At 65.9% G+C, this 55,368-nt stretch carries 55 protein-coding genes and 3 pseudogenes (2 of these 58 cut by a window edge); 35 read left to right on the top strand and 23 right to left on the bottom strand.

Annotation, left to right across the window (positions count from 1 at the left end; genetic code table 11):
- From ACEOAB_RS17890 to ACEOAB_RS17835, 12 genes and pseudogenes are all read left to right on the top strand, one after another.
- Positions 1-120: the 3' portion of a shikimate dehydrogenase family protein gene (locus ACEOAB_RS17890; RefSeq protein ID WP_056594230.1), read on the top strand. It extends 804 nt beyond the left edge of the window; 120 of the gene's 924 nt are visible here — the last part of the coding sequence; its start codon lies beyond the left edge, outside the window; it ends in the stop codon at positions 118-120.
- 29 nt (positions 121-149) lie between these two features.
- Entirely contained in the window at positions 150-983 is an 834-nt protein-coding gene (locus tag ACEOAB_RS17885) for a shikimate dehydrogenase family protein (protein WP_056591589.1), read from the top strand.
- Positions 984-999: 16 nt separating this feature from the next.
- Positions 1,000-2,211: a 3-carboxy-cis,cis-muconate cycloisomerase gene (pcaB, locus tag ACEOAB_RS17880; RefSeq protein WP_495653014.1), complete on the top strand. Its 1,212-nt coding sequence runs from the start codon at positions 1,000-1,002 to the stop codon at positions 2,209-2,211.
- Positions 2,208-2,630: a carboxymuconolactone decarboxylase family protein gene (locus ACEOAB_RS17875; RefSeq protein ID WP_007828066.1), complete on the top strand. Its 423-nt coding sequence runs from the start codon at positions 2,208-2,210 to the stop codon at positions 2,628-2,630. The genes pcaB and ACEOAB_RS17875 overlap by 4 nt, the downstream gene beginning before the upstream one ends.
- Positions 2,627-3,850 (top strand): multidrug effflux MFS transporter, encoded by a 1,224-nt coding sequence (locus ACEOAB_RS17870; protein ID WP_413751311.1) that lies wholly within the window; start codon positions 2,627-2,629, stop codon positions 3,848-3,850. The genes ACEOAB_RS17875 and ACEOAB_RS17870 overlap by 4 nt, the downstream gene beginning before the upstream one ends.
- On the top strand, positions 3,847-4,611 hold the full coding sequence (locus ACEOAB_RS17865) for an alpha/beta fold hydrolase (RefSeq protein WP_495653013.1): 765 nt from the start codon (positions 3,847-3,849) through the stop codon (positions 4,609-4,611). Before ACEOAB_RS17870 ends, ACEOAB_RS17865 begins: the two co-directional genes overlap by 4 nt.
- A 133-nt stretch (positions 4,612-4,744) precedes the next feature.
- A complete protein-coding gene (locus ACEOAB_RS17860) occupies positions 4,745-6,628 on the top strand; it encodes a bifunctional sugar phosphate isomerase/epimerase/4-hydroxyphenylpyruvate dioxygenase family protein (protein WP_413750758.1) in 1,884 nt (627 codons plus the stop codon).
- Positions 6,629-6,656: 28 nt separating this feature from the next.
- Positions 6,657-8,066, top strand: a complete 1,410-nt coding sequence (locus tag ACEOAB_RS17855) for an MFS transporter (RefSeq protein WP_413750757.1) — start codon at positions 6,657-6,659, stop codon at positions 8,064-8,066.
- A gap of 46 nt (positions 8,067-8,112) precedes the next feature.
- A complete protein-coding gene (locus ACEOAB_RS17850; RefSeq protein WP_413750756.1) occupies positions 8,113-8,796 on the top strand; it encodes a DsbA family oxidoreductase in 684 nt (227 codons plus the stop codon).
- 118 nt (positions 8,797-8,914) lie between these two features.
- Complete coding sequence (locus tag ACEOAB_RS17845; RefSeq protein WP_495653012.1) at positions 8,915-10,477, top strand: DUF1800 domain-containing protein; 1,563 nt, start codon at positions 8,915-8,917, stop codon at positions 10,475-10,477.
- A gap of 147 nt (positions 10,478-10,624) precedes the next feature.
- A pseudogene (locus ACEOAB_RS17840) lies at positions 10,625-11,835 on the top strand (DUF1501 domain-containing protein).
- Positions 11,836-11,908: 73 nt separating this feature from the next.
- Positions 11,909-13,033: a 3-deoxy-7-phosphoheptulonate synthase gene (locus ACEOAB_RS17835; protein WP_413749437.1), complete on the top strand. Its 1,125-nt coding sequence runs from the start codon at positions 11,909-11,911 to the stop codon at positions 13,031-13,033.
- A 486-nt stretch (positions 13,034-13,519) separates the two neighbouring features.
- On the opposite strand, the gene ACEOAB_RS17830 is transcribed toward ACEOAB_RS17835, so the two are convergent.
- The 3 genes from ACEOAB_RS17830 to ACEOAB_RS17820 all read right to left on the bottom strand — a co-directional run bounded on the left by ACEOAB_RS17830 (position 13,520) and on the right by ACEOAB_RS17820 (position 16,016).
- Complete coding sequence (locus ACEOAB_RS17830) at positions 13,520-13,966, bottom strand: hypothetical protein (protein WP_413749438.1); 447 nt, start codon at positions 13,964-13,966, stop codon at positions 13,520-13,522.
- 165 nt (positions 13,967-14,131) lie between these two features.
- Positions 14,132-14,698: a DUF2059 domain-containing protein gene (locus ACEOAB_RS17825; RefSeq protein WP_413749439.1), complete on the bottom strand. Its 567-nt coding sequence runs from the start codon at positions 14,696-14,698 to the stop codon at positions 14,132-14,134.
- Positions 14,699-15,236: 538 nt separating this feature from the next.
- The gene (locus ACEOAB_RS17820) at positions 15,237-16,016 is read right to left on the bottom strand and encodes a trypsin-like peptidase domain-containing protein (protein WP_056522292.1); all 780 of its coding nucleotides are present in this window, start codon (positions 16,014-16,016) and stop codon (positions 15,237-15,239) included.
- A 678-nt stretch (positions 16,017-16,694) separates the two neighbouring features.
- Between ACEOAB_RS17820 and ACEOAB_RS17815 the strand changes: the two genes are divergently transcribed.
- The 8 genes from ACEOAB_RS17815 to ACEOAB_RS17780 all read left to right on the top strand — a co-directional run bounded on the left by ACEOAB_RS17815 (position 16,695) and on the right by ACEOAB_RS17780 (position 22,998).
- Positions 16,695-16,907, top strand: a complete 213-nt coding sequence (locus ACEOAB_RS17815; protein ID WP_413749440.1) for a hypothetical protein — start codon at positions 16,695-16,697, stop codon at positions 16,905-16,907.
- Between the two features lie 60 nt (positions 16,908-16,967).
- Complete coding sequence (locus ACEOAB_RS17810; RefSeq protein WP_413749441.1) at positions 16,968-17,411, top strand: cupin domain-containing protein; 444 nt, start codon at positions 16,968-16,970, stop codon at positions 17,409-17,411.
- Positions 17,412-17,490: 79 nt separating this feature from the next.
- A complete protein-coding gene (locus ACEOAB_RS17805) occupies positions 17,491-18,096 on the top strand; it encodes a TetR/AcrR family transcriptional regulator (protein WP_413749442.1) in 606 nt (201 codons plus the stop codon).
- A gap of 97 nt (positions 18,097-18,193) precedes the next feature.
- On the top strand, positions 18,194-19,195 hold the full coding sequence (locus ACEOAB_RS17800; RefSeq protein WP_413749443.1) for an NADP-dependent oxidoreductase: 1,002 nt from the start codon (positions 18,194-18,196) through the stop codon (positions 19,193-19,195).
- Between the two features lie 37 nt (positions 19,196-19,232).
- Positions 19,233-19,937 (top strand): SDR family oxidoreductase, encoded by a 705-nt coding sequence (locus ACEOAB_RS17795; protein WP_413749444.1) that lies wholly within the window; start codon positions 19,233-19,235, stop codon positions 19,935-19,937.
- A gap of 42 nt (positions 19,938-19,979) precedes the next feature.
- Positions 19,980-21,056, top strand: coding sequence for an alkene reductase (locus ACEOAB_RS17790; RefSeq protein ID WP_413749445.1), 1,077 nt, complete (start codon positions 19,980-19,982; stop codon positions 21,054-21,056).
- 10 nt (positions 21,057-21,066) lie between these two features.
- Positions 21,067-21,924 carry an alpha/beta fold hydrolase gene (locus ACEOAB_RS17785; RefSeq protein WP_413749446.1) on the top strand — a complete coding sequence of 286 codons (858 nt, stop codon included), beginning with the start codon at positions 21,067-21,069 and terminating at the stop codon, positions 21,922-21,924.
- 39 nt (positions 21,925-21,963) lie between these two features.
- On the top strand, positions 21,964-22,998 hold the full coding sequence (locus tag ACEOAB_RS17780) for an RNA methyltransferase (RefSeq protein WP_413749447.1): 1,035 nt from the start codon (positions 21,964-21,966) through the stop codon (positions 22,996-22,998).
- On the opposite strand, the gene ACEOAB_RS17775 is transcribed toward ACEOAB_RS17780, so the two are convergent.
- Positions 22,995-23,261 (bottom strand): helix-turn-helix domain-containing protein, encoded by a 267-nt coding sequence (locus ACEOAB_RS17775; protein ID WP_413749448.1) that lies wholly within the window; start codon positions 23,259-23,261, stop codon positions 22,995-22,997. The genes ACEOAB_RS17780 and ACEOAB_RS17775 overlap by 4 nt on opposite strands.
- 30 nt (positions 23,262-23,291) lie before the next feature.
- Between ACEOAB_RS17775 and ACEOAB_RS17770 the strand changes: the two genes are divergently transcribed.
- A complete protein-coding gene (locus ACEOAB_RS17770; RefSeq protein WP_413749449.1) occupies positions 23,292-24,038 on the top strand; it encodes a tRNA-uridine aminocarboxypropyltransferase in 747 nt (248 codons plus the stop codon).
- Here the strand turns inward: ACEOAB_RS17770 and ACEOAB_RS17765 are convergent.
- Positions 24,033-24,959, bottom strand: coding sequence for a LysR family transcriptional regulator (locus tag ACEOAB_RS17765; RefSeq protein WP_413749450.1), 927 nt, complete (start codon positions 24,957-24,959; stop codon positions 24,033-24,035). The genes ACEOAB_RS17770 and ACEOAB_RS17765 overlap by 6 nt on opposite strands.
- A 132-nt stretch (positions 24,960-25,091) precedes the next feature.
- Here ACEOAB_RS17765 and ACEOAB_RS17760 point away from each other — a divergent pair, with 132 nt between their 5' ends.
- Entirely contained in the window at positions 25,092-25,496 is a 405-nt protein-coding gene (locus ACEOAB_RS17760; protein ID WP_413749451.1) for a RidA family protein, read from the top strand.
- 75 nt (positions 25,497-25,571) lie between these two features.
- Positions 25,572-27,209 carry an alpha-amylase family glycosyl hydrolase gene (locus ACEOAB_RS17755; RefSeq protein ID WP_413749452.1) on the top strand — a complete coding sequence of 546 codons (1,638 nt, stop codon included), beginning with the start codon at positions 25,572-25,574 and terminating at the stop codon, positions 27,207-27,209.
- Positions 27,210-27,213: 4 nt separating this feature from the next.
- Here ACEOAB_RS17755 and ACEOAB_RS17750 read toward each other — a convergent pair whose 3' ends face one another.
- From ACEOAB_RS17750 to ACEOAB_RS17735, 4 genes are read right to left on the bottom strand one after another with little or no spacing between them, the layout of a single operon-like run.
- Entirely contained in the window at positions 27,214-29,493 is a 2,280-nt protein-coding gene (locus ACEOAB_RS17750) for a CocE/NonD family hydrolase (protein ID WP_495653011.1), read from the bottom strand.
- 8 nt (positions 29,494-29,501) lie between these two features.
- Positions 29,502-31,262 carry an ABC transporter ATP-binding protein/permease gene (locus ACEOAB_RS17745; RefSeq protein WP_413750338.1) on the bottom strand — a complete coding sequence of 587 codons (1,761 nt, stop codon included), beginning with the start codon at positions 31,260-31,262 and terminating at the stop codon, positions 29,502-29,504.
- 2 nt (positions 31,263-31,264) lie between these two features.
- The gene (locus ACEOAB_RS17740; RefSeq protein WP_413750339.1) at positions 31,265-32,635 is read right to left on the bottom strand and encodes a glycoside hydrolase family 15 protein; all 1,371 of its coding nucleotides are present in this window, start codon (positions 32,633-32,635) and stop codon (positions 31,265-31,267) included.
- Positions 32,636-32,643: 8 nt separating this feature from the next.
- Positions 32,644-33,939: a glucoamylase family protein gene (locus tag ACEOAB_RS17735; RefSeq protein ID WP_413750340.1), complete on the bottom strand. Its 1,296-nt coding sequence runs from the start codon at positions 33,937-33,939 to the stop codon at positions 32,644-32,646.
- Positions 33,940-34,067: 128 nt separating this feature from the next.
- Between ACEOAB_RS17735 and ACEOAB_RS17730 the strand changes: the two genes are divergently transcribed.
- The 5 genes from ACEOAB_RS17730 (at position 34,068) to ACEOAB_RS17710 (ending at position 38,059) form a co-directional block, all read left to right on the top strand.
- The gene (locus ACEOAB_RS17730) at positions 34,068-36,215 is read left to right on the top strand and encodes a glycoside hydrolase family 3 N-terminal domain-containing protein (RefSeq protein WP_413750341.1); all 2,148 of its coding nucleotides are present in this window, start codon (positions 34,068-34,070) and stop codon (positions 36,213-36,215) included.
- Between the two features lie 28 nt (positions 36,216-36,243).
- Entirely contained in the window at positions 36,244-36,570 is a 327-nt protein-coding gene (locus ACEOAB_RS17725; protein ID WP_200955417.1) for a LapA family protein, read from the top strand.
- Positions 36,571-36,797: 227 nt separating this feature from the next.
- Positions 36,798-37,259 (top strand): hypothetical protein, encoded by a 462-nt coding sequence (locus tag ACEOAB_RS17720; protein WP_157610076.1) that lies wholly within the window; start codon positions 36,798-36,800, stop codon positions 37,257-37,259.
- Between the two features lie 166 nt (positions 37,260-37,425).
- Positions 37,426-37,647, top strand: a complete 222-nt coding sequence (locus tag ACEOAB_RS17715) for a hypothetical protein (RefSeq protein ID WP_056591677.1) — start codon at positions 37,426-37,428, stop codon at positions 37,645-37,647.
- A gap of 40 nt (positions 37,648-37,687) precedes the next feature.
- Positions 37,688-38,059: a hypothetical protein gene (locus tag ACEOAB_RS17710; protein ID WP_413750342.1), complete on the top strand. Its 372-nt coding sequence runs from the start codon at positions 37,688-37,690 to the stop codon at positions 38,057-38,059.
- Positions 38,060-38,545: 486 nt separating this feature from the next.
- Here ACEOAB_RS17710 and ACEOAB_RS17705 read toward each other — a convergent pair whose 3' ends face one another.
- The 8 genes and pseudogenes from ACEOAB_RS17705 to ACEOAB_RS17670 all read right to left on the bottom strand — a co-directional run bounded on the left by ACEOAB_RS17705 (position 38,546) and on the right by ACEOAB_RS17670 (position 44,246).
- Positions 38,546-38,761 (bottom strand): hypothetical protein, encoded by a 216-nt coding sequence (locus ACEOAB_RS17705; protein WP_413751391.1) that lies wholly within the window; start codon positions 38,759-38,761, stop codon positions 38,546-38,548.
- Positions 38,758-39,552: an ExeA family protein gene (locus tag ACEOAB_RS17700; protein ID WP_495653010.1), complete on the bottom strand. Its 795-nt coding sequence runs from the start codon at positions 39,550-39,552 to the stop codon at positions 38,758-38,760. The genes ACEOAB_RS17705 and ACEOAB_RS17700 overlap by 4 nt, the downstream gene beginning before the upstream one ends.
- A gap of 1 nt (position 39,553) precedes the next feature.
- Positions 39,554-40,876 (bottom strand): DDE-type integrase/transposase/recombinase, encoded by a 1,323-nt coding sequence (locus tag ACEOAB_RS17695; protein ID WP_413751255.1) that lies wholly within the window; start codon positions 40,874-40,876, stop codon positions 39,554-39,556.
- A 129-nt stretch (positions 40,877-41,005) separates the two neighbouring features.
- Complete coding sequence (locus tag ACEOAB_RS17690) at positions 41,006-41,542, bottom strand: hypothetical protein (protein WP_413751254.1); 537 nt, start codon at positions 41,540-41,542, stop codon at positions 41,006-41,008.
- Positions 41,543-41,646: 104 nt separating this feature from the next.
- On the bottom strand, positions 41,647-42,078 hold the full coding sequence (locus ACEOAB_RS17685) for a hypothetical protein (protein ID WP_413750132.1): 432 nt from the start codon (positions 42,076-42,078) through the stop codon (positions 41,647-41,649).
- A gap of 257 nt (positions 42,079-42,335) precedes the next feature.
- Positions 42,336-42,731, bottom strand: a complete 396-nt coding sequence (gene arr, locus ACEOAB_RS17680) for an NAD(+)--rifampin ADP-ribosyltransferase (protein WP_413750131.1) — start codon at positions 42,729-42,731, stop codon at positions 42,336-42,338.
- 92 nt (positions 42,732-42,823) lie between these two features.
- A pseudogene (locus ACEOAB_RS17675) lies at positions 42,824-43,009 on the bottom strand (LysR family transcriptional regulator); the annotation flags it as partial.
- 342 nt (positions 43,010-43,351) lie between these two features.
- Positions 43,352-44,246: pseudogene (locus tag ACEOAB_RS17670) on the bottom strand (LysR family transcriptional regulator).
- An 82-nt stretch (positions 44,247-44,328) separates the two neighbouring features.
- Here ACEOAB_RS17670 and argC point away from each other — a divergent pair.
- Positions 44,329-45,267, top strand: a complete 939-nt coding sequence (gene argC, locus ACEOAB_RS17665; protein WP_413750129.1) for an N-acetyl-gamma-glutamyl-phosphate reductase — start codon at positions 44,329-44,331, stop codon at positions 45,265-45,267.
- On the opposite strand, the gene ACEOAB_RS17660 is transcribed toward argC, so the two are convergent.
- Together ACEOAB_RS17660 and ACEOAB_RS17655 are read right to left on the bottom strand one after the other, a co-directional pair.
- Positions 45,236-46,183, bottom strand: a complete 948-nt coding sequence (locus ACEOAB_RS17660) for a TauD/TfdA dioxygenase family protein (protein WP_235507940.1) — start codon at positions 46,181-46,183, stop codon at positions 45,236-45,238. The two genes, argC and ACEOAB_RS17660, sit on opposite strands and share 32 nt — an antisense overlap.
- A 71-nt stretch (positions 46,184-46,254) precedes the next feature.
- The gene (locus ACEOAB_RS17655) at positions 46,255-47,250 is read right to left on the bottom strand and encodes a Bug family tripartite tricarboxylate transporter substrate binding protein (RefSeq protein WP_413750128.1); all 996 of its coding nucleotides are present in this window, start codon (positions 47,248-47,250) and stop codon (positions 46,255-46,257) included.
- Positions 47,251-47,265: 15 nt separating this feature from the next.
- Here ACEOAB_RS17655 and ACEOAB_RS17650 point away from each other — a divergent pair, with 15 nt between their 5' ends.
- On the top strand, positions 47,266-47,820 hold the full coding sequence (locus ACEOAB_RS17650; protein ID WP_495653009.1) for a type 2 periplasmic-binding domain-containing protein: 555 nt from the start codon (positions 47,266-47,268) through the stop codon (positions 47,818-47,820).
- Here ACEOAB_RS17650 and ACEOAB_RS17645 read toward each other — a convergent pair.
- Positions 47,780-48,358, bottom strand: a complete 579-nt coding sequence (locus ACEOAB_RS17645; RefSeq protein ID WP_413750126.1) for a dihydrofolate reductase family protein — start codon at positions 48,356-48,358, stop codon at positions 47,780-47,782. The two genes, ACEOAB_RS17650 and ACEOAB_RS17645, sit on opposite strands and share 41 nt — an antisense overlap.
- Positions 48,359-48,608: 250 nt before the next feature.
- Positions 48,609-49,022, bottom strand: a complete 414-nt coding sequence (locus ACEOAB_RS17640; RefSeq protein ID WP_413750125.1) for a GFA family protein — start codon at positions 49,020-49,022, stop codon at positions 48,609-48,611.
- Between the two features lie 257 nt (positions 49,023-49,279).
- Here ACEOAB_RS17640 and ACEOAB_RS17635 point away from each other — a divergent pair, with 257 nt between their 5' ends.
- On the top strand, positions 49,280-50,581 hold the full coding sequence (locus tag ACEOAB_RS17635) for a UDP-N-acetylglucosamine 1-carboxyvinyltransferase (protein WP_413750124.1): 1,302 nt from the start codon (positions 49,280-49,282) through the stop codon (positions 50,579-50,581).
- Between the two features lie 31 nt (positions 50,582-50,612).
- On the opposite strand, the gene ACEOAB_RS17630 is transcribed toward ACEOAB_RS17635, so the two are convergent.
- Entirely contained in the window at positions 50,613-51,647 is a 1,035-nt protein-coding gene (locus tag ACEOAB_RS17630) for a hypothetical protein (protein ID WP_413750123.1), read from the bottom strand.
- A 113-nt stretch (positions 51,648-51,760) separates the two neighbouring features.
- Between ACEOAB_RS17630 and ACEOAB_RS17625 the strand changes: the two genes are divergently transcribed.
- The 4 genes from ACEOAB_RS17625 (at position 51,761) to ACEOAB_RS17610 (ending at position 54,929) form a co-directional block, all read left to right on the top strand.
- The gene (locus ACEOAB_RS17625; protein ID WP_495653008.1) at positions 51,761-52,813 is read left to right on the top strand and encodes an NAD(P)H-dependent flavin oxidoreductase; all 1,053 of its coding nucleotides are present in this window, start codon (positions 51,761-51,763) and stop codon (positions 52,811-52,813) included.
- A gap of 10 nt (positions 52,814-52,823) precedes the next feature.
- Complete coding sequence (locus ACEOAB_RS17620; RefSeq protein ID WP_413750902.1) at positions 52,824-53,501, top strand: alpha/beta hydrolase; 678 nt, start codon at positions 52,824-52,826, stop codon at positions 53,499-53,501.
- Positions 53,502-53,631: 130 nt separating this feature from the next.
- Positions 53,632-54,552: a DUF3014 domain-containing protein gene (locus ACEOAB_RS17615; RefSeq protein WP_413750903.1), complete on the top strand. Its 921-nt coding sequence runs from the start codon at positions 53,632-53,634 to the stop codon at positions 54,550-54,552.
- Between the two features lie 95 nt (positions 54,553-54,647).
- Positions 54,648-54,929, top strand: coding sequence for a hypothetical protein (locus ACEOAB_RS17610; protein ID WP_056591722.1), 282 nt, complete (start codon positions 54,648-54,650; stop codon positions 54,927-54,929).
- 18 nt (positions 54,930-54,947) lie between these two features.
- Here ACEOAB_RS17610 and gcvP read toward each other — a convergent pair whose 3' ends face one another.
- Positions 54,948-55,368: the final stretch of an aminomethyl-transferring glycine dehydrogenase gene (gene gcvP / locus ACEOAB_RS17605; protein WP_413750904.1), read on the bottom strand. The gene runs 2,489 nt beyond the window's last position; the window shows 421 of its 2,910 coding nt (coding positions 2,490-2,910); the start codon falls outside the window, past its right edge; the stop codon is at positions 54,948-54,950.

Genomic DNA, 55,368 nt, shown 5'->3' with positions numbered 1-55,368 from the left:
CTGGATGCGGCCGCCGCGATGCAGGCCGACTCGAACTTCCTGCGCGAAATCATCTATCCGCCGGCGATGCACGCCGAAATCGCGCAGCCGCTGCGCTACCACTCCCCCAGCGTGGCCTGACCGCGCCTTCCCACAGAAACACGAACGACATGATTTCCGGCAAGACCACTCTCATCGCCCACATCGGCTATCCCACTGAAGCCTTCAAGGCTCCGATGATCTACAACCCCTGGTTCGACAAGCACGGCATCGACGCCGTGGTCGTGCCCATGGGCGTGAAGCCCGAGGACTACGCGGCCTCGCTGCCTCAGATATTCAGGTTCAGCAACATCCGCGGCGCGCTGGTGACCATGCCGCACAAGGTCACGACGATGGCGCTGGTCGACGAGGTGACGCCCACGGCGCGCGTCGCGGGCGCCTGCAACGCAATCCTCAAGCGGCCCGACGGCACGCTGCTGGGCGACCAGTTCGACGGCGCGGGCTTCGTGCGCGGCGTGGAGCGCAAGGGGCGCCTCTTCAAGGGCACGCGCGTGCTGGTGTCGGGCACGGGCGGCGTGGGCTCGGCCATTGCGGCGTCGATTGCCGCGGCAGGCGCTGCCGAACTGATGCTGTTCGACATGAGCGAGGCTTCGGCCGGCGCACTGGCCGCGCGGCTGCGCGAGCACTACCCGCAGATGAAGGTGACCACCGGTTCGAAGGACCCGGCCGGCTACGACGTGGTCGTCAACGCCACGCCGCTCGGCATGAAGGAGGGCGATCCGCTGCCCTTCGACGTGGACCGCATCGACCCGAACACCTTCGTCGGCGAGGTCGTCATGAAGACCGAGTTCACGCCGCTGCTGCAGGCGGCCAAGGCCAAAGGTTGCCAGGTGCAGGTCGGCACCGACATGCTGTTCGAGATGATTCCCGCGTACCTCGAGTTCTTCGGCTTCGGCACAGCCTCGCCGGAAGAGCTGCGCGCCGTGGCCCAACTGAAGTACTGAAAGGCCGGGTCACCCCATGAGTATTTTCGAAGGTTTCCTCTCCACGTCCGAAACGCTCGGAGCCTTCAGTGACCGCGCTTTCGTCGACGCCATGCTGCGCTTCGAGGCCGCGCTTGCGCGTGCGCAGGCGGCCGAAGGGCTGATCCCCGAGAGCGCCGCGCATTCGATCGTCAGCAGCTGCAAGGTCGAGCTGTTCGACGTTGCCAAGATCGTGCGCGAGAGCGGCCGCGCGGGCAGCGTCGCGATTCCGCTGGTGAAGGCGCTGCGCGAAGCCGTGGGCCTCTTCAATGCCGAAGCCGCGCCCTTCGTGCATTTCGGCAGCACCAGCCAGGACGTGATCGACAGCGCGATGGCGCTGGTCACGCGCGAGGCGGTCGCGCTCGTCGAAGCCGACCTCGCCAAGGCCGCCGATGCGCTGCTGCGCCTGGCCGTCACGCACGCCGAAACGCCGATGCTCGCGCGCACGCTGATGCAGCCGGCCTCGGTCACCAGCTTCGGCTTCAAGTGTGCGGGCTGGGCCGCGCCGCTGGTGCGCAGCCGCATCCGCCTGCGCGACGCCGCGAGGCACGCGCTGCAGCTGCAGCTCGGCGGCGCCATCGGCACGCTGGCGCAGATGAAGGGGCAGGGCGCGGCCGTGCGCAAGCGCATGGCCAAGGAACTGGGCTTGGGCGACCCCGGCGCGACATGGCACACGCAGCGCGACGAATGGGTGGCGCTCGGCTGCGAACTGGGCCTTGTCACCGGCAGCCTCGGCAAGATCGCGGTCGACATCGCGCTGCTCGGGCAGTACGAAGTCGGCGAAGTTGCAGAACCCAGCGAGCCCGGCCGCGGCGGCTCGTCGGCCATGCCGCACAAGCGCAACCCGGTGGCCTCGATGGTCGCCATTGCCGCCGCGCACCGCGCACCGCAGCGCGTGGCCGCACTGCTCGGCGCCATGCCGCAACAGCACGAGCGCGCGCTCGGCGCCTGGCAGGCTGAGCTGGCCGAATGGCCGCAGCTGCTGATGTCCGCGCACGGCAGCGTGCGCGCTATGGCGGGCGCCTTGCCCGGCCTGCAGGTCGACGCCGCGCGCATGCGAGCCAACATCGATCGGCTGCGCGCCGAACTCCCGCGCGACGCGGCCGACGAATGGTTCGACCCCGCGCTCGCCCACAACGCCGGACAGACCGCAATCGCCGAAGTGAAGGCGCTGCAGGCCCGGCTCAACGACAAGGAACTCCCGCAATGACCGCCCCCGAAACTCCCGCCGAAGGCTACGAAGCCGGCCTCGTCAACCGCCGCCGCGTGCTCGGCGATGCCTGGGTCGACAAGTCGCTCGCCAACCGCAACGGCTTCAACGCCGAGTTCCAGGAACTGATCACGCGCCACGCCTGGAACGACATCTGGGGCCGCCCCGCGCTGGGCGACAAGACGCGCCGCTACATGGTGCTGTCGATGATGCTGGGCATCCATGCGTACGAAGAATTCGCCATGCACGTGCGCGCCGCGCTCGACGGCCCGCCCGAGTCGCGCCTCACGCCCGAGGACATCAAGGAAGTGATCATGATGGCCGCTATCTACTGCGGCGTGCCGGTGGCCAACCATGCCTTCGGTATCGCGGCCGGCATCCTGCGCGAGAAGGGCTTGCTGCCTGCGCTGCCCCAGTGAGCACGCCGGTCGCCCGCAGGAAGGGGCGGTTCGACGCCAGCTTCACCTTGCTGCTGCCGTTGCTGCTGGCGGCGCAGCCGATGGCCACCGACAGCTACCTGCCGGCGCTGCCGGCCATTGCGAAGGAACTCGGCTCCGCCAGCACCAGCCTCACGCTGTTCGTGCTGGCCTTCGGCTTCGCGCAGCTGCTGTGCGGCCCTCTGGCCGACCGCTTCGGGCGCCGGCCGGTGCTGCTGGCGGGGCTCGGCTGCTACGTGCTCGCGGCATTGGGCGGCGCGCTCGCGGGCAGCGTGACGCTGCTTGCGGGCTGGCGCGCGCTGCAGGGCTTCTCGATGGCGGCGATCCTCGTGTGCTCGCGCGCAGCGGTGCGCGACCTGTACCCCGCGCACGAAGGTCCGCATGTGATGGCGCGCGGCCTGACCGGGCTGGGCGTGGTCGGCCTGACGGCGCCGCTGCTTGGCGCGTGGCTGGTGCAGGGTGCGGGCTGGCGCTGGGTGATGGTCGCGATGGCGGTGTATGCCTCGGTGCTGTTCGCGCTGTGCTGGCGCTCGTTCGGCGAAACGCGCAAGCCGCCGGGCGAGGGCGAGTCGTCCGCGCCGCGCGGCAGCACGCGTGCCGTGTTCGCGAGCCGGTCCTTCCGTGCCTGGGCCTCGCTGGCGGCGGCGACGTGGGGCGGGCTGTTCTGCTTCCTGCTGCTGTCGCCGATGGTCTACATCGGCTACCTGGGCTGGTCGCCCGCGTGGTACGGCTGGATCCCGGCCGGCGGCTCGCTGGTCTACATCTTCAGCACCACCATGTGCCGCACGCTGCTCCGGCGCTACGGGCCGGTGCGCACCGTGCGGCTGGGCGCTTCGCTGAGCCTGGCGGGGGCGCTCGTCCAGGCGCTCGGCTGCTGGCTGATGCCGCTGAGTGCCGTGCCGCTGCTGTTCGGCCATGCCGTGTATTGCCTCGGCCATGGCATCCACCAGCCCTGCGGACAGGCGGGCGCGGTGGGTGATTTGCCGCATCTGGCGGGCCGGGCCGTGTCGTGGTCCGGCTTCGGCATGATGATGGTCGCGTTCTGCGTGGGCCAGGCGGCCTCGCATTTCGTCGACGCCGATTTTTCCCATGGCGCCTGGCCGATGGTCGTGCCCATGCTGCTGGCCGGCAGCGTGCTGGTGGCCATCGCGTTCTTCTGGCTGCCACGTCTTCAACACCCGAAAAAGGAAACCCCACCATGACCCGTCTGAATGTCGTCCGCGAAGGCGATGGTCCCATCGTCGTGCTCAGCCATGCGCTCGGCTGCGACCTGAGCATGTGGAACGGCGTGGCCGCCCAGCTCGCGCGCGCCCACACGGTGCTGCGCTACGACCACCGCAACCACGGCGCGTCGGAAGTGGTGCGCGGCGCGTTGCGCGTCGAGACGCTGGCGCAGGACGTGGCCGAGCTCATCGAGCACGAGGCGGGCGGCGAGCCGGTGCACTTCGTCGGCCTCTCGATGGGCGGCATGACGGCGCAGGCGCTGGCGGTGCGGCACCCCGAATTGCTGAAGACGGTGGTGATCGCCAATTCGGCCGCGCACTACCCCGATCAGTCCCCCTGGCGCGCGCGCGTCGAGACGGTGGCCGCCAAGGGCGTGGCCGCCATCGCACCGGGCGCCGTGGCGCGCTGGCTCACGCCGGCCTACGTGGGCACGCCGGAGGGCGCGGCCGCCGCGAAAACGCTGCACGACGTGCTGGTGCACACCGACGCGCAGGGCTACATCGAGAGCTGCAACGCCGTCGCGGCCATCGATTTCCGCGAGAGCAACCACCGCATGGCGGTGCCCACGCTGGTGATCGGCGGGCTGCAGGACGAGGCCACGCCGATGGCGATGTCGCAGGCCATGGCCGGGGCCATTCCGGGCGCGCGCCTCGTCACCATCGACGCCGCGCACCTGAGCGCGGTCGAACGCCCGGTGGAGTTCACGCAGCTGCTGATCGATTTCTGGCGCAGCCTTTGAAGGCTGCCAGCGAAGCCGGGAGCCTAGGTGTATCCCGTATTTCGTGCGAATGATGAACGCATGTGATCGATCATCGATCAATTGGCCTCTGAATTGATTGTGGCGAGGGCTGGGTATTCCTAAAGTCCACCCCATGCACCGCTCCATCGCCACCGTCTCGCTCAGCGGCACGCTCCGCCAGAAGCTCGAAGCCGTCGCCGCCGCCGGCTTCGACGGCATCGAGCTGTTCGAGGCCGACTTCATCAACTTCAAGGGCACGGCAGCAGAGCTGGGCCGCATTGCAGGCGATCTTGGCCTGAGCATCGACCTGTACCAGCCGTTCCGCGATTTCGAGGGCATGCCCGAGCCGCAGTTCCGCCGCAGCCTGGAGCGCGCCGAGCGCAAGTTCGACCTGATGGAAGCCATGGGCGCGCCGACGGTGCTGTGCTGCTCGAACACCTCGCCGCTGTCGGTGAACGACCCGGCGCTTGCCGCCGCGCAACTGCACGAGCTGGCCGAGCGCGCTGCGCGCCGCAACCTGCGCGTGGGCTTCGAGGCACTGGCCTGGGGCCGCCACACCTGGCTGTACGGCCAGGCCTGGGACATCGTGCAGCGCGCCGATCATCCGCACCTGGGCCTGATCCTCGACAGCTTCCACACGCTCTCGCTGAAGGACGACCCGACCGGCATCGCCAGGATTCCGGGCGACAAGATCTTCTTCCTGCAGATGGCCGATGCGCCGCTGCTGTCGATGGACGTGCTGCAGTGGGCGCGCCACCACCGCTCGTTCCCGGGGCAGGGCGACTTCGACGTGATCGGCTTCTTCGAGCAGGTGCTGCGCGCGGGCTACACCGGGCCGCTATCGCTCGAGATCTTCAACGACATCTTCCGCGAGACGCCGAACCGCCGCACCGCGGTGGACGCCATGCGCTCGCTGCTCTACCTCGAAAGCGAAGCGCGCGGGCGGCTGGTTGCCGAAGCCCCGATGCAGCCAGTGCAGGTGGAGCTGTTCAACCCGCCGCCGGTGTCCGCGCTGTCGGGCCTGTCGTTCATCGAGTTCGCGGCCGACGAGGCTTCGGCCGCAACGCTGGACACACTGGTGAAGCAACTCGGCTTCCGCCGCATCGGGAGGCATCGCTCCAAGGCCGTGACGCTGTACCGCCAGGGCGAGATCAACCTGATCGTCAACGCACAGCCCGATTCGTTCGCGCGCAGCCGCTTCGAGGCGCACGGCACCTCGGTGTGCGCGCTGGGCGTGCGCTGCGGCGACCCGCTCGCGGCCGTGGACCGTGCCACCGCCATGCGTTCGCAGCGGCACGACAGCCCGGTCGGCCCTCACGAGCTGCACGTGCCCGCCATCGTCGCGCCGGGCGGCAACCTCATTCACTTCGTGCCCGAGGCGCTGGGCGCCAACGGCCTGTACGAGGCCGACTTCGTCCTGCAGGACGAGGGCGCTGGTGCCAACGACGCCGGCCTGCAGCGCATCGACCACGTGGCCCTGGGCCTGGCGGTCGACCAGCTCGACACCTGGGTGCTGTTCACGCGCGCCGTGCTCGGCCTGGAACCCGGCGAGAGCCTGGAGCTGGCCGATCCCTTCGGCCTGATCCGCAGCCGCGGCGTCGCCAATGCGGACCGCAGTGTGCGGCTGGTGCTCAACGTGTCGCTGAGCCAGCGCACCCGCACCGCGCGCACGCTGAGCGTGACCGGCGGCGGCGCGGTGCACCACATCGCGCTGGGCTGCACGGATATCTTCGACTCGGCCGCGAAACTGCGCGCCAACGGCACGCGCTTCGTGCCCATCTCCGACAACTACTACGACGACCTGGCCACGCGCATCGACATCGCGCCCGAACTGCTGGCGCGCATGCGCGAAGCGGGCGTGCTGTTCGACCGTTCGCCGGCCGGCGACTACCTGCACATCTACACCGAGAACATCGAAGGCGGACTGTTCTTCGAACTGGCACAGCGCACCGCAGGCTACGACGCTTACGGCGCGCTCAACGCACCCGCGCGCATGGCATCGCAGGCGCAGGAATAGATTTTTTTCGTCAACCCGGAGACAAACCATGGCAACCACCACGGCCCACGAGCCGAAAGGCAAGCACCAGTCGAAGAAGGCCACCGCGAGCGGCTGGATCGGCTCGGCGCTGGAGTACTACGACTTCTTCATCTACGCCACCGCGGCGGCGCTGATCTTTCCGCAGATCTTCTTTCCGAAGGGCGATCCGCAGATCGCGATCATCGCGTCGCTCGCGACGTACGGCGTGGGCTACGTCGCACGACCGATCGGCGCAGTGCTGCTGGGCCACTGGGGCGACACGCACGGCCGCAAGAACGTGCTGATCCTGTGCATGTTCCTGATGGGCCTTTCCACCGTTGCCGTCGGCCTGCTGCCGACATATGACCAGGTCGGCCTGTGGGCGCCCGCGCTGCTGGTGCTGCTGCGCCTGATTCAGGGCTTCGCGGTGGCCGGCGAGATTTCCGGCGCGAGTTCGATGATCCTGGAGCACGCGCCATTCGGGCGCCGCGGCTTCTTCGCGAGCTTCACGCTGCAGGGCGTGCAGGCCGGCCAGATCATGGCGGCCGCCGTGTTCCTGCCGCTCGCGCACTACATGGACAAGGAGTCCTTCAACTCCTGGGGCTGGCGCATTCCGTTCCTGCTGAGCTTCATCGTCATCGTGGCCGGCTACATCATCCGCAAGGAAGTGGACGAGACGCCCGCCTTCGCCGAAGTCGACAAGAGCGCGGCTGTGCCGAAGGCGCCGGTGATCCAGGCCGTGACCGAGAGCTGGCCCGACATGGTGCGCGTGCTGCTGTGCTCGCTGATGAACGTGATCCCGGTGGTCGCGACCATCTTCGGCGCCGCCTACGCGGTACAGCCCGGCTACGGCATCAACTTCGAGAAAGACATCTATCTCTGGATTCCGGTGATGGGCAACATCGTGGCCGTGATCGTGATCCCGTTCGTCGGTACCCTGTCGGACAAGATCGGCCGCCGCCTGCCGATCGCCATCGGTGCCATCGGTTCGGGCCTGCTGTCGTTCGGCTACCTGTACGCCATCAGCATCCACAACGTGCCGCTGGCCATCGTGATGTCGCTCCTGATGTGGGGCGTGGTCTACCAGGGCTACAACGCCGTGTTCCCGAGCTTCTATCCGGAGATGTTCCCCACGCGCACCCGCGTCTCGGGCATGGCGATCTCGCAGAACATCGGCACCGCGATCACCGCGCTGCTGCCGGCGCTGTTCGTGGCGGTCGCGCCCCCCGGCGCCACCAACATCCCGCTGACCGTCGGAGCCATCACGCTGGCAATCTGCGCCATCGCCGCGATCTCGGCCTGGAGTGCCCGTGAAACCTACCGCGTGCACATGAACGACCTGGGCAAGCCCGACGCGGTCCCGGTCGACAAGGCCGAGTACGACATCCTGCGCGAGAAGACGCTGGCGGAAGCGCGCATGGCCAAGGCCGCGGCCTGAAGACCTTTCGCGTGCCAAGGGTTGTGGCGCCGTGAAGAATGGCGCCATGACTACCTCTTCTTCCCACCTCAAGATCGACTTCGTCTCCGATGTGTCCTGTCCCTGGTGCGCCGTCGGCCTGAGTTCGCTCGAGGCGGCGCTCAGGAACGTGGCGCCCGGGGTCACCGCGGAACTGCACTTCCAGCCCTTCGAGCTGAACCCGCAGATGCCGCCCGAAGGCCAGGACACCTTCGAGCACCTCAATCAGAAGTACGGCTCCACGCGCGAGCAACAAGCCCAGTCGCGCGAGATGATCCGCCAGCGCGGCGCTGCCGTCGGGTTCGAGTTCAGCCCCGAAGGCCGCCCGCGCGTCTACAACACCTTCAACGCACACCGGCTGCTGCACTGGGCCGAGCTCGAGAGCCCGGCCCGGCAGGCGGCACTCAAGAAGCTGCTGCTGAAGGCCTACTTCACCGACAGCCAGAACCCGTCCGACCCCGAAGTGCTGGTGCGCGCGGCGACCGAAGCGGGGCTCGACCCGGTGCGTGCGCGCCAGATCCTGGACAGCGACGAGTTCGCGCAAGAAACGCGCGAACGCGAGCGCATGTACACCGACGCCGGCATCCACTCGGTGCCCGCGATCATCATCAACGACCAGCACCTCATTTCCGGCGGCCAGCCCGTCGAGGTGTTCGAGCGCGCGCTGCGGCAGATTGCCGGCGCCGCGCCGCCGAGCGTGTCGGTAGCCTGAATTAGCTGACGCTTAGGCGCCTCCTGGCGCAGCGCTGCGAAGGTAAAGAGTGTCAACGCGCAGCGCGGAGCAGTGGTTGAGAGGAGCATTCTCTTCACGCTCACGCCCAGGAGTTCCGATGAATAAGAAAAGCCTACTCGGCGCCTGTGGGGGGGCGCTGCTCGCGGCCTGCGCGAGCGCGCCGGGAGACCATCGGCCACTGGTATCGGTATCGCTGCCCTCCGCCCCGGTGAACGAAGCCACGCGCCTGCGCTGGCTCGACCGCGTGAGTTGGGGTGCCAATGCGAGCAGCGATGCGCAGCTGGCGAAGCGCGGCCTCTCGCTGTGGATGCGCGACCAGCTCAACCCGCGGCCCGCGCCGTTGCCGCCGGCGGCGCAGGCGCAGATCGATGCCATGGCCATCTCGCGCACGCCGCTCGACCAGCTCGTCTCCGAACTCGACGCGCAGCGCAAGGCCGCCGACGCGCTGCCCGACGAAGAGCAGAAAAAGGCCGCGCGGCAGGCTTACCAGCAGCAACTCAACCAGCTCGCTCGCGAGGCACAGCAGCGCTTCGTGCTGCGCGCGCTGTACTCGCCCAACCAGCTGCAGGAGCAGATGACGTGGTTCTGGATGAATCACTTCAACGTCAACCTGCGCAAGGACAACATCCGCGCGATGGTGGGCGACTACGAAGAGAACGCCATCCGCCCGCACGCGCTCGGCAAGCTCCGCGACCTGCTCGGCGCCACGCTGCACCACCCCGCGATGCTGCGCTACCTCGACAACGCGCAGAACGGCGCCAACCGCATCAACGAGAACTACGCGCGCGAGCTGATGGAGCTGCACACGCTGGGCGTGGGGGGCGGCTATTCGCAGGCCGACGTGCAAGAGCTGGCGCGCGTGCTCACCGGCGTGGGCGTGAGCTATCAGCCGCTCGATGCGCCACCGCCCAACGTGCGGCCAGCTGTGCGTGCCGACTACGTGCGCAAGGGCCTGTTCGAGTTCAACCCGAACCGGCACGACTACGGGCCGAAGACGCTGCTGGGCCAACCCATCCAGAGCCATGGATTGGCCGAGGCCGACGAGGCGCTCGACCGCCTCGCGCGCGCGCCAGCCACCGCGCGCTTCATCTCGCGCAAGCTCGCCGTGTACTTCGTGTCGGACGATCCACCGCCCGCGCTGGTCGACCGCATGGCCGCGGCCTTCACGCGCAGCGACGGCGACATCGCCATCACACTGAAGTCGCTGTTCGAATCGCCCGAGTTCGCTGCATCGCTGGGCCGCAAGTTCCGCGATCCGGTGCACTACGTGATGGCCGGCGTGCGGCTCGCGTACGACGATCGCGTGGCGTCGAACGTGAACCCTGTGCTCAACTGGATCAACCGCATGGGCGAGCAGCTGTACGGTCACGAGACGCCCGATGGCTATCCGCTCAATGAAGCCGCATGGGCCAGCGCGGGGCAGATGAACACGCGCTTCGAAATTGCGCGTGCCATCGGTGCGAACGGCGCCGTGCTGTTTCGTGTGGACGACAAGGCGCCGCTGGAGAAGCCAGCCTTTCCGCCACTGGCCGAATCGCCAGCGGTTCGCGCGATGCAGGGCGGCCTGAGTGCGGATACGCGCGAGGCGCTGGCACAGGCGAAGAATCCGCAGGAGTGGAATACCTTCCTGCTGGCTTCGCCCGAGCTGATGCGCCGCTGATGTTTTTCTCCCTCCCCCGCTGGGGGAGGGCAGGGGTGGGGGCAAGCGGCGTTGGTTCCGCTTCGGGGCCTGATCGAGCGCCGCTTGCCCCCATCCCAACCTTCCCCCAGAGGGGGAAGGAGCAAGGCAAAGAAAGGACACACCGTCATGCAACGTCGAGAACTCTTGAAGCTCATGGCCGCCGCCCCGTTCGCAGGCGCCGCCGGCCAGTTGATGGCCGCGCCCGCCGCCGAAGGCACCAAGCTGCTCGTCGTGTTCCTGCGCGGCGCGTACGACTGCAGCAACCTGCTCGTGCCGACCAGCAGCGACTTCTACTACGCCTCGCGACCCAACATCGCCATCGCGCGCCCGGCACACCCAACGGCGCGCTGCCGATCGACGGCAACTGGGGCCTGCACCCGGCGCTCGCGCAAACCGTGATGCCGCTGTTCCAGCAGAAGCAGGCGTCCTTCATCGCCTTCGCGGGCACCGACGACCTCACGCGCAGCCACTTCGAGACGCAGGACTCCATCGAACTCGGCCAGGCGCTCGACAAGCGTCGGGACTACCGCTCGGGCTTTCTCAACCGGCTGGCCGGCGTGCTCGGCGCGGGGCCCGTCACCGACGTGTCGCCCATCGCCTTCACCGACCAGCTGCCGATCTCGCTGCGCGGCAACGCCAAGGCCGCCAACATGGCGCTCGCGGGCAACGCGCGCTCGGCCCTCGACGCGCGGCAGAGCCAGGTCATCGCGGCCATGTACCGCAACACCGCACTCGCGCAGCCCGTGGCCGAAGGCTTCCAGGTGCGCGACGAAGTCATGCGCGCCGTGCAGGCCGAGATGGACGCGGCCAGCCGCAACGCCATGAGCGCCAAGGGCTTCGAGCTCGTGGCGCGCCGCATGGCGCTGCTGATGCGCGACCGATTCGACCTGGGCTTCGTCGACGTCGGCGGCTGGGACACGCACGTGGGGCAGGGCGGCGCCACCGGCTACCTTGCCAACCGTTTTGAGGAACTGGGCCGCGGCGTGGCCGGCTTCGCGCAGGAGATGGGCGAGGACGCGTGGCGCCAGACGGTGGTCGTCGTCATCAGCGAGTTCGGCCGCACCTTCCGCGAGAACGGCAACCGCGGCACCGACCATGGGCACGGCACTGTGTACTGGGTGCTCGGTGGCGGGCTGTCGGCGCAGGCGGGCGGGCGCGTCGTGGGCGAGCAGCAGGCGCTGACGCAGGCGACGCTGTTCGAGAACCGGGACTATCCGGTGCTCAATGAATACCGGGCGGTGTTCGGCGGATTGTTCAGGCGGATGTATGGCTTGTCGCCGGCGCAGCTTGCGAAGGTGTTCGACGGGGTGGCGCCGAAGGATCTGCAGCTGGTCTGACGGGCGGATCGGCCATGGGGCCTTCGAGTGGACAATCGAGGAAGCTCCATTCGAAACCACAGCCACGACCACCATGCCCCGCCTCGACGACCCCCTCCACGACGCCGAAGTCGGCTCCCGCGACAGCACGCTCGACACTACGCGCATCGACGACGTGCGCATCGGTGCCGTCCGTCCGCTCATTACCCCCGCGCTGCTGCAGGAACGCGTGCCCGTGCGCGACAACACGCTGGCGCTGGTCGAACGCAGCCGTGCGGAAATTGCCGACGTGCTGCACGGCCGCGACGACCGGCTGGTGGTCGTGGTCGGCCCGTGCTCCATCCATGACCACGACCAGGCCATCGAATACGCACAGCGCCTGAAGACCGTTGCCGATTCGCTGCAGGACGACCTGCTCATCGTGATGCGCGCCTACTTCGAGAAGCCGCGCACCACCGTGGGCTGGAAGGGCTACATCAACGACCCCCACCTGGACGGCAGCTTCGCGATCAACGAAGGGCTGGAGCGCGCGCGGCGCCTGCTGCTCGAACTGACCACCCTGGGCCTGCCGACCGGCACCGAGTTTCTCGACCTGCTGAGCCCGCAGTTCATTGCCGACCTGATCGCCTGGGGGGCCATCGGCGCGCGCACCACCGAGAGCCAGAGCCACCGGCAACTGGCGTCGGGCCTGAGCTGCCCGGTCGGCTTCAAGAACGGCACCGACGGCAGCGTCAAGGTCGCGGCCGACGCCATCCTCGCGGCCCGCGCGCCGCATGCCTTCATGGGCATGACCAAGATGGGCATGGCGGCGATCTTCGAGACCCGCGGCAACGACGACTGCCACGTGATTCTGCGCGGCGGCAAGGCCCCCAACTATTCGGTGGCGGATGTCGCGGCCAGCTGTGAGGCGCTGCTGGCGAATGGCCTGCGGCCGCAGGTGATGATCGATGTCTCGCACGGCAACAGCAGCAAGCAGCACCAGCGGCAGATCGTGGTCGCCGAAGACGTGGCAGCGCAGATCGCGGCCGGCGAGCGGCGCATCACGGGCCTCATGATCGAGAGCCATCTGGAGGAAGGACGGCAGGATCTGAAGCCTGGGGTTGCGCTGAAGCATGGGGTTTCGATTACCGATGCCTGCATTGGGTTTGCGCAGACGGTGCCGGTGCTTGAGGGGCTGGCTTCGGCTGTGAAGGCGCGGCGGCGGGTGTTGAAGGGGTGAGGCTGGAGGGGGCCTGTTTGCTTGCGGGTGCTACTCGCACGACGTGGGCGTCGGGTAGTTTCAGACTGGGTGCCGTCCTAAGGTCGCGACGCCTGAATGTCGCAATCGGGCCCAAAGCACGCGTTCACGGGACGATTTAACGGTGTCGGAATGAGGCACGCGCGAATGTCCAATGGCGCGACGTGGCAATGTGCGACGGTTCAACGGCGAACTGCTGGAACGTCAGATGGCGCCCGCGGAGCAACACCAATGGCCGCGGGTTCCACGCGCTAAGGTGCAGTCGCGTTCCGCAGCAGTCGTGATGAGTGGAAGGGGTCGGGCGACCGGCATAGGCTTGGATGCGGCCAGCTGCAAGGCTCACGAAGGACAGCCGCATCACTCCGGAAATGGGCAAATGGTCGCATTCACCGTGGCCTCTAGGGAGCACGTCCGAGCGACTTACCAACCTTCGTTGAAGAAAGGCGACCTTGGGAGCAGATCATTTTTTCATGATCTGTCGGCAAGCTTTTTACAGAGGCCTGCTTGCAAATGTCCTTTAATTGAGCCCGCCGCCGGGTAACTCTTAAGAAGCGAATCAGCCGTATCAGGGATTTCCTGTCCTACTCCAGTGGCCATAGGTCCGGTAAAAACTACGCGATTTGTTATTTGCTGACCACCATCATCGCAACTTAGACTTAGCGTGTATCTCTGTGAAATCGTGGGAGGATCTCCAACGTTTGATAGGGCCAATACTTTCACCAATTGATTTTTCGTGTCATAGACAACCTTCGTCGCGTCGATGTACATGTCTGTTGTCATTCCGCCAGCATTGACGGGCGCAATAATTTGTATGAATTCGGCTTTGCTTGAGGTAAATGAAGCCGCAATAACCAATGAAAAAAGAGGCTTGAAGCAAACGCGACGAATACTAATGAAACGATTCGAGAATTTCAAAGATGGCTTTCTATTGGTTAAATAGAATGTACGCAAAAGTTTACGAGGGCGTCAGTCGTCAGACCACCGATGCGGCCAAACACCGCTTGACTCGCTCCAAATTCAACGCCCGCTTCGGAGCATAGGCGAACGGCAGGTCTTGGCCGTGTCTTGCCGGTCGGTCCCTTACTTCGGGTCCTCGCGATACTTGGCGGTGAGAGCTCTGAATTCCTTGCGAAATTCGACGTCGGCTTGGTCACCAATGAGGGTCAACTTCTTGTTCATCTCCGTCAAGACCGTGCCGGACGCTTCAATGGTCGCGCGTTGAATTCGTTTTCCCGTTTCGGAGGAGTAGAAGGCAATCGCTGCGTGCAGGTCCGAATCGCTGAGATTTCGAGCGAAGCCTTCGGCAAAGTCGCGATAGAAATCTTCGCGGCCTATTGCATCGCATTTCGTTCTCTCGTTCTTGGCGTATATGAGTTCGACCTCGGGCCAGTATGCCGACTGTGGAGACAGACCTCCAAAACTGCCTGGGCTCGCTATGAACGCTTTGCGTGCTTTCGATGGCAGATCATTGAGGCATCGTTGGGAGGACTCTGCCCAAGTCTCCTTGTAGCCGACTAACTCAAGGTACCGCATCGCAAGCGCCGCGCGCTGCTCCGAAAGGGCGACCGGGCCACTGGAAGATTGTGCGTTCGCAGACAGTGCGAACACGGCGGCAATAGCGCAGGCGAGTACACGGCGGTGCAGCATAAAAATTCTCCTCATGTTGGTTTTTTGCTCGCAGGATAGCGAAGGGAATACGATCTCTTCCTCATTTTTGAAACCTGAGTGCACGGATCACCTTGACGATTCAGAATCAGTAGCAACCAGTAATTCTGACGCACGCCTTGAACGTCCGTTTCTCTGATCGGGCCAGTTTGTCGAGCGCAGAGTATCTCGGTATTTGGCTTCGTCAAACAGAACGTCTCGGTGCAGTTCACGCTTCTCTACGCAGTCGGTCCCGACCCAGAGGCCTGCGCTGCACGCATTGGTCAGACGGAGCGGAGAGCCACGCTCTTGGACGCGCCGATGCTCTTGGCCGAGGCCGTGTGAAAACATTCGGTGCGCATGTTTTTGAGGGCCATCAGACCCTTCCCTTGTCTTCGATCGTCGATCCTGACTCGATCTGAGAGGTCGACTTCCGACATGACCAGCAGAGTGGTGAGTTTTCACACAGCCTCGACTGATTGCGGTCGTTGAGGGCAGTACGCCTAGACGCCCAGTAGAGACTGGTTGAAGGGAATCAGGCTCAGATCTCGGCTCGGGAGCCGCCATCAATGATCTCATCGATGACTCTGCTCTTCCAGACGATGCCAAGCTGAGCCTCAAGCTCCGACGCTCCGAGCAGCCTGCCCGAGTAGACGCCAACAAACATATCGCCTTCGCCGAACCAGTCTTCGGCACTTACGGCGGGTGTCGTCGGATCACTCTTGTGAAAGCCACGGTAGCGCAAGATCACCGGCGAACCCGACATTCCTTGGCGAGTAGCTGTGTCCACAAGAAAGCTTGGCGCAGATGTCCCCGGTTCGCTAGCAACACTTGCCCGCTTCCATATAGGCAAACCTACAACGTCCTGAATGCCAAGGGGGTACCCAAGAACGAACACGTCGTGAGAAACACGCAGAGTCATTTCCGCCTCGGCAAGGTCGTTCATGGCGCACGTTCTGAGCGACGCGGGAATCTCAACCGGCAGCACCGCTACGTCTACCTGATTCTGCAAGCTTGGGTGATGGAGCCAACGCGGGTTGCCACCGTCGTCTAGCAACGGAAACGAGTGCCACACTCGCTCAATGAAATCGGACGCCTTCAGGGCGTAGCATTCAACTCGGTCAGGGATGCCGCAGTTCTTGTCCAGTGGTTCGAGTGTCTGAGCATTCCGGCCGGATAGGACGTGCCAATTCGAAACCAGGTACATGCTCTCGTTCCGCCGATAGAAAAATGCGGTTGCCGTTGACAAGCCAGTGGCCCCAAACGCAGTCTTGGTGAAGATGGGAATTTGCGAGCAGAAGTCGGTGCGTACTGTGGTCATTTGCGAATTCTCGCCAATCCCGTGCTGAGGGGCGGCTCCGCTGCTATCGAATGATGGCTGCTGAACACAGGAAATCGCAGTATCGAGGGGTTCGAGACTCGTTTCAATCCGATGGGGCAGCGAGCCGCCGTCTTGGCCGGATTGGCCGGATTGGCCCGCGCCCGGCTAGTCGGTCGCTGGTTAGTTGTTGAACGACTGCGTCCGCCGCAAAACCGCCTCTCACACAGCCGTCACGGCAACCGCATCCTAGGTCTCTCAACTTGACGGACTCTCCAAAGAACACGTACATTGCCCCTGCCTCGCGATGAGCGAGGCCGGGTTTGACAGCCCGCTGACATCCTGCGACGAAAGCCGCAGCCACCGCACTGGTCTGCGGCTTTTTCGTTCGCGCTTCCTTTTTAGGCGGCTCGAACGGGAGGGCTCGCGCCCTGCCGGTTTCCGCAAGGATGTCCCGGTCTGTCAACCCGTTCGAGCTGCCGCCCTCGTTTGACAGCGGGTGCGTCGGTTATTGCAAATCGACATCCTTGGAGGCCCATGGCCCATGCTTCAAACGCCGGCTGCTCCTGCACGCCCTATCGTCCTGCCGCCCAATTCAAATTCTTCGAATGGGTACAAGCCGAGCGGCTCGGCCCCTCGCAACAAAGCCAAGCCGCATTCCTCAATGACGCACGCGACGCCGTGCAAGGCGCACACACGCTGGTCCAACTGCTTGCCTGGGACGAAGACCGCCGCGATGCCGCCTTGTCCGACGCAGACCCCGCGCCGCTTTTCGACGCATGCCAGCGCAGCGCGCTGCAGCGGTTTCTTTCGGTGTCGCTGGGCCTGCTTCATGCCCGCATCGAAAGCCAGTGCGAGGCGCTGACGCAGGAGGGTACCCTCCGCGCCGCCTGACAGCTTGTGCCCCCTCCATGCGGCGCGCAGAATCACGGCCCCGCGTTGGAGGAATTGACCATGACGATTCCGTACTTTGTCCTGACGCCTGACCGGCGTGAAGTTCCTTTGAACGTGCTTGGCACGCAGGTGACGGTGCTGGCGTCGAATGCGACGACGCAGAGCTATGGCATCACCTTCCAACGGGGTGACGAAGGCACGGGGCCACCGCCGCACAGCCACGACTGGGACGAAGCCTTCTACATCCTCGGAGGCGAGGTCGAGTTTCTCTGCGACGGCCACGTGCACATGTGCCAGCCCGGCACGCTCGTCCATGTACCGCGTGGAACGGTGCATGCCTTTCACTACGGCAAGGGCGGCGGGCAGATGCTCGAGATCACCGGGGAGGGCGCCTTGGCCGCCCAGCTGTTCACCGCGATCGATCGCGAGATTCCGGCGGGGCCGCCTGATATTCCTCAGCTGCTGGAGGTGCTCGAGCGGAATGGGGTGACCGTCGCGGCCTGACCGGGAGGAGGCGGCCGCAGCCGGGCGGTCATCTGCCGGCTCCAAACCGTGCCGCGTGCGCATGGCATACGAATGTTGTATGATGCGTATCATGCGAAATATCAGGCCCAACACCAGAGCTGCCGCCAAGGATGCAACGCACGAGCGCATCGTGTCCGTGGCCGCCCGCGCGATCCGTCGCAGCGGCTACGACGGGACCGGGGTCTCGGACATCATGAAGGAGGCCGGCCTGACGCACGGCGCCTTCTATGCCCACTTCGCGTCGCGCGAGACCATGCTGGCCGAAGCGGCGGGGAGGGCGTGTGCGGAGTCCGCTGCCGCCGCGGCCGACGTCGTGGCCAGCGTGCCCCCTGGCACGGCGCTCGCATCCATGCTGAGCGCCTATCTCTCCAGGGAGCACCTCGAGAATGTCGACATCGGTTGCCCCCTGGCGGCGCTGGGTTCCGAGACCTCGCGGCAGGCGCCCGAAGTGCGCCGCGTAGCGACCCGGCACATCAAGGAAATGATCGACCTCGTCGCCCGCCAGTTGCCGGACTGGGGACAGCCCGGAGCCCACGAACGGGCACTCGTGACCCTCTCCACCATGGTGGGCGCCTTGCTGCTGGCGCGTGCAGTCGACGAGCCTGCGCTGTCTGACAGCCTGCGCAAGGCCGCGCACAAGCACCTGACCTCCGTCGGCAGCTGAATCCGTTGATGGATGGATGTCGCCCTTTTGTTCGCCTTTTAATATGATGACCGTAATGCCAAATGCAGTGTTTAGTGACGGAGAAACAAGGAAGACCATGAAAGCATTTGTGCTGGAGCGCTACGGGAAAAAGCGCGCCTTGCAATCGACAGAATTCCCGATCCCTGAACTGCGCGACGACGAAGTCCTGGTCGAGGTTCATGCCGCCGGCGTGAACCTGCTGGACGCCAAGATCAGGGACGGAGAGTTCAAGCTCATCCTGCCCTATCGCCTGCCGTTCGTCCTGGGCCACGACGTGGCTGGCGTGGTGGTCGAGGTGGGCCGGCGCGTGCAGCAGTTCAGGCCCGGCGACGAGGTGTATGCGCGGCCGGATGATTTCCGGATCGGCACCTTCGCCGAATTCGTTGCGGTCAAGGAGGCATCGCTTGCGCTCCGGCCCAAGGGCCTCACGATGGTCGAAGCCGCCTCCGTCCCCCTGGTGGGCCTGACGGCATGGCAGGCGCTGGTCGAGAAGGCCAAGCTGAAGAAGGGGCAGAAGGTCTTCATTCAGGCGGGCTCCGGCGGCGTAGGCACTTTCGCCATCCAGTTGGCCAAGCATCTGGGCGCAACCGTCGCCACGACGACGAGCGCAGGCAACGTTGCGCTTGTGAAGAGCCTGGGCGCAGACGTGGTCATCGACTACAAGACGCAGGACTTCGAGGATGTGCTGCGCGACTACGACGTGGTCCTGAACAGCCAGGATGGCAAGACACTCGAGAAGTCTCTTCGCGTGCTCAAGCCCGGCGGAAAGCTCATTTCCATCTCCGGACCGCCGGACCCCGAATTCAGCAAGGGAGTCTCGGCACCCGGGTTCGTGAAACTGGTCATGCGGCTGCTGAGCTCGGGCATCAGGCGAAGGGCGAAAAGCCGCGGCATTGGCTACTCGTTCCTCTTCATGAGGGCGAACGGAGGCCAGCTGCGCGAGATCACCCGGCTCATCGAGGCCGGGGCCATCCGCCCCGTGATGGACCGGGTCTTTCCTTTCGAGGCGACCAACGAGGCCCTGGCCTATGTCGAGTCTGGCCGCGCGAAGGGCAAGGTCGTCATCAAGGTCAAGTGAACCTGATTCCCAACCAACTCATTTTTTGGAGTCTCCCATGAAGATCGAAAACGCTGTCGTCCTCGTCACCGGGGCCAATCGCGGCATTGGCCTGGCCTTTGCACGCGAGTTGCTCGCCCGTGGCGCCCGCAAGGTCTACGCCGGTGCACGCGACCCCGTCACCGTCACGCAAGCCGGTGTGCAGCCCCTGCGGCTCGACGTCAACAAGCCGGAGGACGTGGCGGCCGCCGCGGAGCTGGCGACGGATGTGACGCTCGTGATCAACAACGCCGGCATTGCACAGCCCGGCGGCTTTCTCGCAGCCGACAGCGAAGACGTGGCGCGGCGCATCTTCGAGACCAACTTCTTCGCCGTGCTGCGCATGAGCAAGGCCATTGCACCGATCCTCAAGGCCAACGGCGGCGGCGCGTTGCTCAACGTGTTGTCGGTCGCCTCGTGGGTGAACGGCGGCGAACTGGCCGCTTATTCGGCCAGCAAGTCCGCGGCCTGGTCGCTTACCAACGCACTGCGCAACGAACTGGCGCTGCAGAAGACGCAAGTTCTGGGGCTGCACATGGCCTACGTCGATACCGATCTGACACGCGGGTTCGAGGTGCCGAAGTCCAGCCCGGAGGAAATCGTCAAGCGCGCGCTCGACGGGCTCGAGTCGGGCCTCGACGAAGTGCTGGCCGATGAGCTCACTCAGCAGGTCAAACAAGGGATGACGGCGGCCCGGCCGAGCTACCTGCCGCAGGCGTCCTGAGGCAGGCATTCCTCGAGCAACCCACCCATCCAAAGGATTCCCATGCTTTTCGAACCCCTGGCTACCGCTTCGCTCCAACTCGCCAATCGCATCGTCATGGCACCAATGACGCGCAGCCGCGCCGTCGAAGCCAACACCCCCAACGCGTTGATGGCCGAGTACTACGCCCAGCGCGCTTCGGCGGGCCTGATCGTCACCGAGGGCGTCTCGCCGTCACCCAACGGCCTGGGCTACGCACGCATCCCCGGACTCTTCAACGATACGCAGGTGCGCGGCTGGAAAGCGGTCACGGACGCGGTCCACGCCCGGGGCGGCAAGATCTTCGTGCAGCTCATGCACACCGGCCGCGTGACCCACGCGGCCAACCTGCCGGCAGGGGCGGAAGTGCTCGGGCCGACGGCAGACGCCTGCCCCGGCGAGATGCACACCGATGCACAGGGCATGCAGCCGCACAGCGCGCCGCGAGCGATGTCTGCGGCCGACATCGACCACGCTGTAGGCGAATACGCGAAGTCGGCACAACTGGCCATCGAGGCGGGATTCGATGGCGTCGAACTGCATGCCGCGAACGGCTACCTGATCGAGCAGTTCCTCAACGCCAATGTGAACCAGCGCACCGACGCCTATGGCGGCAGCATCGAAGGCCGCAATCGCTTTGCGCTCGAAGTTGCCCGAGCGACGGTGGCGGCCATCGGTGCTCATCGCGTCGGGATCCGGCTGTCGCCCCATGGCGTGTTCAACAGCACGGGCGCCTTTGCCGATGTGCAAGCCCAATACCTGGCGCTCACCCAGGCGCTGTCGGAGCTGGGCCTGCAATACCTGCACCTGCTCGACCATTCGGCCATGGGTGCGCCGCCGGTGCCCGCCGAGTTGAAGTCGCAGCTTCGCGCTGCGTTCCGGGGGCTGTTCATTCTTGCGGGCGGTTTCGACCGCGCAAGCGCCGCCAGTGCGCTCGAGGCCGGCCAGGCCGATCTCGTCGCCTTCGCCCGCCCGTTCCTCGCCAACCCCGATCTGGTGGAGCGGCTGCGGGCCGATGCGGCGTTGAATGCCGTGGACATGGCGACGTTCTATACGCCCGGCCCGAAGGGCTATACCGACTATCCGGCTCTTGCAGCCTGATGGCGACACCATGACTACGCCGCAGACATCGAAAGTCACCTGGAAAGACGTTCCAACGCGGACGGTCACTGCAGGTGGCGTGGAGTTCGCCTACCGGGAGCTCGGTGCCGACAACGGTGGTACGCCGCTCGTGTGCCTGATCCACCTGGCGGCTGTCCTGGACAACTGGGACCCTCGGGTCGTCGACGGGCTCGCGGCAAGGCATCGCGTGATCACGTTCGACAACCGGGGCGTCGGCGCGTCCAGCGGCAAGCCGGCGTCTTCGATGGAAGAGATGGCCAGGGACGCCATTACCTTCATCAAGGCCATGGGGCTCGAACAGGTCGACCTCTTCGGGTTCTCGATGGGCGGAATGATCGCGCAGGAAATCGTGCTGATGGAGCCGGGGCTCGTGCGCAGGATGATCATCACGGGCACAGGCCCCGCCGGCGGCGAAGGCATCGGCAAGGTGGCCCGCGTGACTTACCTCGACATGCTCCGAGGCTTGCTCACGCGCCAGGATCCGAAGCAGTTCCTGTTCTTCACCAGGACCCCCGCCGGCATCCGTGCCGGCAAGGAGTTCCTGCAGCGCTTGAAGGAACGCTCCGCGAACCGTGACAAGGAAATCACCGTGGCCGCGCTGCAGGCGCAGTTGAAGGCGCTGCGCCGGTGGGGCGCGAAGAAGCCCGTGGACCTGTCGAAGATCCACCATCCCGTTCTCGTCGCCAACGGCGACAGCGATCGCATGGTTCCGAGCAAGAACACGTACGATCTGGCGCAGCGGCTTCCGAACAGCGAGCTCGTCATCTATCCGGATTCGGGCCACGGCGCGGTGTTCCAGTTCCACGCCGACTTCCTGAGCAAGGCGCTTGAGTTCCTTGCGCGATGACCGGCGGCGGACCGGCTGCCGTGCACAATCTGCCCCAGCATGCGAATCCACGAACTGAAACGCCGACTGCGCGAAGCCGGAGCCGGCCCCAGCCACGAACAACGCATCCTGCGGCTGTGGTCCCACGCGCTGCCCCGGGACAGCGGCAGACGCCTGCCGGGGACCTTCTTCCCGTCGTCGTTGCTGGCTGCCTTGCCGTCCATCGAAGCCGAGCTTGCGGGGCTGGCGCGCATCCACGCGGTGCATCCCGGTGCCGATGGTTCGGAGCGGCTGCTCGTCGCCCTCGCGGACGGCCAGACCGTGGAGAGCGTGTTGCTGCCCCGCGATGGCCTGTGCGTCTCCTCGCAGGTCGGGTGCGCCGTCGGGTGCCAGTTCTGCATGACGGGCCGTGAAGGTTTGCTGCGCCAGGTGGGAAGCGCCGAGATCATTGCCCAGGTCGCCCTCGCGCGCACGCGCCGGCCGGTGCGCAAGGTGGTGTTCATGGGCATGGGCGAACCGGCCCACAACCTCGACAACGTGACGGAGGCGATCGACCTGCTCGGCACGGTGGGCAACGTCGGCCACAAGAACCTGGTGTTCTCCACCGTGGGCGATCCACGCGCGTTCGAGAGGCTGCACCAAGAACGCGTGAAGCCCGCGCTGGCGCTCTCGTTGCACACGACCAAGGCAGAACTGCGCAGAAAGCTCCTGCCACGCGCGCCGAACATGACGCCCGAAGAGCTGGTCGCCGCAGGCGAGCGCTATGCGCGGGCCACCGGCTACCCGATCCAGTACCAGTGGACGCTGCTGGAAGGCGTCAACGACGGGCAGGACGAGATCGAAGGCATCGTCAAACTGCTCTCCGGCAAGTACGGCGTGCTGAACATGATTCCCTTCAACGCGGTCGATGGCGTGGCGTTCAGCCGCCCGTCGTGGGAGCGCTGCGAACAGATGGCCCGCACGCTGCACGAGCGGGGCATCCTGACGAAGCTGCGCAATTCAGCCGGCCAGGATGTCGACGGCGGATGCGGCCAGTTGAGGGCGCGCGCAGCCGAAGTGCAGGTGCTGTTTCGAAAGGCCGAAGACCGGCGCTAGGCCGACCCGCCCGCGTCCGGGTGCTGCAGCTTCGCCGAGATGCCGTAAAGAGCCAGCATGCCGAGCACATGCCCGATGGCGACGCCTGGCTCGCCCGACTCGATCCGTGCGATGGTCTGGACGTGAACGCCCAGGCGTGCGGCAGCGGCGGCCTGGCCCTCGCCGGCACTCGTGCGCGCCAGCTTGGCGGCAGCGCCCAGCTCCTTGATCGCTTGAATAGCGTCGCCCCCGATCTCTGCGGAAATTCGTTTGCCTTTGGCCATTTCCGCATTGTCACCGCAGAGAATCCCCGCATGCCCAACGCCGTTTCCCTCCTTCGCACCGCGCGCCTGGCGCGAAGCGCCAAACCCTTTCTGGCCCGCGGGGGCTTCAAGCGCGAGCGCTGCGCCGGCTGCCGGCTGGTGCCCAGCCACTGCATGTGCGCAGTGCGCCCGTCGGTAGCAACACGCGCGGGAGTGTGCCTGCTCATGGCCGACATCGAGCCGCTCAAGCCGACCAACACGGGTTGGCTGATTGCCGATGTGGTGGCCGATACCTTCGCCTTCGGCTGGATGCGCACCGACACCGACCCCGCGCTGCTGGCCTTGCTGAGCGATCCGCAATGGCAACCGTACGTGGTGTTCCCGGGGCAGTACGCGGCGCCCGAGCGGGTGGTCGCCAGTGTCTCGTCGCCCGACCCGGCCCGTGGCGGCACCGCAAAACGCCCGCTCTTCATCCTGTTCGACGGGACCTGGGCCGAGGCGCGCAAGATGTTCAGCAGGAGCCCTTACCTCGACCTGCTGCCCGTGCTGAGCCTGCAGCCGGAGCAGATCACGCAATACAAGCTGCGCCGCTCCGGCCGCGACGATCATTTCTGCACGAGCGAGGTGGCCGCGCTGTGCATGAACCTGGCGGGTGAACACGCCGCCGAGCAAACGCTGGAGGCCTACCTCGCGGTCTTCACGCACCACTACCTGAATGCGAAGAACCAGCAGCCCATTGCATGGGATGGGGCTGCGCATCAGCGGCTGCGCGAGCTGTCCGCTATGCCGCTTTCATGAATCGCTCCGGCCGCTGATGGGCGCATGCAGCGCCATCAGCCCGGCCACCCAATCGATGAACACGCGCAGCTTGGCGCTGACGTGCCGGTTCGGCGGAAACGCGATGTACAGCGGCATCGGGTCCAGCTGCCAGCCCTCGAACAGAGGTACCAGCTCGCCGTTCGCCAAGTGCGCCTTGGCCAAGTAGTCCGGCAGCCAAAGGATGCCGAGTCCGGCCAGGCCGGCCGCGAGGTAGGCATTGCCGTCGTCGACCGACAGCACGTAGCGGCCCTGCACCCCAATGTGCTCGCCATCGCGGCGCATGGCGTACGGAAAGGTCTTGCCGTTGCGCGACCACAGGAAGCCCACGATGCGGTGATGCGTGTCTTCCAGCTCCCTCGGGTGCGAGGGCGTGCCGGCGAGTTCCAGGTAGCTCGGCGCCGCATACACGCCAAGCTGCAGATCGCCCACGCGGCGCGCCATGAGCGACTGGTCGGTGAGTTCGCCGCCGCGCACCACGCAGTCCACGTTCTCGCCGATCAGGTCCACCATGCGATCGCTCACGCCCATGTCGAGCTGGATGTCGGGGTAGCGCGCGTGGAAGGCGGGCAGCGCCGGCACCAGGATCGTGCGCGCCAGCGGGCTGGGCACGTCCACGCGCAGCCGGCCCCTGGGCGATGCCGAGGCGCCCGAGAGGCTGGTCTCGGCATCGTCCATGTCGGCCAGCAGGCGCACCACGCGCTCGTAGTAGGCCGCGCCGTCGGCCGTGACGTTGACCTTGCGCGTCGTGCGGTTGAGCAGCTTCACGCGCAACCTCGCTTCGAGCTGCTGCACCAGCTGCGTCACGCTGGTCTTGCTCATGTGAAGCGTCTCGGCCGCCTTGGTGAAGCTGCCTGCTTCCACCACGCGGGCGAAAGCCTGCATTGCATCGAAACGGTCCATGGGTGCTGCTCCTGCGGATTCGCGGATTGTTTGGGTTCTGCAAACAGTGATTGTTGGCCTTGCCCGTTTATCCGGAAGGCGCGGCTCCCTAAAGTCCCTTCATCGTTATTTCTTCGAGAAGGCCATCCATCCATGACTCAGCGCGACGTCGTTTTTCCGCCCGGGCGCCAGGCGCTCTACGAAAAGAATCGCTACTCGCCGGCGATCCGGTCCAACGGTTTCCTGTTCGTGTCGGGGCAGGTCGGCAGCCGCCCCGATGGCTCGCCGGAGCCCGATCTGGAGGCGCAGGTCCGGCTGGCGTTCGAGAACCTGAATGCGATCCTTGCGGCGGCGAACTGCACGTTCGACGACGTGGTCGACGTCACGGTGTTCATCGTCGATCCGGAGTCGAACTTCGAGACGGTCTGGAAGGTGGTGCCGGAATACTGGGGCAGTGCGCCGCACCCGACGCTGACGGGGATCGGGGTGACGTGGCTCTACGGATTCAAGTTCGAGATCAAGGTGATTGCGAGGCTGCCGGAAAACGGTGAGGGCTGAGCCTGGCGCTCGCCATGGGCCGCACGGTTTCTGGAGACAATGGCCCCGCTCGAAGCCAAGCATGAGGGAATCAAGATGTCAGCTGACGACTGGTGGAAGTGCGGAATCGTCTATCAGGTCTACCCGCGTTCGTTCCAGGACAGCAACGGCGATGGCATCGGAGACCTCGACGGAATCCGCGCCCGGCTGGATCATCTGGTCTCGCTCGGCGTCGATGCCGTCTGGATCTCGCCGATCTATCCCTCGCCGATGGCCGACTTCGGCTACGACATCTCAGATTTCTGCGACATCGATCCGTGCTTCGGCACGCTCGATGGCTTCGATGCACTGGTGCAGGAGGCCCACGCGAAGGGGCTCAAGCTCATCCTGGACTTCGTGCCCAACCACACGTCGGACCGCCATCCGTGGTTCGTGCAAAGCCGCAGCGCACGCAGCGATCCGCGGCGCGACTGGTACATCTGGCGCGACCCGGCGCCCGACGGCGGGCCACCCAACAACTGGCTCGGCAATTTCGGCGGCCCCGCCTGGACCCTCGATGCGGTCACCGGCCAGTACTACGCTCATTCGTTCCTGAAGGAGCAGCCTGACCTCAACTGGCGCAACCCCGAAGTGCGCGCCGCGATGTACGAGGTGCTGCGCTTCTGGCTTCGGCGCGGCGTCGACGGATTCCGCGTCGACGTGCTCTCGCAGATCGTCAAGGATGCGCAGTTCCGCGACAACCCGCCGAATCCGGATTTCGTCGAAGGGCAGGACCCGTTCCTGCGCTTGACGATGCTTCACAACACGGACCTGCCGGAGGTGCAGCCGATCGTTGCCGAGATGCGCCGCGTGGTCGACGAGTTCAGCGATGCGCGCTTGTCGCGCGTGCTCATCGGCGAGCTCTACCTGCCGCTCGCGCGCCTGGTCGCCTACTACGGCCTCAACGCCATGGGCGTGCTCGAGGGCGTGCAGCTGCCCTTCAACTTCCAGCTGATCGGGACCGAGTGGCAGGCCGCGCGCATCGACCGCGTGGTGCGCGACTACGAAGCCGCCTTGCCCTCCGGCGCGCAGCCGAACTGGGTGCTGGGCAATCACGACAGGTCCCGCATTGCAAGCCGCGTCGGGCCACGGATGGCGCGGCTCGCGGCCATGCTGCTGCTCACGCTGCGTGGCACGCCGACGCTCTACTACGGCGACGAGATCGGCATGATGGACGTCCCCATTCCCGCCGACGAAGTGCAGGACCCGTTCGAGAAGAACAAGCCTGGCATGGGCCTGGGCCGCGACCCGGAGAGAACGCCCATGCAGTGGAGCGCCGCGGCGCACGCCGGCTTCACGACGGGAATCCCGTGGCTGCGCCTCGCATCCGATTGGCGCATGCACAACGTCGAAGCGCAGTCGCACGATCCGGACTCCATGCTGGCGCTCTACAGGCGCCTCATCGCGTTGCGCCGCGCGCAGCCTGCGCTGCACCGAGGCAGCTACGAAGCGCTCGAAGCCGGGGACGAGATGCTCGCTTATGCGCGCGAGAGCGAGGGACAGCGGCTGGTGGTGATACTGAACTTCGGCGCCACTCCGGCGCCCGTGCCGCCGGCGCTGGTGCCGCGCCAGCCGATCGTGCTGGCATCGACCGATCCTGTGCGCGCCGAATCGATCGAAGGGCCGCTGGTGCTGGCGCCTTGCGAAGGCGTCGTCATCGGCTCGGCGAACGACAAGGGCCCGACGACACGATGAAAAATCAAGGCTTGCCGGTCGGGATCTCGACGTAGCTGCGCGCATGCCAGCGCACGCGCACGGGCCACTTCGCGTCGGCAATGGTTTCCGAGTTCACGTCCTTGCCGCTGCCGTAGTTGACCTGCCGGTCGGGGCGCCTGTTGATGCCGATCACCAGCACGATGCGGCTGCCCGCCGCAAGCCTGCAAGCGGTGACACGCTCGGTGGTGAAGGCCAGCAGCTGACGCTCGCCGGCCCGAAGAAGCCGGCGGCGCACGCGATGGCCGGCGTAGCTGGCGCGGAAGTCGTAGGGGTCGAACAGCAGCTGGAATTCGCCGCTTGCCGTCTGCTCGTACAGCGAGATGTTGAAGTCCATGTCCTGCCGCGAGGGCGTGATGTCGAACACGCCGCGCAGGCTGCCGGCGATCTCGGTGTCCGCAGGCAGCGGGTCACTGACAAAGCTGATGCCGTTGCGCGTCGGCACTTCCTTCACGCGCAGAGCGTCGGGCCACGGCATGCTCACATCGCGCCGATCGGCGAGGTCGACCGAGAGCCGCGCGCTGCCACCGCCTTCGGAGGGCGACGGCAACAGGCGGTGCGGGGCGTCGCGCCCATCGGTGTCGAGATAGAGGCGCAGCCGGGTGCGCTCCGGCGCGTCCAGCGTCGGCACATGGCGCCACTGGTCCGCGTCCATCAGCTGGTAGTTGACGCGATCCAGCAGCAGAGCAGGCTTGTTCGCGCCCTTCAGAATGTGGTCGAGCCATTGGTAGCGCAGCTCGGGCAGGTCGACGCGCGCGACGGGGTCCAGCGTGTAGCCGCGCAGCGTTGGCGCCGTGCCGCGGCGGATCGAGGTCGCGTCGTAGGGGCCGAGCAGCAGCGTGGTGTCGGCCTGCGGCCGGTTGCGAAGATGCTCGTGGTGGAAGTAGAGCGCGCCGGCGTCGGCGCCGTAGTAGCCGGCGAAGCTGAGCACCGGGATGTCGATGCGCGCGAACTGCTCCGCCGACGGCAGGAACTTCTGCCAGTAGCGGTCGTGGCTCGGGTGCGTCAGCCAGGCTCGGATCAGCCTGCTGCGCTTGCCCAGCAGGACGCGGTCGATGTCCCAGTAGGGGCGATTGCCGCGATACCAGCGCGCGTCGAGTGCCTGCCATACCGCGTCCGGGCCGGCGTCGGCATCGATGCCGGCCTGCAGGGGCTCGGCATCCGCGTGCTCCTGCGCCCAGCGGACCATGGCGTTGCGGAAGATCTGTCCGGCCATCGGGAAGTCGATGCCCGGTGCCATCGGCGCGATGGTGGCGATGGCCTTGAGTGCCGCCGGCCTCCTGCGCGCGGCGGCCCACGCGGCGTAGCCGGAGTAGCCATCGCCGAGCATGGCAACGCGGCCGTCGCTCCACGCCTGCCGGGCGATCCAGTCGATGACGGCGGCGGCATCTTCGCCGTCGCGAATGAAGGGCCACACGGCGCCCTTGCCGTCGGGCGTGCGTCCGCGCACGTAGGCCGTGACGCCGACGTAGCCCCTGGCGGCGCTGCGCCTGGCGTCGTCCTCGGCCGGGTCGAGCGTGAAGCGCAGCAGCGTAGACAGCGCGCCATCCATGCGGCCGGGTCGGACCACGCTGGCATGGATGACGCCGCCCCGCACGGGAATCCTGACGTCGGCCTCCGCCACGTAGCGGCTGCCGTTTTGCGCGGCGAACAGTTCGGGCAGCAGCGCACTGAAGCTGCGGCGCGACTGGTACGAAAGCCAGGTTCGCACGAGCGCCAGGGCCTCGGCCTCCGGGAGGCTGCCCTTCGCGCGCCAGAGATCGAAGGCCTGGCGCAGCGGCTCCCTGTACGTGGCCGGCGGAATCTCGAGCCTCGCCATGATGGCCTGGGCCTGCGCGTTGTCGAGCGGCGACACCAGCTCATGGAACGAGCGCGCGTAGGCTTCGGCGAAGCCGAGGCGCCCGTCCGCCTCGAGCATGCGCGCATTCGCATAGATGCCATCGAGGATCGCACGCTCGACCAGGCCGTCGAAGGGCTTGCCCTGGCGCCGGTCGCGCAGGGCGCGGCTGCTGTCGTAGGCCGCACGGTAGGCGCCGCTGACGATCTGCAGGGCGGTGACGTTGGCCAGGAAGGAGTCGGTGTCCGCGTCCTGGTACACCGGCAGGATGCGCTCGGCCAAGTCCCGCATCAGGTCCGCCGCGGCGGCATCGTCCGGGTCGCGCGGCGGCCGGAAGCCGAAATCAGCCGCCCGCGACCCGGTGGGCCAGGCGGGCAGCGCAAGAGCCAGCCGCATGAGGGCGCGGCGCGCACGGCTGACGGTTGACACGGGGCGTCTCATGGTCGCTGCTCCTCGGGCACGGCGTGCGGCGCTTTGACCAGATGAACCACCTGCGTGAACAGCCGGTCGTGCGCCTCGCCGGCCGAGCCTATGTGAATGATGCCCGTGTGGGTGAGCTTGCCCAGCACGCCGATGATGAGTTCGAGCGTGTCGTCGTCGAATGCGCCGAAGGCCTCGTCCATCACCAGCCAGGGCGGCGCCTGCAGCACCACGCGGGCGAAGCCCAGCCGCAGCTGCTCGTCCATGCTGAGCTCGCTCTCCCAGCGGCCCGTCCTGTCGAGCAAGGCTTCCAGGCGCTGGAGGCCCACGCTCGCCAGCGCGGCCACCATGGCATCTCTGGGATAGGTCGTCGGCTCCATCGCATACGACAGCACCTCGGCCAGCGTGCCGCGGGGAATGTAGGGCGTGCCGCGCGGCATGTAGTGGATCGTCTCGCCGCCGGGCCGGCGCACGGTGCCCGAGCCCCAGGGCCACAGGCCCGCGAGCGAGCGGAACAGCAAGGTCTTCTCGGTGCCCGGCGTGCCGAGGATCAGCACGCGCTGGCCGCGCTGCACGACCAGGCCCGAGACGTTCAGCCGATCGTGGCCGCTCCAGGAGCGAACCTCCAGCGCTTCGACCGCGAGCGTCCCGCCTTCGCCCTCCTCATAGGCGATGCGACTGCCGCTCGCCCGTGCCTCCAGATCGGACGCCAGCATCCGGCGCAGGTCGGTGACGCGCAGCAGCGTGGCGCGCCAGTCGGCAATGATGCTGAAGTTGTCGACGAACCAGCGCAGCGACGATTGCGCCTGCGTGAAGGCCGCGGCAGCCATCATCAGGCCACCGAACGAAACCTTGCCCGAGAAATACAGCGGTGCGGCCACCAGCGTCGGCGCGATGATGGTGATCCAGCCGAAGCCCGCGGTGACCCAGGTCAGGTTGGTCAGCCCGAGCACCACGCGCGACGTGGCGCGCAGCACGTCGCCGAAATGCATGGCGACGCGACGCTTCTCATCGGCCTCGCCGCCGGCCAGGGAGATGCCGTCCAGATGCTCGTTGATGCGCGTCAGCGAGAAGCGCAGTTCGCCTTCACGCGCGTAGCGCTCGGCGTTGCGCGAGATCAGGCCGTTGCCGACCCAGTAGGTGACCAGCGAGCCGGCCACCGCATAGACAATCGCCGCCCACAACATGAAGCCCGGCAACACATGGTCCTGGCCGTCGAAGAAGATGCTGAAGTCCTTGGAGAGCACCCACAGCACGCTCGCGAAGCTGCCGAACAGCATCGTGGCCTGCAGCAGGCCCACGCCGAGGGTGACCGACAGATCGCACAGCTTCAGCGTGTCGTCGTGCATGCGCTGATCCGGATGGGCACCCATCGGGCCGCTGGCCTGGAGCCAGAACGCCCGGCGCGGCTGCAGCCACAGGCCCACGAGGTCACTGACTACCGCCTCGCGCAGCTTCAGCTGCAGGGTTTCGCCGAGCCACCGCTGCGCGACGTTCAGGACCAGCAGCACGCCCGCAATCACCGCGAAGACGCCGACCTGCACGATGAATTCGCTCAGGTCGCGGCGCGAGATCGCGTCGTAGAACGGCTTGTTCCAGCTGTTGAGCTCGATCTGCCCATACGCCGTGAGCGCGACGACCACGACGATGGCGCCCATCAGCGCCACAAGCGTTTTCGCGACGGGGGATACGCGCAAGGCGCCAAGCAGCTCGCCGACCTGGCGGAAGACGCCGGCCCTTGCAGCCGGTTCGACAGGGTCGCCTGGCCTTGCGTTCATCGTTACCGCGGCGCCTGAGAGACGGCGAGCGCGATGCGGCGCGCCGAGACACACGAAATGAACGCAGCGTGGCTCCAGGCCAGTTGCTTAGCCGAGGTCTGCGCGCCGCTGTTCTGATCGAACTGTTCCGACAGATCACCGCCGGCCGGCGTGTACGCGCGCACGGTGGCGAGGTAGGCGTCGCCGCGCTCCATCCACTGGTTCCCATGGCGTGCATCGCCGCCCAGCGCCGCGGCGCGAAAACAGAACTCGGCGGCGCCGAGCGTCGAGAAGTAATACGCGCCGCCCGAGCAGTACACGTCGCCGGCGTACCGGCCCATCGCCGTGCCACGGCCGGCGGCACCGCCGTGGTTGATCGGATAGGCCGCATCGAACAGTGCGTCGAGCCGCGCCAGCGTGGCCTGCATGCGCACATCGGCCGGGCTGTGCGCGGCCTCGGTGCCGAGGCTGTGGATCACCGACAGAATCACCGCGATGTCCAGCGCCTTCGGACTGGGCCGGCCATCGGTCAGCTCGCGCGAACGGTAGTAGCCGCGCGTCGCGCCTCCCTCATCGACCCAGTAGCCATCGAGCAGGCGCAGCACGGCCTTCGATTCTTCCCGGCAGCGCCGCGCCTGCGCCGCGTCGCCCAGGCCCTCCAGCCATGCCGCGCCTTCGGCCAGCGCGGCTGCCGAGACGCGCAACGTGTAGTAGTGATGGCCGCTTTCCTCCTCCCAGATGTCGAACGACGGCTCGCGCCAGTGGCGCAGCGTGAAGCCGAGGTCGAAGCGGATCAGCGGCGCGACCTCGGCCAGCAGGGCCGCGTCGAGGTGCCCGCCGGCCACCCAGCGCAGCAGCGCCAGCGCACGCAGCGGTGGCCCGTCGTGCTGGGGGCGCGCCCAGCGCAGGACATCGAGTGTGCCGTCGGGGTTCACCCGCGTCTCGGCGGCGACTGCATCGCCGTGGACGCTCGCGAGCTCATGGTCCTCTCGCAGGTACTGCAGGAGTTCGGGGGGCACGCGCGCCCTGCGGTCCTGCACCGCGGCAATCGCGCGGCCGTCGAGTTCGTTCAAGGCAAGGCTGAAGCGGATGAAGTCGCGCAGATGCTGCAGGGCTTCGGCGCCGATGCGTCGCTCGACGTAGAGCAGGCGCAGCGCATCGATGACGACAGCGGAGTCCCGGAACCAATGGAAGAAGTAGTCCGGGTCAGGGTCGTAATTGCCGAGCACGGGCGAGGCGACGATGGCGCCGGCGACCGGTCGTATGGTCTGGCCGAAGCCTGGGCGATGCTTGACGATCGACACCGGCGAGATGCTGGACAGCATCGCGCTCGCCGAATGGGAGAGCTGCCCGTCGAGCCAGGACTCGAACGCCGGGTCTTGCCGACTCGCCATGCCGACAGTCACAGTGCGGACGACCCGAGATGCGGGCTGCTGAAGTCCAGGCGGCGCAGCCCGGCTTGCACTTCGGGCACGCTCATGAACAGCTTCCACAGAAGACCCGTGCGATGGTTCTCCATCATCACGACGATCGGGCCCTGGTCGATGGCAAGAAAGGTGTTTGCGAACCAGCCACGCGCCTCGCAGAACGCATCGACGAAGCCGTAGTCCCGCCACACGCGCGTGCCATGCACGGTGAGGAAATGCCGCAGCACCTGCATCGCCTCGGCCGGCGCATACGGCAGGCTGGCCAGTGCGGCCGTCGGCGAGATGGTGCCGTTGTCGTTGTTCGGATCGTGCGCGAGATAGCCGTCGGGGTCGTCGCTGGCGGTCAGGCCCCAGCACGATTCGCCGTAGCCCGGGTAGCCCTTGGGATTGGCGATGCAGTGCGCGCGGTTGATCCGTACGTGGCGGGTGTTCAGGTCCCAGTAGTCGGCGTAGCGATCTTTCAGGCCGTGCGGATCGAGGCCGCAGAACGAGTAATGCGTGAAGAACAGCGGGCCGCCGTACGCCGAGCCCAGCGGCATCTCGATGCCGTAGTACTGCTTGCCGTTGAGGAAGTCGGGCCCGGAAGCGTAGCCGCGGTGGTAGACCCGCGGATCGATCGCATGGCTCGGCGAGGCCGCGGCCAGGAAGTAGGTGATGAGGCACTCGTTCCAGCCATGCACCTCATGGTTCATCGCCCAGCCGTGGTTCGGGCTCCAGTGCCAGTACAGAACATCCTGCCCGCCATGGGTGAACCAGTCCCACTCGACCTCGTGCCACAGCGTGTCGAAGTCGGCGCGCAGCCGGCGCGCCATGGCCGTGTCATCGTTGAAGTACTGGCGCGCACAGAGCAGACCCATGCAGAGGAACGAGGTCTCGACCAGATCGCCCGCGTCATCCTTCGGGCTCATCGGGATCGTCGCGCCGCTCGCCCCGTCCATGAAGTGCGGGAAGGCGCCGTGGTAACGCCTGGCGCGGAAGAGGGCGTCGCGCATGCGCCCCAGGCGCTCCAGCGCTGCGTCTCGCGTGACCCAGCCGCGCTCCACCGCGACGATCAGGGCCATGATGCCGAAGCCCGTGCCGCCGATCGCGACCCTCTCGTCGGCCAGGTCTTCGCCCGTGGCGCCGACGAGCGTGCGGCGGTCGAGAGCCAGGCCGCTGGCGGCATCCGCACCGTCCCAGAAATAGCGGAAGGTCTGCCGCTGCACGGCGTCGATCAAGGCTTCATCGGGCAGGGCAGCCAGTGCCCTCGGGTTCCTGTCATCCTTCTGCACGAACGGCTCCTTTCGTTGTCGCCCCGGGTGTCGCGTTTGGTTTTTACTGAATCATCGGCGCCACGCGGCCGACGGCTCCCCCGCAGCATGCCATCATTAGGGCCCCTGGGTTCTATTCGAAATCCCTGATGATGAGTCGCATCGATTCCCTCATGGCCCGGATGACGCTGGCCGAAAAACTGGGTCAACTGACGATGACCGCCTCCAGCTACACGGTCACCGGACCGGTGCTTGCGGGAGACTCCACGCAGTCGATCATCGACGGCACCGTCGGCAACCTGCTGAACATGGTCGGTGCCGGCCCCACGCACGAGATGCAGCGGCTGGCCGTCGAGAAGTCCCGGCTCGGCATTCCGCTGCTGATCGGCCTGGACATCATCCATGGCCATCGCACGCTCTTTCCGATCCCGCTCGCGGAGGCCGGCACCTTCGACGACGAGCTATGGGAGCGCACGGCGCGCGAGGCCGCGCGCGAAGGCGCTGCCGAAGGCCTGGCGATGACCTTCGCGCCGATGCTCGACGTATCGCGCGATCCCCGCTGGGGCCGCACCGCGGAAGGACCCGGCGAAGACCCCTGGCTCAACGCGCGCATCGCGCAGGCCAAGGTGCGCGGCTTCCAGGGCACGGACCTGTCGTCGGCCGAATCGCTGGCCGCCTGTGCGAAGCATTTCGTCGCGTACGGCGGCGTCGCCGCGGGGCGGGAGTACGCCGCCGTGGACATCTCCGAGCGCACCTTGCGCGAAGTGCATCTGCCGGGTTTCGCGGCGGCCGTACGCGCCGGCGTCGCGACGCTGATGCCCGCCTTCACCGATCTCAACGGCGTGCCGATGACGGCGCACATTCCCTTGCTGCGCGACTGGCTGCGCGGCGAGATGGGCTTCGACGGCGTCATCGTCAGCGACTACAACGCGATCGCGGAATTGATCAAGCACGGCGTTGCCGCCGATCTCGTCGATGCCGCGGTGCTGGCGCTGAAGGCCGGCGTCGACATCGACATGATGGCCGACGCATACCGCAAGGGCCTGCCGCTCGCGCTCGAGCAGGGGCGGGTGACGATCGAAGAGATCGACGCCAGCGTGCGCCGCGTGCTGCGGCTCAAGGAGCAGCTCGGCCTGTTCGACGACCCCTATCGCCGCGGCGCGACACCGGAGCCCGCGGTGGTTGTCGCCGAGCGACGCGCCGTGGCCCGCGACGCCGCGCGCAAGGCCATCGTCATGCTGAAGAACGAGCGTGACACCTTGCCCTTGCCTGCGGCGGCCAAGGCGCTGTGCGTCCTCGGCCCGCTGGCTGACGCGAACACCGAGATGAAAGGCCCGTGGTGGGGTGCCGGCGAACACGAGCCGGCCGTCAGCGTGCTTGCCGGCTTGCGCGCCGCACTGCCGCAGACCGACATACGCCACGCACCGGGCGTCGCCATCGAGAGCGACGACGACAGCGGCATCGAAGCTGCTGTCGCGCTGTGCGAGGGCGCCGACGCCGTTTTGCTGTGCCTGGGCGAGTGCGCCACGATGAGCGGCGAGGCGGCGAGCCGCGCCACGCCCGCGCTTCCCGGTCGGCAGCAGGCTCTGGCCGAAGCGGTGACGGCCCGTGCACGCGCGCTCGGCATCCCCGTCGTCGCGATCCTGTTTTCGGGGCGTCCGCTCGTCGTCCCGTGGCTGTCCGAACACGTCGATGCGCTGCTGGCTGCGTGGTTCCTCGGCGTCGAAGCCGGCCATGCGATCGCCGATGTGGTCACAGGCCGGGCATCGCCCGGCGGCCGCACGCCGATGAGCTGGCCGCGCGCCGTCGGGCAGGTGCCGATCCACTTCGGCCAGCGACCCACCGGTCGACCGATGAATCCCGCCGACTACTTCACGAGCAAGTACCAAGACGTCGACAACACGCCGCTGTATGCCTTCGGCCACGGCCTGACCTACGGCCGGTTCAGCTACGACGAGCTCCAGGTCGAGCCGCGGCGCGTGCGCGAGCAGGACGCGCTGAAGATCAGCGTCAGGCTGAGCAACGTCGGCGTGCGCGAGGCTGAAGAGACCGTCTTCCTGTTCGTGCGCGGCAAGGTGAGCCGTGTCACCCGGCCGCTGCTGGAACTCAAGGGCTACGCGAAGCTGCGATTGATGCCCGGCGAAGCCGGCGCGGTCGAACTGGAGTTGCCGGCGGCCGAGCTGCGCTACCTCGGACCGGACCTGCAGCCCTTGTTCGAGGCGGGCGAGGTGGAGATCCTTGTCGGGCCGAGTGCGGAGCAATCGGTGTTGCTGCGTCGGACCGTTGAATTGGGTTGAAACCTCCGCCGTTCCACAAGGAGTTTCGATGAACTCGATGCCATCAAAGTCTGCACGAGCCTTGCCGGCGACCGCAACGGGCGCACACGCCATCGGTACGGCCGCATTGGGCTCCATCCTGATTGGTGCTGTGGCCCTCGGTGCCCTGGCCGTCGGAGCCCTGTCCATCGGTCGACTCTTTGTGGGCCGTGCTCGAATCCGCCGGCTGGAGATTGACGAGCTTGTGGTGCGCCGCATTCGAGTTATTGAACAGCTCACGCCGCCGCCTACGTCGAAGCCCGATAGCGTCCTCAACGATTCGAAGGCAATTGTCGAGTTCGTGAAGACGCGGGCCGAGACGTCAAAGTCAAAATAGCCACGAGGCGGCTACCGGCCAGAACCTGACACTCACAACTTCGCCACCCTTCGCCCATCAACAGCCATATGGGCAAGCCACATATGTTCGGTGCGAAGGTCATTGCTAGAGACATCGGTAGTCGGACAACGGCCGCCTAGTTGACCCAGAACTACTGACCTCACTTTCGCATCATGAGGCTTTGTCTTTTCCGGCGAAGGATCCAGCCCGGCCACTATCTTTTGACCATGCTCACTAAGCCCTTATGCGCCGCCGTGCTATTCGCCTGTCATCTGTTCCTGCTGGGTAGCGTCACACAATCCCGGGACCCGTGCGCCGCTACTCAAGACTTCGTTTACCCCCTAGCCACTCCTTTATTGATCCTGGGATCAATCGGGTGGCTGGGGGTGTCCTCTTGGTGCCTTCCCTTTTGCGGGCGCTGGCCAAGTCGCCTTGCCTATGTCGTCCTGTATGCGATCACTTCGATATTGCTAGCAATCGGCGTCTTGATTGGGGCATTACATATCGTTTTGAGATACGAACACCTGATGTCGTTTCTGTTGGAACGAGATTGCTATGGTGATGCCATCCCGTCAATGCTGAGCATGACCGTGGTGAGCGCGATCGCGATGTTTCTTGGATTGTTGAGCATCGACCGTGCGGTGTTGGCTCTTCAAATCCGTCGTCGTAAATCTGTCAGAGCAGATTGATATTAAGGCCGTCCAACGTCGGTCGCGCCGAACGCGAGGGTGCTTGATTGAAGTCTTATAGACAAGAAGATCGTATTGGGCTCACTCACGACCGCAGAGGGACAGCCTACAGTCGGTCACTTACAGACGTTGACGACGGTTGCTCCGGCTGCCTAGTAGGATTTTGATGAAAGTTTTCGACCTTTATGCTCGCGTCTATGTGGCTGCCAGCGGCGGCTGGAAGGCCACCTTCCTGGGGACCATCTGTAGTGAAGCGGAACCGGTTCAGACGGTGATGGGGCCAGAGAACTACTACTGGGTCGAGTTCGATGAACCTCAGGAAGATGTATCGGGGCCTGACCTTTATCGGAAGGCCCAAATTCTGAGCTGCTATCTGGAGTCGGTGTAGTGTCGGTGCAGGGCCGCATCCGGCCATCAGGAGACATTGCTTGAGTGAATCGTTTCTTATCCTCAGTCGCCGATTTGGCGGCGACATTCGCGACCCATCTGACGGCGACTTGGAAGACGCCCTCAAACAGGTCTTCATCGAAGACCATCCTCAGCTGACAGAAGCCGACTACGAGGAGCATCGTGGCGCCTTCCTTCGCTTCGGAAGCGACGAGGGGCCGATGTTCGTTGTCTACGTCTACCGCCACGGAGATGTCGTGCTCGAACAGTGGACTGATGCGGACTACGAGGACGAGCTTGTCCCCGCTTTGCACCTGCATCGCGTGACCTTTGACGATGCGCTGCGACTCTGGAAACTGGCACGGGACAAGAACATTTCAGGCCTGCGTCAAGAACCGTGGGTTCAGAGTTGAAGCAACCGTGAACGTCGGCTTTGGAGAAAGCTCAATGTCTCTTGTGGGCCCACAAGAGACATAGCAGCATCTCTGAAGAAGTCATTCAATTTGCGGAGGCCTCCGCCTGACACTGGCTGCCCGCCTGAAGAAAACGGCGATGGCCAGCAGTCCCGCAAAGGCACCTCCTTCGAGCCATGCCTCGCCCAGACGGCCATCGATCGCCGCCTCCGCAGGGCTTGCCTGTCCTGACCTGTAGGTCACCCAGACATCGTCAGCCAAGTGTTACGTCCCACGATAGTTTCGAGAGCCGGTCCCGCGCTAAGTGAGGCCGATCGGAGGGTGGCGTCCCGGGCTCGCATAGCCCGGACGCGGACCGCGAGGAAGGTGAGACGAAGGTGGTCAGCGGTCGACCGGTCGGGCGTGATCGCAGGCACTCGCGAGGCACCATGAGCAACGCCGCCGGCGGTCAAGCTGGCGGCGTTGATGAGCAAGTTGGCGGGGACCTCAGAACGGCGGGTCGTCGAGTTCGAGGTTCGGGTCTGGTTCGACGAGGTTGTGCCTGGAGCGGTCTTCGTAGAAGCGGCTGATCTGATCGCCGTAGCGCGCTTCGAAGAGATCGAAGAGGTATTCGAGGAAGTGGTAGATCTCGACGGCGGCATCGTCGCTGAGCCTGGGCAGCGGCACGTCGTCGAACCTCTTTGGTGTTGAGGCTTTCTTCATTGCAGCTCCGCGATGGCCAGTTGCAGGACCTCGTCCGGCAGATGGTTGAGCCCCTTGGGCACGGCCAGTCGCATGGCGGTGCACAGGATGCGCCCGGCCTGCCGGGGCAGGCCCTTGGAGGCCTGGCGCAGGATTTCCATGCCCGAGGTGGAGACGACGGTGTGCTGGCAACCGGCACTCGTCAGGGCGTGCTCGATGAGCGCGGCGAAGCGTTCGCGCTCCACCACGGGCTTGAGCTGGACGCGGGCCTGGATGCGGCTGTACAGCGCGGCATACGGCGCACGCTCGAGCATCTGCGCCAATGCCACATGCCCGACGAGCCAGACGGTGATGAGGTCGCGCGAGTCGAAGGCGAAGTTCAGGAACGCGGGGAAGTCGCGGAAGAACTCGCACGGCAGGTTCTGCGCCTCGTCGATGATCCACAACGGCGTCACCTGCTTGGTGTCGACCAGTTCGTGCACGCGCTGCTTGATGTCGCGCCAGAGCTGGGCGCGCCGGTAGCTGGGCTCGATCCCCAGGGCGCGCGCCAGGCCGCGGTAGATGTCCACGCGCCCGAAGTCGGTCTCGGCCTGGTAGAGCACCAGGTAGCGGTGCGGGTTGAGCGCGCGCGTGAGGCTGCGCAGGGCGGCAGTCTTGCCCACGCCGGGCTCGCCGGTGAGCAGGCCGATGCCCGGCGATTGCAGCAGCCAGTTGAAGCGCTGGGTGAGTTGTTCCAGGGCGCCGTCATCCCAGGGCTGGGCAACATCTTTGCCCAGCGGCGGGTGGCGCAAGCCGAAGTGCTGAAGGTACATGTCATTGCTCCTTCGTGCCGTGGTACTGGGCCAGGGCGATCTCCACCAGGTTGGGACCACTGCGCACACTGCCTGTGGCCACGTCGGGGTCGGGCTTGCGCCGGGTGCGGTGCTGGTTGGCGAGTTGATCGAGCTCGGTGGCGCTGCCCAGCGATGCACCAGCCTCGTCCTCGACGCCCACGACACGCTCGGCGTGCGGATCGACCACCAGCCTGACGGTCTTGCCCGAGAGCTCATAGGGCACCTCGAAGCGCCGGCCCAGATAGGACACCGTGCCGTCCTTCCTCACGAAGCGCGGCACCCGGTGGTGGAACAGCGCATCGAGATGAGCGGCCTTGGCACCCAGGCTGCGGATCCTGGGCAGGTCGCGCTGGTAGCGCGCCAGCGGCGTCATGCCACCGAGGCCGCCGTGCGCCGTCTGGTGGTAAATTTGCTCAAGCCAGGCCCACAGACGGGCATTGAGATCGCCCAGGCTCGTGATGTGGCGCTCGTCAATCTCCGTGAGGAATTGATCCCGACATGTCCGATGCCAGCGCTCGAGTTTCCCCTTTCCCTCTGGGGCATAAGGGCGGCAGAAGATGAGATGGATGCCCAGCCGAGCGCACAAGCCCTGCAGGGTGTGGGCCCGGTAAGCGGCGCCATTGTCGACAACGATTTTGGTTGGCACTCCACGACGCAACAGCGCTTGCTTGAGCACCCCTTGGACATCGAGCGCGGTCTCGCCCAGGCAGAACGCGCTGTGCGCGACCAGTCGCGAGGCATCGTCGATCAGCGACACCATGTAGGTCTTGCGCAGCTGCCCCTTGACGGGAACACGCGGGCCGTGCATCACGTCGCCGTACCAGATCGAGCCGGCGAACTCGGCTGTGAAGCTGCGCTTCTCCTCGGGCAGGCTGGCCGAGCCGGCCATCTGCGACAGGCCGTGCCGGTGCAGCAGCCGATGAATCGCCGAGCGCGACAGACTCTGGCTCGCCACGATTCCGGCGACTTCGAGCAAACGCAGGATCTGGCGGATCGAGCGCCGCGGATTGTCCCGCTTGGCCGCCAGCACCGCCTCCTGGATCGCCGGCGCGATCTTGGACTGACCGCGGTCCGCACGGATCTTGGGTTCCAGCCCATTGATGCCCTCGCGGCGCCATGCGTAGTACCAAGCCTGGATGGTCTTCTCGCCCAGATGGCGGCGCTGCGACTGGGGAATGGCGTACTCGCGCTGCGCAAGTTCGCGGATCACCTGCTGCAACTCGCCACGCTCGAGTCGTTCGCGGCTGACCAGTGGCCCCAGCACGGACAGCCGGAACAAGGCCTTGGGATCGATTTGCTTCATGTCATGCACCTTCAGGTTGTGGAGGTCCGATGACAGCGGCGATCCGTCTGCGACGGCAGGGGGCAAAGTGTGTGGGGGCCCCGCCCGGGCGGGGCCTGCGCTGTCCGCGCGCGATTCAGGGGCGACTCATCACGGGACGATCAGGTCCCGGTCCAGCCAGGCCATGGCCTGCTGCAGCGACAGTCTGTTGATCACGTTGCGCCAGAACGATTCGTGATCGGCGAATCGTCCGAACTCCGGGAACCGGCTACGCAGGAAGAAGGCAAAGCCCTCGCTGCGACCCCGCAGCCAGTCCCTCCAGCGCCGCACGGTGCGGCGATCACGGCACGTGCAGACCGCGCAACGGTGCACCGAGCAGCCACTCAACACGAGCAACAACACCACCTGCTGCACGGCCCAGTCATACCAGCGCCGAGGCGCGATGCATGCCGGCAGCCGCGAGCACGTGCGCTCGCATGCCCGGCACAGGAAGCGCAGCACCGCCACCGGATTGAGCGACTCGCCGCGACCCGCGCCGCGATCGGCCTTGCGGTGATAGCAACCGTGTCGCCACAGCCCGCCATGCCGGCAGTGCGGGCACGCTGTCGGGCGGTAAGCCTCACCACCTTCGGCCAAGGCCTGAGCGTGTTGTTCGAGGCTGGTGATGCTCGCTAGAATCCGCTGCATAGGCTGGTCTCAGTTGCTTCGTGGTGCTTGGTAACTTCACGATAACAAAGGAGAACCGGCCTATCTTGTTTGCGCCTTGTCCCGGCCTTGAACAGGCTGCATTCTCAAGTCGGCTCTAAAAGTCCAAAGGACACCCGGCGACCGCAGGCCCGGAACAACGACGGACATAACACCAAGAAACCCACACAGAAGTCCCTGACCTCTTTCGCGCATTCCGTGTGCAAGGAGTACCCGAGCCCATCGAGACGTGTCCCTTGCTGTTTGTCAGTGGCGACCACCCAATTTTGGTACTCGTCGAGGTCCGGGAGCCTCTTGTTCTGATCGATGAAAGTCCGTGCGTAACGGGACACGATTTCGATGTGATCTTGCTCAGAAGGGCTGATTCGATGCGTCAGGTGCGTGGCATCAAAAAACGCGATGACAAAAATCGGTGCCGCGAGGATCAGAGCGGACCAAGAGATCGCCACGCAAAGGGGCTCCAGCAGGCGTGCCAAGATCGGCGTTCGGTTGCCCTCAACTTGTCGAGCTTTTGCCATTTGGGTTGTGCCTACGTGCAAAGTGCGAAATTGCTGCCGCAGGCTATCGCGGGCGGATTCGCGCTTGATGAAGTCCGAATGAAGTCTTGCGGCGCATCCGACCCGTTTGGGTGGCTTTGCGACCCAAACGGATTCACACACTTGGATGCCCGCACTTGGCCGGATTCTGCCGCACAGCGGTCGCGCCGACGCGTCCAAGGCGCTCAACAACCCAGTCCATTTCCGATCGCTACCCAGCGCGGCATGGCAGGCGGGATTCAGTTAATGATCTCTCCCATGCCTACGCGTATGCGCTCCCTGAGCTGCTGGATGTACTCCGCGTCAAAGAGCTCCCAGGTCTCCAGTTCGCCCACGATCCGAAGCGGATCCCGGCTGCGGTACGAGCGTGTGGGATTGCCCGGAAACTTCTTGTCGGTGACGTTGGGGTCGTCCTCGAAGGAGCCCGTGGGTTCGACGATGTAGACGCGGCGACGGCCGTCGCCCCTCGCCATTTCGGCGGCCAGCCCGGCACCTTTTGGCGTGGCGGTGAAGTAGATGTGGTTCATGACGACGCGGCCGTCGTAGTTTGAGCGGAAGCCTGCGGTGAGCAAGCCGCCCACCTGGAGGTCCGCTCGCGTGCCGTGGAAGTAAGGGCCGGTGTCCAAGACAGCCATCGCGGGTCGCTCCTCTGCAGAACGGAAAGCCGCAGAGTCTACTCGGGTCGATTTTCACGTGAGCCGTCATGAGTGAAGACCCCGTGTGGATGTTTCGCCTCCGCCGTCGCATGCAGGCGTCCCTTCACCCGTTCGAAGAGCAGGAAGCCCAGCCGGCTCTCGGTATGCGAGAGCAGCCGGCTGACGGCGGGAATGGAGACGTGGAGCAGTCGCGCCGCACCGCTCACCGAGCCGGTGATCATCACCGCGCGGAATACCTCGATCTGTCGCAGGTTCATGCTTGAATTTGCAGCCCAAGGTTGAACCGAACTACGCGCCCCGGCCCCCTTGCCGTTTCGGGTGCTGGTCAAGCGTGGCCGGCATGTTCGAAAACTTGATTCCCGAAGGCATGGCGATAGCGGTTGCGGACGGTGAGTACAAAGATATTCAGAATTATCCCCGCCTGACTGGGTATTCAGGCTTCAGAGAGCGCTCCAGGTTGTCCCGAGAAACCCGAGCAGCCGTTGCCGGGAATCATGAACTGCGAGCTGCAGGGCAGGCCGGGGCGGGTTGTGCCGCGGCAGGGGTTGAGGCGATGCGTGCGACGGCCTCCTTGAACGTAGGCACATCGGGCGGTCAGCTCAGCCGCCAGCTGAACCCTTTTCAGGCAACAAGGCGTCCATGACGAAACGCGTCGGTCCGCTGGCGCCCCGGTCGCTGACCGCGAGACCGAGCTGCCGCCATAGAGCCGGGCTGAGCGGACGCATGGCGATGCGAGGGTCGCGCGCCTGCTCGTGCGACTCCTCCGGGAGCAGAGCCGCTCCGTAGCCCGCGGCGACCAGTGTCCTGATCGCGTCGTTGTAGTTGAGCTCGATGCGCGGCCGGCAATGGACGCCAGCCGCGGAGAACCATTCCGCGGTCAGCCTGTAGAGACGCGTGGAGGAGTCGTTCATGATCAACGGCTGCTGGGCCAGCCACTGCGGAGTCAGCCGCCTCGGTGCCTTCCAGTCCGCCGGCAGGAAGGCGACGACAGCCTCGCGCCGCAGGGGCGTGACATGGACGCCCCGCACGGGTGTCTGCGGCAGCGCCACGACCGCCAGGTCCAGGCTCGCCTGCGGCGAGCCGGGTCATGCTTTCGTTGGAGGTCAGCACCTGTACGTTCACGTCGATGCCGGGATGGTTGCGGGCAAGGCGCCCGAGCGCGGGCGGCAGCAGATGCGCAATGGCACCCGTCGAGGCACCAACCCGGACGCGGCCCGTTTGGCCGGCGAGCTGGCGTCGGACGTCCTCCACTGCGTCGTCCGCGTCGGCCAGCAGCCTGCGGGCACGCGCGATGAACCGCTCTCCCAAGGCGGTCGCTTGCGCGGGCCCCCGCCCGCGAACGAGCAACTGGCCACCCAGGCGCGACTCCAGTTCCGCGATCTGGACGGTGACCGTGGGCGCCGCCAGGTGAAGGGCGCGCGCGGCATTGGCCAGGGAGCCGAGGTCGGCGATGGCGACAAGGGTGCGTAGATGGTCGAGGCTCAGTTCTCGCATGGCGCCAATTTAACTTTTCTTAATCCTGGGTTCCATATATTTAGCTGGAGCCATCGAGGTCGGATGCCTACGATCGCGCTCCATGGACCTCAATATCTTCATCGACGGCGATCAGGGCACCACCGGCCTTGACTTGCAGAACCGGCTCCGGGGTGGGGAATTCCGCATCCGCACATTGCCGACGAACCTGCGCAAGGACGCGGCTGCCCGACGGGTCGCTCTCAACGAGTGCGACATCGCCATCCTTTGCCTGCCCGATGCAGCGGCGCGCGACGCGGTGGCGATGATCGAGAACCCTTCGGTGCGCGTTATCGACGCCAGCTCGGCTCACCGCACCAGCCCGGGCTGGGTCTACGGCCTGCCCGAGCTCGATGCACGGCAAGGCGAACGCATTGCCTCGGCGGCGCGGGTCACGAATCCAGGCTGCTATCCCACCGCTGCGGTCGCCCTGCTGCGACCGTTGACGGATGCGGGCCTCTTGCCCGCCGACTATCCGCTTGTCATCCATGCCGTCTCAGGCTATTCGGGTCAGGGCAGGGCGGGGGCGGAAGCGCACGAGGCCGGGACGGGAGCGCATTCGTTGAAGGTTTACGGCCTTGCACTCGAGCACAAGCACGTGGCGGAAATCGAGGCCTACGCCGGCTTGGCGGAGCGGCCCATCTTCGTGCCGGCCTATGGCAGCTACCGGCAGGGCATCGTGCTCACCATCGGATTGCACGAGCGAATGCTTCCCTCTGATGCCTCGGGCATGCGCATCCACGAATGCCTTGCGCAGCGATACCGCGATGCGGCGCACGTTCACGTACAGCCGATGTCGTCTGCCGTGCCGATGACCGAACTGGACCCGCAAGTCCACAACGGCTCAAACGACCTGAGTCTGGCCGTTGCATGCAATGAGCGCACAGGTCAGATCGTCTTGGGCGCGGTTCTCGATAACCTGGGGAAGGGGGCCGCGGGGGCGGCTGTGCAGAACCTGCGATTGATGGCCGCTATCGAACCCGCTTCGGAACATCGCCGATGACGGTCGCGCGCATCATGTGACGTTCCGAGGGGTAGTAGTCGGACACCGCGTAGTGCTGAACTGCCCGGTTGTCCCAGAAGACGATCGTGTCCGGCTCCCAGTGCACACGCACCTGGTATTCCGGAATCTTGGCCTGACGCACGAGCAAGTCGAACAACTCGCGAATCTGGGTCGGTGTATCCATGCCCCAATCCGAGCCCAGAACTTCCCGGTAGTTGGCGATGTGCGTGGTGTGGATTTCGTTCACGTACAGGATCAGCTCCCCGGTTTCAGGATGCGTGATGACCACCGGATGTTCCACAGAACGATGTCGATCCCGATATGCGGCACGTTCGTTCGGATCCATCTTTTTGAACAACGCGACATTGATGTCATTGACGGCCACCATGCTGTCGATCTTCCGCTTGACCTCCTCCGGCAACCCGGCGTAAGCCTGAACCATGTTGCAGAAGATGGTGTCTCCTCCAACTTCCGGGCACTTGATGCAACGAAGAATCGAACCCATCGAAGGCTTCTCGTAGAACGCGGTGTCGGAGTGAAAGAGGTTCTCGGCGCCCTTTCTTTCCCGGGAAGACTTGAGTTGAACAAGTTCGGGGAATTCCGCGTTGGCGGCCAGCAGCGGATTTTGCGTCTCGAGATGGCCGAACTTTCGAGCGAACGCCACATGCTGTGCGGCGGAGACAGGCTGACGCCGAATGACCAGCACTCGGAAAGCCAACAGCAGCGCGCGAATCCTGGCAATGCCGTCGTCATCGAGATCCGGCAGAAACAGGTCCTGCAACTCCAGACCGAGCGACGGGGCCAATCGACGGGTCTTCCAGCCCGAGGGCAATCCTTCGAGAGCGTGCTTCATGGCCGGGCTCGATTCGACAGGTGTCCACTGCGAAGCCATCTCATCTGCAATGCTTAATGACATTTTTGTCTCCATTCAATCTATTGATGCAATTCAACGAGCGGAATCCCGGGCTCGATTCGCGCAGTCTTCTCTTATTCCGCAGTTACTCCCGAAACCTTGATGAATTCCTGCCAGCGCGGAACCTCCGCTTCGAGGAACTTGCGGAACTCCGAGGGTGATCGAACCGCTTGTCTCCCCCCAACCTGCTCGATCAAGGCCGTGTACTCGTCGGTTTGCAGGATGGCCTGCACTGCGTTCCAGATCTCCGCGATCTTGTCCGGCGCGACACCGCTTGGCGTCAGCAGGCCGACCCATGGCACGACATCGAATCCCGGAAGCCCCGATTCGGCAACCGTGGGAATCGATTCGTGCTTGGGCAGCCGCTTCGCGCTGCTGATTGCCAAGGCCTTGATGCGACCGCCTTGCAAGAGCGGCGTCGCAGCAGCCACCCCTTCGAAGGTCACCTGAACCTGGCCTGCGGCAAGGGCCGTCAGGGATGGCGCGGCTCCCTGATAGGGGACGTGCACAAACTTCAGCTTGGTACGCCGGAGGAACTCCGTCATGGCGAGATGCGAAACGCTTCCTACGCCCGGTGACGAAAAACTGATCTCCCCTGGATGGCTGTTTGCATAGCTGACCAGGGACTCGACCGAATCGATCGGCAGCCTGGAATTGACGAGCAGCAGCAGCGGGGTGTCGTAGAGCGTCGCGACCGGCTCGAAGTTCTTCAGTGTGTTGTATCTCACGGCCTTGAAGAGGATCGGATTGATCACCAGCGCTGAAGATGCGGAGAAGGTCAGGGTGTTCAGGTCGCCGGTCGATCTGGCAACGTTGCCCAGCGCGATGCTTCCGCTCTGACCTGAAACATTCTCGACAAAGAAATTACGGTCCAGTTTTTTGCTCAAGGCGGATGCCAGGTATCGCCCCACCGTATCGACGGATTGACCCGGTGGATAACCGATGACGATTCGCGCCGAGCGCTGAGAAGCGTCGCTCGCCTGCGTCTGCGCCTCTGCATGGCCGGACATGCAGATAGAGAGCAGGCCCATCGACGCAGCAATCCACAAGAACAGGAATCGAACTTTCATCCGTTGTCTCCATCGTTGCTCAAAGAGATTGCGCCCGAATCACGTGCACGCACCGCGTGCGTCTGCGCTCAATTGCCCGAATGGCTTGTCACGGAACAATCATCGAACTGGGGTGAGGACTTCGTCCAATACCGTTTGACCGGGCAGGCATACGAGAATCGTATGGGGCGCCCGAGGCTGTCGAAGCGGCGCCGCACCGCGTTCAGGACTGCACATGAGCCAGATCGATCCGAGGAGTCTTCGCCAGTTCGTCGCCGTCGCCGAGGAACGCAGCGTCAGCTGGCCAAGGGGCTGCCGGACATCGAGCTGCAGTACACCGAGCTCATCGCCTTCAGCGCGCTGAAGGCCGTGCTGGACGCCGGCGTGTCGGTGGCGCTCGGCTTCCCGCCGATCGTGGCACTGCTGGTGAGCAGCCGCACAATCGGCTCCGGGCCGCTGATGGCTGTGCTGCACGAGGATTCGCCGCTCGCGCGCCAGCCTGTGGTGTCGCTGCGCAGCCTGGGCGGGTTGGCTCGCGCCGTCCAACTCGCTACGCGGCCTGCAGCGGCCCGGCGAGCTTGTAGGTATTGAGGAGGAGGCCGGACGGCGTCGTCTTGGTGCAGGCGAGTTCGAAGGAGCACCCCGGGGTTCCTTCCGCAAAGAGGCGCTTCCCCGTACCTACCAGCACCGGATAGACGATCAGCATGACTTCGTCCGCAAGCCCGTGTTCGAACAGCGTCGATGTCAGCGTTGAGCTGCCCCAGAGGACCAGGTCCGGGCCAGCCTGCGACTTGATGCGCCGCACGCCCTCGACCGGGTCCGGCCCGACGCCCTCGAACGGCCCCCACGCGAGGCTTTCCGGGCGATGGGTGACGACGAACTTGGTAGCCGCATTCAAGCCATCAGCCATCGGACTGGCCGGCGCCTTCGGCCAGTAGTCCGACCACATGTCGTAGGTGCGCCGGCCCAGCAGCAGGTCGAAGCGCCCGCCGTGCGCGGCGAGCACCTCGTCCCGCCCGGCGGGAGTCCGGTAGGGCACCGTCCAGTCGGCATACGGAAAGCCGTCTTCGCCGGAGGACTGGATCACGCCGTCGAGCGACACGTGCTCCATGATCTTGAGCTTTCTCATTCGGGTCTCCGTGTTTGATTGTTGGGCTTGGAGGGGATGAGGATGCTGAACCGTCATCGGCCTTCGCGCAACTCCATCGGCATGGAGGGTTCAGGCATCGCTCGCGCGCCATCCGTGGCGCATCGAAGCGCTCGGGAGTCTGAGGCGAGCCCGCCAGATCCGCCCGGGCCAGCTGGAAGCAGTCTGTTCCGGCAGGAGGCACCACGCCCGTCTGCGCCGAGCTGGTCCAGATGTGCGAGCTGATCGCCCTTCACATCGGCGGCATCCTGTCGAACTTGGGCAATGCCGGGTCCAGAAAGTCCCATCGATGCCCGCGCACGGCATATGTGACCGCCTGCGGCTTGTACCGGCCAGGGTCGTCGAGGCTCGCGGCGTGCACGGTGAAGATGTCGGGCATCGCCGCAAAGGTCATGTACACGGGCGACCCGCAGGCGGGGCAGAAGGCCCGGGTCTTGACGTTGCCGCTGTCGCCGACCATGTCCCACAGCGTGGCCTGGCCGCTGTGCTTCACGCCGCCGCGCGGGAAGGTGAGGTACGAGCCATGGCCGGTGCCGCTCTTGCGTTGGCAGTCGCGGCACTGGCAGTCGTTCTGGAAGATGGGCTCGGCTGAAATCTCGTAGCGGACTGCGCCGCATGCGCAGCCGCCGGTGTAGGGGTGGGTCATTTCCTTGTTCCTTCGAGGTGTGTTTTCCGGCGGATCTGGCCGGGTGCAGCCAATCTAGCGGGGGCACGCGTGTCGCGGGGAGTAACAAGTTCGTCGTGAGTCGCTGCGCCGAGCCGGCTGGATGCCGGGGCCGCCATTTGAAGTGCTTACAACTTCGGCGCCGCTCAGGGCGCTGCCAGACGGTAAAGTTCCCGCCTCCGGTTTCGGATCGTCCGCGGCCCTTTTTTCCACCGCCTCCCGTTTTCCCGCTCGCCCCCATGTCCAACCTCATCGTGCACGGCGGAACGCCGCTGCGTGGCCGCGTCACCCCCTCCGCCAACAAGAACGCCGTGCTGCCGGTGCTCTGTGCCACCTTGCTCACCTGGGAGCCGCTGCGCCTGCACGGCGTGCCCGACATCACCGACGTGCGCAAGATCCTCGACATCTTCCGCACACTGGGCAGCGACGTGCGCATGGACCACGACACCGGCACGCTCGAGCTGCACCACCGCGAGACCGCCTTCGACGCATCGCGCCACCGGCTGCCCGAGGAGATGCGCTCGTCGATCATGCTGGTGCCGCCGCTGCTGGCGCGCTTCGGCGTGGCGCGGCTCGAGGACAACGTCAAGGGCTGCACCCTGGGCGTGCGCGAAATCGATCCGCACGTGGAGGTGTTCCAGCGCTTCGGCGGCGAGGTGGAGCGCACCGAAGGCTCGCTGCTGGTGCGCAGCGCGGGCCGCCTCACGCCCACGGACCACTGGCTGGACTACGCCTCCGTCACGACCACCGAGAACTTCGTGCTGTGCGCGGCGGCCGCGGGCGGTACGTCGACGCTGACCAACGCTGCGTCGGAGCCGCATGTGCAGGAGTTCTGCCGCTTCATGGCGATGATCGGCGTGCGCATCGAAGGCATGGGTACCTCGCGGCTGACGGTGCACGGCGGCGGCACGCTCAAGGGCGGGGAGTTCCGCTTCGACGAAGACTTCCACGAGATCACGACCTTCCTGGCGCTGGGCGCTATCACCGGCGGCGACGTGGTCGTGCGCAACAGCGCACCCGAAAACTTTCCGCTACTCGACCGCACGTTCGCGAAGTTCGGCGTGCAGATCGTGCATGAAGACGGCTGGTCGCGCGCCATCCGCAGCGGCCCGCTGAAGGTGCAGACGCCATTCACGAGCAACGTGCTGACCAAGGTGGAGGCGGCGCCGTGGCCTTACTTTCCGGTGGACCTGCTGCCGATCTTCATCGCGCTGGGCGTGCGTGCCCAGGGCAATGCGATGTTCTGGAACAAGGTGTACGACGGGGCGCTGGGCTGGACGGGCGAGCTTTCGAAGTTCGGCGCGCACGTGTTCTCGTCTGACCCGCACCGGCTCATTACCTTCGGTGGCAATCCGCTGACGCCGGCCGTGGTCGAGAGCCCGTACATCATCCGGGTGGCGATCGCGCTGTTCATGGTGGCGGCGAGCATCGAAGGGCGTTCCGAGATCCGCAACGCCACGCCCATTCGCCGAGCCCATCCGCGCTTCGTGGAAAACCTGCGCAGCCTTGGCGTGCAGGTGGAGTGGACGAGCGAGGAATAACTGGCGGGGTTGGTGCCGCAGTGCCCGCCCGTCAGAACGACGGAACGGGGTTGTGCCCTTCGGTCAGCACATAGGCGCCATTGCGCCAGGCATAGACCAGCGTGCTGTCGATGGTGAGCACGCGGCGGTTTTTGGTGCCGCTCGTTTTTTCGCCCTTGAACGCGATGCGCATCTCACCCGGCTCTTCGTCAGTGCCCAGCGTAAAGCTCGGCGTGCCGCTGACGTCGAAGCACGCGCCGCGTGGCGGCTCTTCCGGCTTGCCGGGCCTGGGCACTTTCTCGCAGGACTCGTCGGCGCCTTCATTGGTGGCCGACAGCGCAATGCCCCTTGCCAGCACGCGCACCTTGCCCGCTTCGAGCCCATACACCGACAGCCACTGCCCGCAGTAGCCCTGCCAGCAACTGCCGTGGGCAATGGTCAGCGCAAAGCGCTGGGGCGCGATGCGCTCGACCTTGGTGGTGCCGAGGTTGCCCATGAAGCCGAGGTAGTCGACAGCGTCGCTGCGGCTCGCGAGCTTCCAGCCCTCGGCGCTCTGCTCGAAGAAGTAGGCGCCGAGCCATGCGCCGTTCACGTGGCCGTTCATCGGCTTGCCCCGGTCGTCGAGCGGCACGGTCTCGGTCAGCATGACGGCGTGCGTATCGTCCAGCCGCACCACTTCGCGCGGCGACACCTGAGCCTGTTGATCGGCCTCGCTGCCGGGCACTGTCTTGCCCTCGTTGGCCCTCTCGGGCAGCGAGACGGTGTCGGGCTGTCGGGGCGAGGCGCCCGGGCCCTGGGAGTCGGGGAACACCAGCGCCATGAGTTCGGCTCGCTTGAGCGTGGCAGATGCGGTGGGGCGAGGCACTGGTGGTGCAGGTGATGCTGGCGGTGCCGCGGGGGCAACGGCCTCGGCGGTTGCCACGGCCACTGCGGCTTCGTCCGGCTGCGCGTCGGCGGTGGTAGCGGGGGCTTCTTCTTTCTGCGGGCAGCCGCCGAGCATGACGAGGCTGGCGGTGGCAATGGCAGCAGCAATGGTGCGCTGCAGCGGCCGCGAGTGAGCGGGCCGCGTCGGGTTCAGGATGGGCATGCGCGCGATTGTGCCGAAGCCATTTGGCGATGATGACCCCGCCGCCGCCGCAACCTCCGGCTTGGCAGGAGAATGGCCGGCAACCGGCGACACACGAACAAGGAGCGCTCCAAATGACCACGCTGCAACAACTCATCGGAACGGACCTTCCGCTCATTCAGGCTCCCATGGCCGGCGTGCAGGGCAGCGCGCTGGCCATCGCTGTCAGCAATGCCGGTGGCCTGGGCTCGCTGCCTGGAGCCATGCTAAGCCCCGACGTCATGCGCAGCGAACTCGCCGCCATTCGCGCGGGCACCAGCAAGCCCTACAACGTCAATTTCTTCTGCCACACGCCGCCGGTGCCGAGCGCCGATCGCGAAGCGGCCTGGCGTACCGCGCTGATGCCGTACTACGCCGAGTTCGGCATCGACGCGGCGAACATTCCCACCGGCCCGGGGCGCAACCCTTTCAGCGCCGAAGTGGCCGATTTGCTGGCCGAATTCCGTCCGCCGGTGGTGAGCTTTCATTTCGGGTTGCCGTCCGAAGCGTTGATGGCGCAGGTGCACGGCTGGGGTGCGAAGGTGCTGGCATCGGCCACCACGGTCGAAGAGGCGCAGTGGCTCGAAGCGCGCGGCGTGGATGCGGTCATCGCGCAAGGGCTGGAGGCCGGTGGGCATCGCGGTCATTTCCTGTCGCACGACCTGACGAGGCAGCTCGGCACCTTCGCTCTGCTGCCGCAGGTGGTGCATGCGGTGAAGGTGCCGGTGATCGCGGCCGGCGGCATCGCGGATGCGGGCGGCGTGGCCGCGGCCATGGCGCTGGGCGCGGCGGGCGTGCAGGTCGGCACGGCCTACATGCTGACGCCCGAGGCGACGACCAGCACGCTGCACCGCGAGGCGCTCAAGGGCAGGGCAGCGCGACACACGGCGCTGACCAATCTCTTTACCGGCCGACCGGCCCGCGGCATCGTGAACCGCGTGATGCGCGACCTGGGGCCCATCGGCGAGGTCGTGCCGGAGTTTCCGCTGGCCACCTCGGGCATTGCGCCGCTGCGAGCCAAGGCCGAAGCGCAGGGCAGCGGCGATTTCTCTCCGCTGTGGTCGGGGCAGAACGCAACCGGCTGCCGCGAGGTGCCGGCGGCCGAAGTTACCCGCGCGCTCGCGCAAGGCTTTCACGCAAACGTCTGAAGAACCATTGATGCCTCAACTTCACTTGCCCCTCAAATTCCTCGAACACGCGGCCCGGCCGGAGGCCCGCGAACCCTGGCTGCTGGTGCTCATGCATGGCGTCGGCAGCAACGAGCAGGACCTGTTCGGCCTCGCGCGGCTGATGCCGCCGCAGTTCCACGTGCTGAGCCTGCGCGCACCGTATGTGCTGTCGCCCGGCGCCTACGCGTGGTTCGAGTTCCAGGTACTGCCGAACGGCGAGCGGCAGATCAACGAAGAGCAGGAGCGCGAAAGCCGCTTCCTCGTCGGCGAGATGATCGCCTCGGCCTCGCAGCAGCTCGGCGTGCCGGCCGAACGCGTGGTGGTCGGCGGCTTCAGCCAGGGCGGCATCATGTCGCTGTCGCAGCTGCTCACCAAGCCGCAGAGCGTGCGTGCCGCGATGGTGTGGCACAGCCGGCTGCTCTCGCAGGTGGTGCCGCACATCGCGCCGCCGGAGGCCTTCGAGGGCAAGGCGCTGTGGGTGAGCCATGGCAGCGCCGACAACGTGATTCCGCCGAGCGCCGCGCAGGCCACGCGCGAACTGGCGCGCGGCCTTCCGCTGGCGCTGTCGGGCTCGGACTTTCCGGGCGCGCACGAGATCCGCCCGGCCGAGCTGCAGGGTTCGATTGCCTGGCTGCAATCGCTGAGCGGTTCCGCCGACGCGGCCTGACCGCGCGGCCTGCACGGCACGGGGGCGACACAGGGCGTTACGCGGCCGTGGTGCCATGGAGCGCCCGATTGGTGCAACATGACCGGTCTCTCCGCATCACACACAGCCTTAGCAGAAGGAAAGTGCCGCCATGTCCGACCGAGATACCCCCGGCTCCGGGGACGACTCCCCTGAATTCCGGCCACGCCGCGAAATGCCCATAGGCGCCATCGTCGCCTTCATGCTGGTGTTGCTCGGGACGGCCTTCGTCGGCTGGCGCTGGTATCAGCAGCAGCAACAACTACCCGAGGCCCCGCCGGTGGCCGCGGCGCCGAACGATGGGCTCGCGCCCGCACCGGCACCCGTGCCCGCGCCCGAGTCCCTGGAGCCGCGCAACCCCATCGACGCCATTGCCGTGCCCGACACGGGGCTGCCGACCGTCACCGATTCCGATACGCGCGTGATGAAGGCGCTCGTCGACCTGCTCGGCAGCAAGAACGTGGCCGACTTCCTGAGGTTCGACGGTGTCGTGCGCCGCTTCGTGGCAACGGTCGACAACCTCGCGCGCGAGCAGGCGCCCGCGAGTGCGTGGCCGGTGCAGCCGGCCAGGCAGCGCTTCATCACCGCAGGGCAGGGCGAGAAACAGGTCATCGCGCCCAACAACGCCGCGCGCTACAACGCCATCGTGCTGTTTGCCGAATCGGTCGATCCGGCGAAGGCGGCCAAGACGTATGCCCGGCTCTACCCGCTGTTCCAGCAAGCCTATGAAGAACTGGGCTATCCGGGGCGCTACTTCAACGACCGGCTCATTGCCGTGATCGACCACCTGCTGCAGGCGCCGGAGCCCGCCGGCCCGGTGCAGGTGCGGTTGGTCGAGGTGAAGGGCAATGTTCCTTCGCAGCGGCCCTGGGTGCGCTACGAATACGCCGATTCGCAGTTGGAGTCGCTCTCTTCCGGCCAGAAGATCATGGTGCGCGTGGGGCTCGAAAACGAACGCAGGCTGAAGGCCAGCCTGCGCGGTTTTCGCGAGCAGATTGCCACGGCGGGCCTGGCGAAGAAGAAACAACCCTGACCCGCACGGTGCGCCGTGTAGGCGCGGACCGATTGCATGCCGCGCGGATGCCGCAGATGATTTGTTCCCAAGACCAAGATCTCGAGGACAAACGTATGAACCCGATGAGCGTCGACCTCTACCAGAGTGCCACCGATCCGGAGAAATTCCTCGCGCTTCCCGCGGGCACCGATCCTGCCGAACTCATGGGCCCGATGACCTTCGACCAGGACTACGCGCAGGTCAAGCGATACCAGGAGGCATTCCAGTTCAACCCGTCCGAGGCCTATGCGGGCGTCAATGCGGCCAAGATCGCCGCGGACATCCTGACCGTGAAGTGGGCCATCTATCGCCGCGAATCCCCACCGAAGAAGGGCGCCGCGGCGCGGCGCGGCTGACCCCGCCTGCGGGCCTTCTCAGGCCTCTTCGGTTTCCTGGTATTCGCCCACCGGCACGCAGCTGCAGAACAGGTTGCGGTCGCCGTACACGTTGTCGACGCGACCGATCGGCGGCCAGTACTTGGCCTGCTTGAGCTCGGCCAGCGGGAACGCGCCCAGTTCGCGCGAGTAGGGATGCGGCCACTCGGTGCCGAGCAGGCTCGCAGCCGTGTGCGGCGCGTGCTTGAGCGGGTTGTCGTCCTTCGGCCAGACGCCTTCCTCGATGCGGCGGATCTCGCCGCGGATGGCGATCATCGCATCGACGAAGCGGTCGAGCTCGGCCAGCGGCTCGCTCTCGGTCGGCTCGACCATCAGCGTGCCCGGCACCGGGAAGCTCAGCGTGGGCGCGTGGAAGCCGTAGTCGATCAGGCGCTTGGCCACGTCCTCGGCGGTGACGCCG

Source organism: Variovorax sp. Varisp53 (assembly GCF_059491555.1).
The sequence above is the reverse complement of the archived record's forward strand: the minus strand, read 5'-3'. Positions and strand labels throughout refer to the sequence as shown.

Excerpts from the sequence above, each read along its gene's own strand:
- ACEOAB_RS17885 (WP_056591589.1), top strand. The coding sequence starts at position 150 with ATGATTTCCGGCAAGACCACTCTCATCGCCCACATCGGCTATCCCACT.
- pcaB (WP_495653014.1), top strand. The coding sequence starts at position 1,000 with ATGAGTATTTTCGAAGGTTTCCTCTCCACGTCCGAAACGCTCGGAGCC.
- ACEOAB_RS17875 (WP_007828066.1), top strand. The coding sequence starts at position 2,208 with ATGACCGCCCCCGAAACTCCCGCCGAAGGCTACGAAGCCGGCCTCGTC.
- ACEOAB_RS17865 (WP_495653013.1), top strand. The coding sequence starts at position 3,847 with ATGACCCGTCTGAATGTCGTCCGCGAAGGCGATGGTCCCATCGTCGTG.
- ACEOAB_RS17860 (WP_413750758.1), top strand. The coding sequence starts at position 4,745 with ATGCACCGCTCCATCGCCACCGTCTCGCTCAGCGGCACGCTCCGCCAG.
- ACEOAB_RS17855 (WP_413750757.1), top strand. The coding sequence starts at position 6,657 with ATGGCAACCACCACGGCCCACGAGCCGAAAGGCAAGCACCAGTCGAAG.
- ACEOAB_RS17850 (WP_413750756.1), top strand. The coding sequence starts at position 8,113 with ATGACTACCTCTTCTTCCCACCTCAAGATCGACTTCGTCTCCGATGTG.
- ACEOAB_RS17845 (WP_495653012.1), top strand. The coding sequence starts at position 8,915 with ATGAATAAGAAAAGCCTACTCGGCGCCTGTGGGGGGGCGCTGCTCGCG.
- ACEOAB_RS17835 (WP_413749437.1), top strand. The coding sequence starts at position 11,909 with ATGCCCCGCCTCGACGACCCCCTCCACGACGCCGAAGTCGGCTCCCGC.
- ACEOAB_RS17825 (WP_413749439.1), bottom strand. The coding sequence starts at position 14,698 with ATGCTGCACCGCCGTGTACTCGCCTGCGCTATTGCCGCCGTGTTCGCA.
- ACEOAB_RS17820 (WP_056522292.1), bottom strand. The coding sequence starts at position 16,016 with ATGACCACAGTACGCACCGACTTCTGCTCGCAAATTCCCATCTTCACC.
- ACEOAB_RS17810 (WP_413749441.1), top strand. The coding sequence starts at position 16,968 with ATGACGATTCCGTACTTTGTCCTGACGCCTGACCGGCGTGAAGTTCCT.
- ACEOAB_RS17805 (WP_413749442.1), top strand. The coding sequence starts at position 17,491 with ATGATGCGTATCATGCGAAATATCAGGCCCAACACCAGAGCTGCCGCC.
- ACEOAB_RS17800 (WP_413749443.1), top strand. The coding sequence starts at position 18,194 with ATGAAAGCATTTGTGCTGGAGCGCTACGGGAAAAAGCGCGCCTTGCAA.
- ACEOAB_RS17795 (WP_413749444.1), top strand. The coding sequence starts at position 19,233 with ATGAAGATCGAAAACGCTGTCGTCCTCGTCACCGGGGCCAATCGCGGC.
- ACEOAB_RS17790 (WP_413749445.1), top strand. The coding sequence starts at position 19,980 with ATGCTTTTCGAACCCCTGGCTACCGCTTCGCTCCAACTCGCCAATCGC.
- ACEOAB_RS17785 (WP_413749446.1), top strand. The coding sequence starts at position 21,067 with ATGACTACGCCGCAGACATCGAAAGTCACCTGGAAAGACGTTCCAACG.
- ACEOAB_RS17780 (WP_413749447.1), top strand. The coding sequence starts at position 21,964 with ATGCGAATCCACGAACTGAAACGCCGACTGCGCGAAGCCGGAGCCGGC.
- ACEOAB_RS17775 (WP_413749448.1), bottom strand. The coding sequence starts at position 23,261 with ATGGCCAAAGGCAAACGAATTTCCGCAGAGATCGGGGGCGACGCTATT.
- ACEOAB_RS17770 (WP_413749449.1), top strand. The coding sequence starts at position 23,292 with ATGCCCAACGCCGTTTCCCTCCTTCGCACCGCGCGCCTGGCGCGAAGC.
- ACEOAB_RS17765 (WP_413749450.1), bottom strand. The coding sequence starts at position 24,959 with ATGGACCGTTTCGATGCAATGCAGGCTTTCGCCCGCGTGGTGGAAGCA.
- ACEOAB_RS17760 (WP_413749451.1), top strand. The coding sequence starts at position 25,092 with ATGACTCAGCGCGACGTCGTTTTTCCGCCCGGGCGCCAGGCGCTCTAC.
- ACEOAB_RS17755 (WP_413749452.1), top strand. The coding sequence starts at position 25,572 with ATGTCAGCTGACGACTGGTGGAAGTGCGGAATCGTCTATCAGGTCTAC.
- ACEOAB_RS17745 (WP_413750338.1), bottom strand. The coding sequence starts at position 31,262 with ATGAACGCAAGGCCAGGCGACCCTGTCGAACCGGCTGCAAGGGCCGGC.
- ACEOAB_RS17740 (WP_413750339.1), bottom strand. The coding sequence starts at position 32,635 with ATGGCGAGTCGGCAAGACCCGGCGTTCGAGTCCTGGCTCGACGGGCAG.
- ACEOAB_RS17730 (WP_413750341.1), top strand. The coding sequence starts at position 34,068 with ATGATGAGTCGCATCGATTCCCTCATGGCCCGGATGACGCTGGCCGAA.
- ACEOAB_RS17725 (WP_200955417.1), top strand. The coding sequence starts at position 36,244 with ATGAACTCGATGCCATCAAAGTCTGCACGAGCCTTGCCGGCGACCGCA.
- ACEOAB_RS17720 (WP_157610076.1), top strand. The coding sequence starts at position 36,798 with ATGCTCACTAAGCCCTTATGCGCCGCCGTGCTATTCGCCTGTCATCTG.
- ACEOAB_RS17715 (WP_056591677.1), top strand. The coding sequence starts at position 37,426 with ATGAAAGTTTTCGACCTTTATGCTCGCGTCTATGTGGCTGCCAGCGGC.
- ACEOAB_RS17705 (WP_413751391.1), bottom strand. The coding sequence starts at position 38,761 with ATGAAGAAAGCCTCAACACCAAAGAGGTTCGACGACGTGCCGCTGCCC.
- ACEOAB_RS17700 (WP_495653010.1), bottom strand. The coding sequence starts at position 39,552 with ATGTACCTTCAGCACTTCGGCTTGCGCCACCCGCCGCTGGGCAAAGAT.
- ACEOAB_RS17695 (WP_413751255.1), bottom strand. The coding sequence starts at position 40,876 with ATGAAGCAAATCGATCCCAAGGCCTTGTTCCGGCTGTCCGTGCTGGGG.
- ACEOAB_RS17690 (WP_413751254.1), bottom strand. The coding sequence starts at position 41,542 with ATGCAGCGGATTCTAGCGAGCATCACCAGCCTCGAACAACACGCTCAG.
- ACEOAB_RS17685 (WP_413750132.1), bottom strand. The coding sequence starts at position 42,078 with ATGGCAAAAGCTCGACAAGTTGAGGGCAACCGAACGCCGATCTTGGCA.
- arr (WP_413750131.1), bottom strand. The coding sequence starts at position 42,731 with ATGGCTGTCTTGGACACCGGCCCTTACTTCCACGGCACGCGAGCGGAC.
- argC (WP_413750129.1), top strand. The coding sequence starts at position 44,329 with ATGGACCTCAATATCTTCATCGACGGCGATCAGGGCACCACCGGCCTT.
- ACEOAB_RS17660 (WP_235507940.1), bottom strand. The coding sequence starts at position 46,183 with ATGTCATTAAGCATTGCAGATGAGATGGCTTCGCAGTGGACACCTGTC.
- ACEOAB_RS17655 (WP_413750128.1), bottom strand. The coding sequence starts at position 47,250 with ATGAAAGTTCGATTCCTGTTCTTGTGGATTGCTGCGTCGATGGGCCTG.
- ACEOAB_RS17645 (WP_413750126.1), bottom strand. The coding sequence starts at position 48,358 with ATGAGAAAGCTCAAGATCATGGAGCACGTGTCGCTCGACGGCGTGATC.
- ACEOAB_RS17640 (WP_413750125.1), bottom strand. The coding sequence starts at position 49,022 with ATGACCCACCCCTACACCGGCGGCTGCGCATGCGGCGCAGTCCGCTAC.
- ACEOAB_RS17635 (WP_413750124.1), top strand. The coding sequence starts at position 49,280 with ATGTCCAACCTCATCGTGCACGGCGGAACGCCGCTGCGTGGCCGCGTC.
- ACEOAB_RS17630 (WP_413750123.1), bottom strand. The coding sequence starts at position 51,647 with ATGCCCATCCTGAACCCGACGCGGCCCGCTCACTCGCGGCCGCTGCAG.
- ACEOAB_RS17625 (WP_495653008.1), top strand. The coding sequence starts at position 51,761 with ATGACCACGCTGCAACAACTCATCGGAACGGACCTTCCGCTCATTCAG.
- ACEOAB_RS17620 (WP_413750902.1), top strand. The coding sequence starts at position 52,824 with ATGCCTCAACTTCACTTGCCCCTCAAATTCCTCGAACACGCGGCCCGG.
- ACEOAB_RS17615 (WP_413750903.1), top strand. The coding sequence starts at position 53,632 with ATGTCCGACCGAGATACCCCCGGCTCCGGGGACGACTCCCCTGAATTC.
- ACEOAB_RS17610 (WP_056591722.1), top strand. The coding sequence starts at position 54,648 with ATGAACCCGATGAGCGTCGACCTCTACCAGAGTGCCACCGATCCGGAG.